Genomic DNA, 57,671 nt, shown 5'->3' on the forward strand with positions numbered 1-57,671 from the left:
TGTCTATCGCAGCTCCATCGGCTTATAGTGCAAATTTACGATTGAAAGTGGAAGGACTTTCTGGCGAGCTGGATAACAATGCCAGAGTGCAGCTCTCAAACATCAGTACTGATGAAGTTTCTCCCGATGGACGTTTTCGGGCCCGTGTCGAAAAAGCCATACGAAAAGGGTTAAGGCCATTGGGGTATTATAATCCCACCATTGAATTCACTTATCAGGAAAATACTCCACCTTTCCGTCCTGTTTTGACAGCAAAAGTCACACCAGGTGAACCAGTGCGGGTCGCTGAAGTTAAGGTTGATTTAGAGGGGGGAGCTAAAACCGATCAGGATTATGCCGCACTTATCAAAAAAAATACGCCGAAGAAAGGGGCGATTCTAAATCATGGCGAGTATGAAAACTTTAAGAATGGGTTAAATAATCTGGCGCTCAGGAAGGGATATTTTGATGCTGAGTTAAAAAAAAGTGAATTGGGAGTATCCCAGGAACGGCATGAATCCTTCTGGGATTTTGATTTTAATAGCGGAGAGCGTTATCGCTTTGGTCCTGTTAAGTTCCAAGGCTCACAAATTCGAGAAAGTTACCTGAATAATCTTGTGCCGTTTAAAGAAGGAGATTATTACTCTTCGGAAGAACTGGCAGAATTTAACCGCCGTCTGGCAGATACTGGATGGTTCAACTCAGCGGTTGTCGTGCCTGATTTTACGGCGGGGCGTGATAGTAAAGATAAGATATTGCCGCTGGATGCTTCTTTGGTTCCCCGTTCTGCCAATTATGTTGAGTTGGGAGGAGGATATGCAACAGATGTTGGTCCTCGTATTCAGGCAAAATGGAAAAAGCCGTGGCTCAATTCCCGTGGGCACAGTTTGAGCACTAGCATAAATATTTCCAGACGTGACCAATTGATTGATGCGTCTTATAAAATGCCACTTAAGGCTAATCCACTTGAACAATATTATGAGTTGCAAACAGGTTATAAGCGTAAAGATATCAACGATACCATCTCGGATACCGCAACTTTAAACCTTTCTCGTAACTGGGATCTCTCCACAGGGTGGCGATACAGTGTCAATTTGCGCTGGAGCCTCAGCCACTTTACTCAAGCTAATGTAACGAATACAACAACGTTGCTTTATCCGGGCGCGAATATCAGCCGAATTCGTCAGCGTGGCGGTACTATGCCTTATTGGGGAGACAGTCAGCGTTATTCAATTGATGTTTCCGATACGACTTGGCGATCAAATGTAGATTTTCTGGTCTTACAGGCTCACCACGTTTGGATCAGAACGTTTCGTGATAAACACCGTTTTGTTTTACGGGGAGATCTTGGTTGGATAGAAACCAATCAATTCGAGAAAGTGCCGCCTGATTTGCGTTTCTTTGCCGGGGGAGATCGTAGTATCCGTGGTTATAAGTACCAGAAGATTTCCCCTAAAGACAGTAATGGTAAGTTAACAGGGGCGTCAAAGTTGGTTATTGGTTCGCTGGAATATCAATACAATATCTATGGTAATTGGTGGAGTGCATTGTTTGTGGATACTGGCGAAGCAGTGAATGATATCAAAAAGAGCAATTTTAAAACAGGTGCAGGCTTAGGCATACGTTGGGCTTCCCCCGTTGGGCCGATTAAATTCGACCTGGCAACCCCCGTGAGAGATAAAGATAATCATGGCATTCAATTTTATATCGGTTTAGGGGCTGAACTATGAGGTGGGCAAAAAGGCTGAGTATTGCTTTCCTATTGGTTGTTAGCCTGTTGTTGATAGCGATTGTGGGATTAGTGGGTACACAAACTGGCCTACATTTTATGATTAACAGTACGACACGCTTAGTTCCAGGGCTGGAGATAGCAGGTATCAGTGGCGGTTGGCGCGATTTAACATTACAAGGTATAAAATATAAAATATCGGGTGTTGATGTTAATGCTGACAAGATACACCTTTCGTTGCGCCTCTCTTGTTTGAAACACAGCCATATTTGTGTCAATGCCCTGACGACGGAAGGGGTATCTGTTTTAGTCAATACGGCAGAACTTCCGCCATCAGAAAGCCCGTCAGAATCAGAGCCATTAACTGAACTGAAAACACCCTATCCTATTTCGTTGGATCTGCTTTCTTTAAAGAATACCTATGTCAAAGTAGATGATACAGTCATTGATTTGGACGAGTTCAAAGCGGGTGCTCAGTGGCAGGAAAAACATCTGAAGCTAAAACCCATACAAGTCAATAAGTTATTGGTTGCATTGCCGAAAACCCCTCCTGGACATACTGCACAAAAAACTCAGCAGAAAACTGAACCAGAGGAATCATTGGGAGAGGTTTTAAAGACACTGTTTTCTAAGCCACTATTGGCTGAATTGCCTAATGTTCCTATTCCCCTTGATATTACGGTAGAAAATATTCACGGCCGCCATCTTCGTCTGACGGGAGATACCGCTATCACTCTTAATGATCTGCAACTACAAGCCAGTAATCAGGGGCGGCGGGTAGATATCAAAACCTTCAGCGTAAGTGCACCGGAAGGCTCCCTCGCGATACAGGGAACAGCAAAACTGTCCGAACTGTGGCCAGTCAATTTGTCAGTTAAGGGCAATACCAAGCTGGATGAATTGAACGGGCAACAGGTTGAGGCAAAACTGAACGGATCTTTATTACAGCAGCTTAATCTGGTATTGAATCTTTCAGGGCCAGTGAATGCTAATTTGGATGCTCAAGTCGAATTAGCTAAAGCGGGCCTGCCTGTACGCCTGACATTGGCAGGTAAACGGTTACAGTGGCCATTGGCAGGTAAATCTGAATATCAGTTAAATGATGTCAAATTACGTCTGAATGGTAAGGCCAGTGGTTATGATCTTTCCCTGCGTTCTGATATTAAGGGTGAAGAACTTCCACCGGCCTTATTGGTGCTGGATGCAAAGGGAAATGAAGAACGACTCAGATTAACTCGATTGCGTCTATCTGCGTTGCAGGGGCATGCGGATCTCACTGGTGTCGTTGACTGGAGCAAAGCCATTAGCTGGAATGCGCTGTTGACGCTTAATGGCATTGATACTGCTAAACAGTGGCCGGAATGGCCTGCCAAAATAGATGGCAAGGTGGCAGTACGTGGCAGTTTATATGGTGGCAGTTGGCAGCTCCAACTTCCTAAAATATCCCTTGATGGTTATATAAAACAGAATACTGTCAAAGCACATGGCAAAGTTTCCGGGAATGCGGCCGGACAATGGGATATTCCCCAATTTAACTTCATTTTGGGTCGTAACACGCTGGATATTAAAGGATATCTTACCGATGAAAAATGGAATTTGGATGGCGATATCAATGCCCCACAGTTAAATGGCTTGCTGCCGGGATTGTCCGGAGTGGTTGTTGGCGATGTGAAGTTACGTGGCAACCTGAAAGCACCGCAAGTTGTGACAGATTTAAATGCACATCGTGTGGGTTGGCAGAATATGCTGAGGGTGGATAGTGCGGCTATTAAAGGAAATTTGCGTTCTACCAACCAGATTGAAGGGCAATTATCGGTTGTTATTCGTCAATTGAAGCAGTCGGATCTGATCATCAGTAACTTGATACTCAATGCGAAAGGAACAGAAAAACAGCATGACTTACAATTGCAGGTGGATGGGAATCCCGTATCAGGTAAGCTGGTGCTCAATGGAAGTTTTGACCGTCAACAAGAACGCTGGAAAGGCAATATCAACAATACCTATTTTGAGACCCCGGTTGGTGAGTGGCGCTTAAGTAAGGCGATCGCCATTGATTACCAGAACTTACAGCAAAAAGTGATCATTGGTACTCATTGTTGGTTGAACCCGAATGCTCAACTTTGTATTCCGAAACCGATTGAAGCTGGCCCCAGTGGGCAGGCTGATATTGTGTTTGAGCGTTTTGATCTTGCTATGATCCAGCCATTCCTGGATAAAACAACCCAACTTAAAGGCGTATTTAGTGGGAGTGCTAATGTCAAATGGACAGCAGGGCATCAATTACCACAAGCGAACATGATACTGCAAGGAAACGGTGTCCAGATTCGGCAGGTTGTGGAAGGCACTACGTTACCTGTTGATTTTGAAGCATTGACTTTGAGTGCTGGTTTGACAAATGGTAAGGCAGATTTATCGTGGTTATTTAAACTGGCAGATAATGGGCAACTGAATGGCCATGTTCAAGTCGATGATTTAGAAGGCCAACGTAAATTAGCGGGTAATGTAGATATCCAGTCCCTTTCTCTGAAGTTGATGAAACCGATTCTAGATAAAGGTGAAAAAGCTGAAGGGAATTTAAATGCGAACTTACGCTTTGGTGGTAATGCGAAGGATCCGTTGTTATTTGGTATGTTAAAAGCCGATGTTTTTCAGGTCAGTAGCCACTGGTTGCCGTTTGATATCAAGCAAAGTCAGTTAGCGGTTCATTTTGATGGTGCCCGTTCCGATCTGGATGGTGTGATCAAAACTCCGCAAGGGCAACTCAATCTTCATGGTAATGCAGACTGGCGCAATCTGGATGCATGGTATGCCAGGGTGACTGCGTATGGTGAAAAACTGCGTGTGACAGTACCACCAATGGTAAAAATTGATGTGAGTCCTGATCTGGTTTTTGAAGCGACGCCTCAATTATTGAAGCTCAATGGCAATGTAGATATTCCGTGGGCACGCATTACGGTACAGGAATTACCGGAATCTGCGGTGGATGTTTCTCCTGATGAAGTGATGTTGGATAAAAATCTACAGCCGATAGAAAAGAAAAAATCTTCCATTTTGATTCAAAGTAATTTAAATATTCACGTAGGTGATGATGTCCGCTTGAGTGCATTTGGTTTGAACGCCCAATTGAAAGGAGACCTGAAAGTCATTCAGGATCAGCAGGGATTGGGGCTGAATGGTCAAATTGATATTCCAGATGGTCGCTTTCGCGCTTATGGGCAGGATTTACAGGTACGTAAGGGAATTATTCTGTTCTCTGGTCCACCGGATCAACCTATGTTGAATATTGAAGCGATCCGCAACCCCGAATCGACAGCGAATGATGTTATTGCTGGTGTGAAAGTGAGGGGGTTGGCAGATAAACCTAAGATTGAAATTTTCTCTGAACCAGTCAAATCGCAAGAGGAGGCGTTATCTTACCTGTTGCGTGGTGAAGGCTTAGATAAGGGTGGTTCTGATAACTCCCAGATGACTTCTGTGTTGATTGGTTTGGGTGTCGCACAGAGTGGTAGATTAGTGGGCAAAATTGGTGAAACCTTTGGTGTTTCTGATCTGGCTCTGGATACACAAGGAATTGGTAACAAATCGCAGGTTGTTGTGAGTGGCAAGATTACCAACGACTTACAGGTCAAATATGGTGTTGGTATTTTTGACTCTCTGGCAACTCTGACGTTACGTTACCGTGTGATGCCGAGATTGTATCTGGAAGCGGTATCTGGTATTGATCAGGCTTTAGATCTGCTCTATGAGTTTGAGTTTTAAAGATGCGAGTTATTGTTTATGGCAGCCTGAGGCGCAAACAAGGTAATCACCACTGGATGACCTATGCTCAACTTTTGGGGGAGCATAGGTTGGAAGGTTATGAAATTTATGATCTGGGGCATTATCCAGCGGTGATCCGTGGCGAAGGAATAATTGAATGTGAGGTTTATCGCATTACGTCATCCATTTTGACTGAACTGGATGATTTAAAAAAGAATACTCAGGAATATCAAAGGGAATTGGTCAAAACCCCTTATGGCAGCGCATGGATCTATTTATACATGTTATCAGTTGAGGGAGTGCCTCGAATAGAAAGCGGTGACTGGCTGAAGCGGCACGAGGAGAGATAAAAATCAGCGATGTTACTGTTTTTATATCATTTTTAACAGGTTAACCAATTAACCAATATAACCAAATAAAAAAACCTCTGTGCCAATAAATAAAAATACAGAGGTTTTTTATAATCAAAACTTGCTGTTATCTGTCAGAATTATTTTTTCGCAGCGCGTTCGAAAGAAGATTGGATTTCCGCTTTAGCAGCTTCGGCATTCTCCCAACCATCAACTTTTACCCACTTGCCTTTTTCCAAATCTTTATAGTGTTCAAAGAAATGTGTAATTTGAGCACGCAGCAGCTCTGGCAGATCGTTTACGTCTTTGATGTGGTCGTATTCTTTAGTCAGTTTAGAATGAGGAACAGCAACCAGTTTAGCATCTTCACCGGATTCATCGGTCATTTTAAGAACACCAACTGGACGGCAGCGAATAACGGAGCCTGGCTGCAATGGATATGGAGTTGGAACCAGTACGTCAACAGGGTCGCCATCAAGAGACAGGGTATTGTTGATATAACCGTAGTTGCATGGATAAAACATGGAGGTCGCCATGAAACGGTCTACAAACAGAGCGCCGGATTCTTTGTCCACTTCATATTTGATTGGGTCGGCATTTGCAGGGATCTCAATAATAACGTAGATGTCTTCTGGCAGTTCTTTACCCGCCGGTACATTGTTCAGGCTCATAAAAGGTTTCCTTCAATTTCAAACCAAAATGGAGTGTGGGATATTATAGCCAAAACAGACTTAAAGTAATTCCATTTTTCTGTATTATGCCTGTATTCCTATGGGTTAATGGTGGTAGAGGATTCTTGTACAAAGAAAAGGAATAATAGTAAGAATAATAGTAAAAAGAGGCGAATTTTCGCCTCCTCTTATAACCAATTAACTTATATTACTCATCCGGCTCATCTGGAAACTCAGCCATAAAGCCTTCGGCTTTTTCTACCATAGATTTGGTTCCGACGAAGAAAGGCACTCGTTGATGCAGCTTGCTTGGTACGATATCTAAAATCCGGTTAATGCCATCACTGGCTTTGCCGCCGGCTTGTTCAGCCAGGAAAGCAATTGGGTTGCACTCATACAGCAGACGGAGTTTGCCAGTCGGGTGACTTGCTGTGCTTGGGTAGATATAGATACCACCTTTCAACAGATTGCGGTGGAAGTCGGCAACCAGTGAGCCAATATAACGGGTAGTATAAGGGCGTTGAGTGGCTTCGTCTTGTTCTTGGCAATACTTAATGTACTTTTTCACTCCCAGAGGGAATTTGATGTAGTTCCCTTCGTTAATCGAGTACATGTTCCCTTTTTCCGGGAATTGGACTTTCTCATGGGTCAGACAGAATACACCAAGGGAAGGATCATAAGTGAAAGTATGAACACCACAGCCAGTGGTGTAAACCAACATGGTGGACGAACCGTAAACCACATAACCCGCTGCAACCTGACGATGACCTGGTTGCAAGAAGTCTTCTTCGGTAACGGGTTGCCCAACTGGCGTAATTCGATGGTAAATGGAGAAAATAGTTCCAACGGAAACGTTTACATCAATATTTGAAGAACCATCCAGTGGGTCCATCAAAACAACATACTTCGCATTTTCTGCCCGGTCACCATCAAAGATGACGATCTCGTCTTCTTCTTCGGAAGCAATACCAGCTACTTCACCGCGTGCTTTCAATGCTGCTTTGAGTTTTTCATTGGCATACAAGTCCAGTTTCATCTGAACTTCACCCTGAACATTAGAAACACCGCTGGTGCCTAAAATATCTACCAGGCCAGCTTTATTAATGTCCCGATGAATAATTTTGGCGCCCAATTTAATGGCAGAAAGTAGTGCGGTCAGTTCACCCGTAGCATGAGGAAAGTCGTGCTGTTTCTCGACGATGAATTCGCCTAATGTTTTCATGACGAAGGCCCTGATTTGGTTATGGTTTTAAAATCGTGCTACATATTCTGGTAGCACTAAAGTGCGGGCAGTTTAGCTAAAGAATAAAATGATTGATAGGCTATTGCATTTCTAATCTGTGATTTGATGGTTAGAATAGTGATACACTTCATGATATCGGATAGAAATAAATGCGTATTCATATTCTTGGCATCTGCGGTACTTTCATGGGAGGGCTGGCGATACTCGCTCGTTCATTAGGTCACGAAGTTACCGGTTCTGACGCCAATGTGTATCCTCCTATGAGTACTCTGTTGAAAAATCAGGGTATTGAACTGATCCAAGGATACGATCCTTCACAACTCGATCCTGTGCCAGATATGGTGATCATCGGTAATGCTATGACACGTGGTAATTCTTGTGTTGAGGCGGTGCTGGATCGCGGTATTCCTTATACATCTGGTCCACAGTGGTTACATGATTATGTTTTACCAGAGCGTTGGGTTTTGGCTGTTGCAGGAACACATGGTAAAACAACAACTGCGGGTATGCTGGCGTGGATCCTGGAGGCCTGTGGTTATAAACCGGGGTTTCTTATCGGTGGTGTGCCGGGCAATTTTGATGTTTCAGCACAGGTTGGTGAAAGCCCGTTTTTTGTGATTGAAGCGGATGAATACGATAGTGCTTTCTTTGATAAACGTTCGAAATTTGTTCATTATAGCCCTCGTACGCTCATCATAAATAATCTTGAATTCGATCATGCTGATATTTTCGAAAATCTGGCTGCTATCCAAAAGCAATTTCACCATCTTGTCAGAATCGTACCGGGCAAGGGTAAGATCCTTGTGCCCGATAATGACATCAATCTGAAACAAGTGCTTGGAATGGGCTGCTGGAGTGAGTTGGAATACCTTGGGGACACCGGGGCTTGGCACGTCCAAAAAACCACTCAGGACAGCAGTACCTATCAAGTATACCATCATAGTGAATTAGTTGGCGAAGTTAACTGGTCATTGGTGGGGGAACACAACATGCATAATGGCTTAATGGCTATTGCGGCAGCTCACCATGTAGGAATTCAGCCTGAGCATGCCTGTCAGGTATTAGGTGACTTTATCAATGCTCGTCGCCGACTGGAATTACTTGGCAAAGTGAATGATATCTCGGTTTATGATGATTTTGCCCATCATCCAACGGCAATTTTGGCGACACTGGAAGCTCTGCGAAGCAAAGCTGGCAGTATGGCGCGCATTTTTGCAGTACTGGAACCACGTTCAAATACCATGAAATTGGGTATGAGCAAAAATGATATTGCACCTTCCCTGGGCCGAGCGGATGAAGTTTTTCTGTTTCAGCCTGGTAATATCCAGTGGCAGGTTGCTGAAATTGCGGAACAATGTGTTCAACCTGCTCGCTGGAGTGCAGATATTGACACGTTGGTACGTATGATTGTTGAGGCAGCACAGTCGGGTGACCACATACTGATCATGAGTAATGGCGGTTTTGGTGGTATTCATGAGAAATTATTGGCAGCATTGAATAAGAAAGCACATGCCGCTTAATTGATCACAAGCGTTAAATTAAGAGGATCGCAATGATCAAGCGATCCTCTTGCACAGAACCTCTGGCAAAATTTTCTCTGGTAAAATGATATACAGTGATACCGTGTTTTTACATGGTCTTGATGGACGATTGATTTACAGTTCTTGCTCAAACAAGTTGAGGATAGCCTCATAGAGCTGTTTGGTTGTAAGGGCTTGTGTCGGTGTAGAAAAGACAGTGTCATCTCCTGCAATACTGCCAAGGATCCCTTCTGCTTTTCCTAATGAATCCAATAAACGCGCGATCAACTGTGCTGCGCCAGGACTGGTACGAATAACAACTACGGAATGATTATAATCAATATCTAATACCAGATTTTTCAATGGGCTGGTGGCGGTAGGAACACCTAATTCTGCTGGCAGACAGTAGACCATTTCCATTTTTGCGTTACGGGTTCTGACAGCACCAAATTTTGTCAGCATTCTGGATACTTTAGATTGATTAATGTTTTCAAAACCTTCTTCTTGGAGTGCTGCAACTATTTCGCCTTGAGAACTGAATTTTTCTTCCTTTAATAATGCTTTGAAAGCCTTGATTAAATCTTCCTGTTTGGAAGGAATTCGCATATTTCACCATCGTTGAATCCACTATGAAGCCAATATTATGCAAAAAAGTGAATTTTTATACAAGAATGAGAAAATAAACCCAATAGAGAGAATAATTACATTATTGAGCGTAGTAAATTTATTGTTAATAAAATTATATTATTCAAGGGAAAGGAGAAGAACAAGTTAATCAACAGAGCAATTAATAAGATAACAGGAATAATTCCTAAAAAAGTGCCCATTATCTCATTAACAGATAAGCATTTTGTCTAAAATAAAAAACTTTAGTGTTCCATCATTGGGTTATTAGGTAGATAATCTGTCTGTTAACAGATTGTTTTTAATACGTAGTGATGAGTAAGGCTAAGAGCGTATTCCATACTTATACTTTGTATGGGAAATATTGCGTCTCTTAACCAGACAGGTTTAAGTTTTTTACAGCACTTATTTAAAGGAGTATCAGGATGAAAGTTGCAGTTCTCGGTGCAGCCGGTGGTATTGGTCAGGCACTTGCCCTTCTACTCAAGACACAGCTTCCTTCAGGTTCAGAACTTTCCTTGTATGACATTGCTTCGGTGACCCCAGGTGTGGCTGCCGATCTGAGCCATATCCCAACAGCTGTGAAGGTCACTGGTTTTGCTGGTGAAGATGCAACTCTTGCATTGGTAGGAGCGGATGTTGTATTGATTTCTGCAGGTGTAGCCCGTAAACCTGGTATGGATCGTTCAGATCTGTTCAATATTAATGCAGGGATTATCCGTAATCTGGTTCAACAGATTGCTAAAGCATGCCCAAAAGCATTAATCGGAATTATTACTAACCCTGTGAACACCACTGTGGCAATCGCTGCCGAAGTTCTGAAAAAAGAGGGTGTTTACGACAAAAATCGTCTGTTTGGCGTCACTACTCTGGATATTATCCGTTCTAATACGTTTGTGGCAGAACTGAAAGATAAGAAACCAGAAGAGCTGGACGTTCCTGTTATCGGCGGTCACTCTGGCGTAACTATTCTGCCATTATTGTCTCAGATCCCGGATGTCAGTTTCACTGATGAAGAAGTAGAAGCGTTGACGAAACGTATTCAGAACGCAGGTACTGAGGTTGTTGAAGCAAAAGCAGGTGGTGGATCTGCAACTTTATCTATGGGTCAAGCAGCAGCACGTCTGGGCCTTTCTTTAATCCGTGGTTTGCAGGGTGAAAGCAATGTTATCGAATGCAGCTACGTAGAAGGTGATGGCAAATACGCTCGTTTCTTCGCACAACCTGTTCGTTTGGGCAAAAATGGTATTGAAGAACGTTTAGATATTGGTCAATTGAGTGAGTTTGAACAGAAAGCATTGGATAATATGCTTTCTGTTCTGAAAAAAGATATTGAATTAGGCGAAAGATTTATTAATGATTAATTTAATTAATTTTTAATTCATTAATATACGAATTAATTTAAATCTATTAGATAACAAAAACCGCTAGTTTAAAAAAGCTAGCGGTTTTTCTTTCAATAATTATATTGGTAGCTAATTATTCTTTTTTCTCTCTTACTTTCCTTTCTAATAACTCTCCAGTATGAGGATTGAAATAACGGCTTGGCCATATTTCAGACGGATGAATACCTAAGTAGTTTGCTATTATCCATTCTCCCTTGGGCCACGAGCGAGAAAGAGTATTCGCCAAAGTTGATGAGCTTAGTCCTGATTCACGAGAAACAGCGGCCAGAGTTGTTCCACGTTTACGTAAAGCAGCAATAATATCAGCAGGATGCCAATCCGATTTCATAGAAATCATTTTTTTAATCCTTTCCTATTAAATTTAGAGCCACATTAGTGGTATAACTAAAGCGTTAGAGTGAAATTAATAACGAACATGGATCTGTTATTAAGAAAATAAAATAACATTATTTTTTCTAAAAATATTTCTAATTTTTTTCTTAATAACTTCTTTTTTGAACTTGGTTACAAAAATAGAGAAACATCATGAAAAAAGAGTGGTATACGGCAATGGAGTTGACCGGTGTAGGTGAGTTACCTAGATCACCACAAGGAGTGAATGCCAGAGCCAAACGTGAAGAGTGGTTGAGACAAAAACGAACAGGTGTTCAGGGAAGGGCAATTGAATATCACTATTCGTGTTTTCCTGAATCAACATTGGCAGCTCTGGAACTTAATGAAATATCACCTGAATATCAGGTTCAGAAACAAGACCCGCTATCCATTTGGGTAAGTGCGTTTAATCTACTCACGGATGAAGAAAAGGAGGCAATTACAGAAGTGATACTACGAGATGGAATAAGAAGTTTTTTGGAAAAAATCGTAGCTACCTGAGGCAGCTTTTGAAAAGCTAAATGTTTAAAATTTGGCTTCCTCTTTACTGCTCCGGTACAAAGCGAGGAGAGAGAGATGAAAAAAGAATGGTATTCTGCAAAGGAACTCATTGGCCTCGCTGGTCTGCCATCGTCCCCCCAGGGAGTAAACCTGATGGCAAGACGTGAAGGTTGGGAACAACGCCGTAAGCGTGGAGTGCAGGGAAAAGCTCTCGAATATCATATCAATAGTTTGCCCGAAGATGTTTTGAATGTACTGACCGTCAGTGAGAGCTCGGTTGAGTATTATCGGAACAAACGACAGGATCCGTTTATGATTTGGGTGGAAGCTTACTATCAATTGACCAAGCCAGAAAGGGAGCGAATGGTTAAGTTCATTTTACGTAAAGGACTTGCCAGCATTGTGCAGTATATAGGAATTCAAGAGGTTGAAAACAAAGGAGTATCCCAGACTGAATAGTCTGGGATACTTATACCCAGGGTATACTAATACTGGGTCTGACTCAGGAAAGTCGCTGTACAGCGATGTGGGCTAATCCCACAAGGGCCGCTTTGTATGGAGACTCATCAAGTACTTGTAACGCTGAGATTGCTTTATCCGCTTCTTCCTCCGCCCGTTGGCGGGTGTAATCAAGTGAACCACACTGTTTCATCGTTGTAAGCACAGTATCCAGCAAATGGCGGCCATTGCCTTTCTCAATAGCTTCGCGGATCAGTGCTGACTGTTCAGGTGTTCCGTGATTCATTGCATGTAAAAGTGGGAGGGTTGGTTTACCTTCGTTTAAATCATCTCCGGTGTTTTTCCCAAGTGTATTATCATCGGAATCGTAGTCTAACAGGTCATCAATCAATTGAAATGCAGTACCAAGATAACGACCATAATCACGTAGTGCTTCTTCTTGCTCCTGAGTTGCACCAGACAAAATAGCAGCAGAATGCGCGGCTACTTCAAACAGGCGGGCAGTCTTACTGTAAATTACGCACATGTAGTCATCTTCTGAAATGTTCGGATCGTTACAGTTCATCAACTGCATCACTTCACCTTCAGCGATAACATTCGTGGCGTCAGACATCAATTTCAGCACTCGCATAGAATTGAGGTCTGTCATCATTTGAAACGAGCGAGTATAGATAAAATCGCCAACCAGAACGCTGGCTGCATTGCCGTACATAGCATTGGCAGTTGCTTTACCGCGGCGCATATCGGACTCATCTACGACGTCATCATGGAGTAGGGTTGCTGTATGGATAAATTCGATCAGGGCAGCAATTTTGATATGTTTCTTTCCCTCATAATGCAGTGCCTTACCAGCCAACACTGCGATCATTGGGCGAATACGTTTACCACCGCCGCTGATAATGTAATAGCCAAGCTGGTTGATTAGCGCTACATCAGAATTTAATTGGTTAAGAATTGTTTCATTAACCGCTGCCATATCATCAGCTGTAAGTTTAATTATAGTTTCTAAGTTCATGTTTTGGCTTTGGACTCTGATTCAGAGCTGTGCTCGTTAATTAGTGTATCAATAGATATCGCGATATGTTGATTGTACTTGAAAAACCGTTCAAATAAATGACAATCGAAAAACTCGGCTTTTTTCTCTTCTGTTCTAATTCTGCTCTTGTCTTCCAAGTGGTTTTTGCGTAGAATTCGCGCCCTATTGTGAATATTTTATAGCGCGCTCTGGAAAGAATTTTAGGGAGTGCGCGGAAAGCGGAGTTAATATGTACGCGGTTTTCCAAAGTGGTGGTAAACAACACCGAGTAAGCGAAGGTCAAACTATTCGCTTGGAAAAGCTGGACATCGCAACAGGTGAAACTGTTGAGTTTGACCAGGTTCTGATGGTCGCTAATGGTGAAGACATCAAAATCGGCGCTCCAGTAGTTGAAGGCGTTAAAGTTAAAGCTGAAGTTGTTGCGCACGGTCGTGGCGAGAAAGTTAAAATCGTTAAGTTTCGTCGTCGTAAACACAGCCGTAAGCAGCAGGGCCACCGTCAGTGGTTCACTGATGTTAAAATCACTGGCATCGCTTAAGATATTAGGAGAGCAGATTAATGGCACACAAAAAGGCTGGCGGCTCGACTCGTAACGGTCGCGATTCTGAAAGTAAACGTCTGGGTGTAAAACGTTTTGGTGGTGAATCTGTTTTGGCAGGTAGCATCATCGTTCGTCAACGTGGTACTAAATTCCACGCAGGCAACAATGTAGGTTGTGGCCGTGACCACACCCTGTTTGCATTAGCTGACGGAAAAGTTAAATTCGAAGTTAAAGGTCCAAAAAACCGTAAATTTATCAGCATCGTAGCTGAATAAGTTTTTTGAACTTCGATCGAATCGGAAGCCCTGCAATGTGTGTTGCGGGGCTTTTTATATTTTGGATTATGCCATCTCTGGGTACGATCTGCCATCCAGCTTTATAGTGGCTATCCTACGGAGAAAAGTGATGAAATTTGTAGATGAAGCCAGGATACTGGTTGTAGCGGGAGATGGTGGCAATGGCTGTGTCAGCTTCCGTCGTGAAAAATATATTCCAAAAGGTGGGCCGGACGGCGGTGACGGCGGTGATGGTGGTGATGTTTATCTACTGGCAGATGAAAACCTCAATACGCTAATCGACTACCGTTTTGAGAAGTCCTTTCGTGCTGAACGTGGGCAAAATGGGCAAAGCCGCGATTGTACCGGCAAGCGTGGTCAGGATATTACTATTAAAGTACCAGTAGGGACGCGTATCCGTGATATCGCGACAGGGGAAATTCTGGGCGATATGGTACGTCACGAGCAGCGCTTGATGGTTGCGAAAGGTGGCTTTCATGGGTTGGGTAACACCCGTTTTAAATCCTCTGTTAACCGCGCTCCTCGCCAGAGAACCATGGGAACGCCGGGAGAAAGTCGTGAGCTACTGTTGGAGCTGATGTTGCTGGCAGACGTAGGGATGTTGGGAATGCCAAATGCGGGTAAATCTACCTTCATCCGCGCTGTTTCAGCAGCAAAACCTAAAGTTGCTGATTATCCATTTACGACGTTAGTACCAAGCCTTGGTGTTGTACGTATGGATAACGAGCAAAGTTTCGTTGTAGCAGATATCCCAGGTTTGATTGAAGGTGCATCAGAAGGTGCTGGTTTGGGTATTCGTTTCCTGAAACACTTGGAACGTTGCCGTGTATTGTTGCATTTAATTGACCTCTGCCCAATTGATGAATCTGATCCAGTAGAGAATGCTCGTATTATCATCAATGAACTGCATAAATACAGTGAAAAACTGGCTGAAAAACCACGCTGGTTGGTATTCAATAAGGTTGATCTGACCGATCCGGAAGAAGCTAAATTGAAAGCGAAGACGATTGCTGATGAACTGGGTTGGGAAGGCGATTATTACATGATTTCAGCCGTGAATCGTCAGGGAGTGAAAGATCTCTGCTGGGATATCATGGAATTCATCAAGGCTCAGCCTCGCCAAGTAGGTGCCGAGGAAGGATCTCAACCGAAGAAAGTTGAGTTCATGTGGGATGACTATCATAAGGAACAGTTGCAGCAATCATCTGATACTGATGATTGGGATGACGACTGGGATGAAGAAGATGATGAAGGCGTTGAATTTATTTACAAACGTTAAGTTCTCACACCAGATATCTAAATGATGGAAAAGGGCGTATTTGAAGCGCCCTTTTTTCTTATTCCTTCTTAAGGCATTTTCGTCAATTGTTTTTGTATAGCGATTTATATAAATGGCTTTCAAAGCGAGTCAGAGGAATACGGCGCTGGCGCTGATCTTCAGGAGAGACGGAGTAAGACGAAATAAATTGAACAAAAGCGATCTGTTGTCCGCTGGAAGCTTTCATAAAGCCCGCAAGATTATATACACCTTGCAATGATCCTGTTTTCGCAAAAACTTTGCCATTAACGCCAGCTTCATGCAGACCGGGACGATAGGCTAGTGTGCCATCATAACCTGCTTGCGGCAGCATGGAGATAAAATCCAGTTCGTTATTGTGTTGGGCAATGAATTGTAGAATCTCCATCATGGTTGAAGGAGTGATAAGGTCATGACGTGAGAGTCCGGAACCATCAACTAAGACAGTATTACCAAGATCAATATCTGCTTTTTGTTTTAAGATCTGACGAACAGCATCAGAGCCGGAGCGCCAGGTGCCGGGAACGTTAAAGTAATAATGTCCGAGGGTGCGAAAAACGGTATCAGCTATCATATTATCTGACTTTTTCAGCATGATTCTGAGCAGATCATGTAAAGGTATTGATTGATTCAATGCGAGGATCTTTTCCGGTTGTTCAGGAAGCGATTGGCGTCGTAGATGGCCTTTTAATTCAATTCCAGCAATATGTAGTTCATTTTTCAGAATAGCCCCCACATAGCTTGCTCCATTCTGGATAGCAAATGCCAGTGGCAAGGGTTCACTACGTTGTGTCAGGCAGCCAGTCAGCGTATATCGGTTCAATTCTCCTGCTGTCACATCAAGTTCACAGTACTTTGCTTCTGGAGAACCTTTCGTAAGTGTTTTTACTTCACTGAATACATTGACAGGATAATACGAAGGAACATGAACAGTGGCTAATGCATCAGCTTGTTCAGCGCTGTAGAGTAAGACTGAAAAACAGTTTTTATCCACAATAGCAGCAGCAGGCGGAGCACTAAAACATTGCGTCATATCATTCCATACCCAACCGGGTGCTTTATCGTGGCTGGAAAAAATGGAAATATCTATGATGAGATCACCCTCAATCTGCTGTACACCAGATTGTTTTAACTTTTCTACCATATTGCGCAGTTGTGTGCGTGTTAGCGATGGATCACCAACGAAACGGGCGATAAGATTGCCTTTTAATCTGCCATCTTCAACATGAGCGTCACTCTCTAATGTAGTGACAAAGCGGAAATCTTTGCCAAGCTGCAATAAGGCAGCTAGTGCTGTCACAATTTTCTGAGTGCTGGCAGGTAATGCCAATTGCTGTCCATGATAATCAATGAGAGGTGTTTTTTCGCCGACTTTCTGGGCGATAAATGAAAAATTAGTTCCCGCTGGCAAATATTGAATATTTTCTTCAATTGAAGAGGCATTAGCACTGAAAATACTCAGGCTCAAACTGAGCATACAAGCTATTCTGCTGGTAATCTTTAAAAGAGCCATAGATCTCGCATATGAATGTGGATGTATTCCGATAATATTTGTATCAATAATACTAAGATGCAATTCAGGAAAAAGTAAACGATGATCCATCATCAACTCTACGTTAAAATGATAGATTAGCAGTTTAAATATGTATGTGAACTATCAGAGTATTCTGTAGTTTATACTCTTTTTATTGTCTGGAAGCCCGCCTGATAGGGTGTGCTCATTGTGTTGTAATCTATTGCAAGATATTGTTATTGCAAGAGAAGTGATGCTATTGCAAAAATCAGGAAGATGTTGTCTGGGCTTAGGATTGATTTAGAGGTTTGATAAATGAAACAAATTCCGATGACGGTACGTGGCGCAGATAAATTGCGCGAAGAATTAGAATATCTGAAAAATGTACGTCGCCCTCAAATTATTACTGCAATCGCTGAGGCGCGTGAGCACGGTGACTTGAAAGAAAATGCTGAATATCACGCCGCTCGTGAGCAACAGGGATTCTGTGAAGGCCGTATTCAAGAAATTGAAGCTAAACTTTCTAATGCACAAGTGATCGATATCACTAAGATGACCAACAATGGCCGTGTCATTTTTGGCGCAACGGTAACGGTGTTAAACGTTGATTCTGATGAAGAACAGACTTACCGCATTGTGGGGGACGATGAAGCGAATATCAAAGAAAACCTGCTGTCGGTTAACTCGCCTATTGCCCGTGGCTTAATTGGCAAAGAAGTGGATGATGTTGCTGTGATTGATACTCCGGGCGGCAAAGTAGAATATGAAGTTCTGAACGTTGAGTATATTTGATATTCAATTTAAAAGTTGAATTAACCTTCCCGCTCGTAGAGCGGGGAGGGGCATAGAAAACAGCGATTATATATTGATGGTGGAAATAAAAAGGCCTGATTTGGCCTTTTTTATCATGGTAGAATGGCACTTTTGTATAAATATGTTGAGATTATTTCGGTAAACTAATCTTGCGTTCTTTCGATGGGCGGTAGAGAACTAGCATTTTTCCAATAATTTGCACATTATATGCGCCAGTTTCACGAACAATAGCTTCCGCGATCAAAGTTTTGATTTCACGGTCTTCGCCTGCAACCCTGACTTTGATAAGCTCGTGATGCGAAAGGGTTTGTTCGATTTCGGCCAATACGCCTTCAGTCAGTCCGTTGTTACCGATCATAACAACAGGCTTTAATGAATGAGCGAGACTTTTCAGGTATTGCACTTGTTTCTTGTTAAGAGTCATCGTTTTTTTGCTTAGTTGGGATTGAAAACGACATATTCTACCGCCATCTCCTATCTATCACCATAAGTGTGTGGTGTGGTTTGATAAGAGAATGCAAAAATAGGGCTCTCTATTAGTTAGTATAGTTGGAAAGAACAATGGCCAATAAAAAACGCTCAGCAAGCTCAAGTCGCTGGTTACAGGAACATTTTAGTGATAAATATGTTCTTCAGGCGCAGAAAAAAGGGCTTCGCTCCCGCGCTTGGTTTAAACTTGATGAGATACAGCAAAGCGACAAAATCTTTAAACTGGGCATGACCGTTGTTGATTTAGGCGCTGCCCCAGGTGGGTGGTCTCAGTACGTAGTCAGTCAGATTGGTGATCGTGGTCGGGTAATTGCCTGTGATCTTTTACCGATGGATCCCATTGTTGGAGTTGATTTCCTACAGGGGGACTTCCGTGATGAGTTTGTATTGAAAACATTGTTTGAGAGAGTTGGTGATAATAAAGTCCAGGTCGTCATGTCGGATATGGCTCCCAATATGAGTGGAACCCCCGCGGTCGATATTCCTCGATCCATGTATCTGGTTGAGTTAGCGTTGGATATGTGTCGTGATGTGCTGGCCCCTGGGGGTAGTTTTATCGTCAAAGTGTTTCAGGGAGAGGGCTTTGATGAGTACCTGAGGGAAATACGCTCCCTTTTTACGAAAGTCAAAATTCGTAAACCAGACGCTTCGCGGGCACGATCACGTGAAGTATACATTGTAGCGACAGGGCGGAAAGTGTAGTACCCTGCTGCTATTTGTTAACACAGTTGTAATATGAGGTTAATCCCTTGAGTGACATGGCGAAAAACCTGATTCTCTGGTTAGTCATCGCAGTTGTCTTGATGTTATTGTTCCAGAGTTTTGGTCCCGGCGATTCCAGTGGTCGTAGGGTGGATTACTCGAACTTCATCAGTGAGTTATCACATAATCAAATCAGTGAAGTACGTATTTCGGGTCGTGACATTGATTTCACTAAGAAAGACAACGGTGGAAAATATAGCACGTATATGCCAGTTCAGGATGAGAAGCTGCTGGATACGCTGCTCAACAAACAGGTAAAAGTTGTTGGTGAACCACCAGAGCAACAAGGCCTGTTAGCGACTCTCTTTATTTCATGGTTCCCAATGCTACTGCTGATTGGCGTTTGGATCTTCTTTATGCGCCAAATGCAAGGTGGTGGCGGTAAAGGGGCGATGTCTTTCGGTAAAAGCAAAGCCCGTATGTTGACGGAAGATCAGATCAAAACCACGTTTGCTGATGTTGCTGGTTGTGATGAAGCAAAAGAAGAAGTGGGTGAATTGGTTGAATACCTGCGTGAGCCCGGCCGTTTCCAGAAACTAGGTGGTAAGATCCCGAAAGGTATCTTGATGGTAGGGCCTCCAGGAACAGGTAAGACCTTACTGGCGAAAGCAATTGCAGGTGAGGCTAAAGTACCATTCTTCACCATTTCTGGTTCTGACTTTGTTGAAATGTTTGTTGGTGTTGGTGCTTCTCGTGTTCGTGACATGTTTGAACAAGCGAAGAAAGCCGCTCCTTGTATTATTTTTATCGACGAAATTGATGCTGTAGGGCGTCAACGTGGTGCTGGTTTGGGGGGGGGACACGATGAACGTGAACAAACGCTGAACCAGATGCTGGTTGAAATGGATGGTTTTGAAGGTAACGAAGGCATTATCGTTATCGCTGCCACTAACCGTCCTGATGTTCTGGACCCTGCGCTGTTGCGTCCGGGCCGTTTCGACCGTCAGGTTGTCGTTGGTTTGCCAGATGTTCGCGGTCGTGAACAGATTCTAAAAGTTCATATGCGCCGTATTCCGTTGGATACTGACATTGATGCTTCCATTATTGCCCGTGGTACACCTGGTTTTTCTGGTGCGGATTTGGCAAACCTGGTGAACGAAGCAGCTTTGTTTGCTGCTCGTGGCAACAGACGTGTCGTATCTATGGTGGAATTTGAGAAGGCAAAAGATAAGATCATGATGGGTGCAGAGCGCCGTTCAATGGTCATGACAGAAGAGCAGAAAGAAGCCACCGCTTACCACGAAGCAGGACATGCCATCATTGGCCGTCTGGTTCCTGAACATGATCCTGTCCATAAAGTGACAATCATTCCCCGTGGTCGCGCGTTGGGTGTAACTTTCTTCTTGCCAGAAGGTGATCAAATCAGTGCCAGCCGTCAGAAATTAGAAAGTCAGATTTCTACTTTATACGGTGGCCGTCTTGCAGAAGAGATCATCTACGGGCCAGATAATGTTTCTACGGGTGCTTCCAATGACATTAAAGTGGCGACATCCATTGCCCGTAATATGGTGACACAATGGGGTTTCTCGGAAAAACTAGGTCCACTGTTGTATGCGGAAGAGGAAGGCGAAGTTTTCCTTGGTCGTTCTGTGGCTAAGGCAAAACATATGTCGGAAGATACTGCACGTTTAATTGATCAAGAAGTGAAAGTTATCATTGATCGCAACTATCAGCGCGCACGTCAGATTCTGATGGATAATCTGGATATCTTGCATTCAATGAAAGATGCTTTGATGAAGTACGAGACCATTGATGCGCCTCAGATCGATGACCTGATGAACCGTATTACAGTCCGTCCACCGGCCGGTTGGGAAGGCGATAACGATAATGGCGGTAATAGTAGTAATAATCGTCAGAATACATCGTCTCAGCAGCAAGCCACGAAACCAGCGGATGGTAATCCAACTGCATAATCTATTCAAACCAAGGGCGATCATTGATAGAAGGTTGCCCCTGGTTTTGACAGACCGTACTTACTAAACCCCAGGTTTGTCCTGGGGTTTTTAACATTAAGGCCCCCTAGCGATGAAACTGACTTCCAGAGGCAGCATTCTTGACCTTTCCCATCCACAAGTCATGGGAATTCTGAATGTTACCCCTGATTCCTTTTCAGATGGTGGTACTCACAGTACCCTTAATGCGGCACTACAACATGCTGTCAGAATGATTGAAGAAGGAGCCACTATTATTGATGTTGGTGGCGAATCGACGCGTCCCGGTGCGGATGATGTCAGTGAACAGGAAGAACTAGATCGCGTTGTGCCTGTAATAGAATCTTTGGCACAGCGTTTTAAGGTGTGGATCTCTGTTGATACGTCAAAAGCTATCGTAATGCAGGAAGCTGCCAAAGCAGGAGCTCATATCATTAATGACATCCGTTCATTGCAGGAGCCGGGAGCACTAGAGGCAGCGGTAAAAACAGAGTTACCAGTTTGTTTAATGCACATGCAGGGACAACCCCGAACTATGCAGGTAGAACCTCACTACGAAGATGTTGTGGCAGAAGTCAAAACGTACCTAGAAGAGCAGATTGAACGCTGTGTTGCGGCAGGCATTAAAAGAAACAAGCTGATGATAGATCCGGGATTCGGTTTTGGTAAGAATTTATCACATAATTATCAACTATTGGTTCATTTGAAAGAGCTCCACCATCTTGGCCTGCCGATTCTGGCTGGTATGTCACGCAAATCTATGATTGGTCAATTACTTCATGTTCCCCCACAGGAGAGAGTAACGGGAAGTGTTGCTTGTGCTGTCATTGCGGCTATGCAGGGAGCTCAGATTATTCGCGTGCATGATGTAAAAGAAACGGTGCAGGCAATGCAGATTGTTCAGGCAACCTTGTCAGAGAAGACGATTGTTCGTCAGTAGAGACCTTCCGGAAAAATTATCAGCAAGACACAGATTGTGAACAAAGAATACGTTCAGCAAAGGAAGAAAGAAATTTATGAGTAGCCGTAAATATTTTGGTACTGATGGAATCCGTGGCAAAGTCGGTAATAGTCCGATTACCCCTGATTTTGTTTTAAAACTTGGTTGGGCCGCGGGTAAGGTACTGGCGCGTCATGGTTCTCGCAAAATTATTATTGGTAAAGATACCCGCATTTCCGGCTACATGCTGGAATCTGCTTTGGAAGCGGGGTTGGCAGCCGCGGGACTATCAGCATCGTTTACTGGCCCGATGCCGACGCCAGCCGTAGCATACCTGACACGCACTTTCCGCGCTGAAGCGGGAATTGTTATTTCTGCTTCCCATAATCCTTACTACGATAATGGTATTAAATTCTTTTCCATTGATGGCACTAAACTTCCTGATGATGTGGAAGAAGCCATTGAAGCCGAAATGGAGAAGCCGCTGACTTGCGTAGAATCCGCTGAATTAGGGCGTGCTAATCGTATCGTTGATGCGGCAGGCCGTTATATCGAATTCTGTAAAGGCACATTCCCTAGTGAACAAAGTCTAAATGGATTAAAAATTGTATTGGATTGTGCTAATGGTGCTACCTACCATATCGCACCGAATGTTCTCAGAGAGTTGGGCGCCGATGTGATAACCATTGGTTGTGAGCCAAATGGCATCAATATCAATGAAGAATGCGGTGCGACAGATGTCCGGCTATTACAGAAACGGGTTTTGGAAGAGCAGGCAAATGTCGGTTTGGCATTTGATGGCGATGGTGATCGGATAATCATGGTTGATCATTTGGGTCAGAAAGTGGATGGAGACCAGATACTTTACATCATCGCACGTGAAGCATTGCGACAAGGGCAACTGCGTGGTGGAGCAGTGGGAACTTTGATGAGCAATATGGGATTGGAGTTGGCGTTGAAACAGCTTGGCATTCCATTTGAACGTGCCAAAGTCGGTGACCGCTATGTACTGGAGAAGTTGCAAGAAAAAGGTTGGCGTTTAGGCGCAGAAAATTCTGGTCATGTCATATTACTGGATAAAACCACAACAGGCGATGGTATCGTTGCTGGTTTGCAAGTATTAAGTGCTATGGTACGCAACAATATGAGTCTGCATGATCTGTGTAGTGGCATGAAATTGTTGCCACAAGTGCTGGTCAATGTGCGTTTTAGTGGTGATAACGACCCTTTGCAATCAGAACAAGTACTCGAAATTGTTAAAGAAGTTGAAACTGAGTTAGATGGCCGTGGTCGGGTACTGTTACGCAAATCGGGCACTGAGCCATTGATCCGTGTGATGGTAGAAGGTGAAGATGAGGAGCAGGTTACGGCATTGGCGCATCGTATCGCAGATGCTGTGAAAAAATAGCCTGATTTGCTGTTTTTTTCTTCGATCAGCATCAGTATTTGAAATTAACCTTGCTTGTCTGAAACGCTTTGGTTAGTATTCACACCCGCTCAATAAGTTAATTTTTTTAATTTTGAGCGGGTGATGCAGTATAACGTTCCAGAGTTATGACGTTACCAAAGTTATGGCAAATCCCACGAGGAAACGGGTACAACATATGTATGAAGCTCTTTTAGGTATATTCTTGCTGGTCGGTATCGGGCTAATCGCTCTGGTTCTGCTACAGCAGGGGAAAGGTGCTGATATGGGTGCTTCCTTTGGTGCGGGTGCGTCTGCAACGATATTTGGTTCATCGGGTTCTGCGAATTTTATGACCCGCATGACAGCAGTTTTTGCAACACTGTTTTTTGTTATCAGTTTGGTGCTAGGTAATATGACCAGTAACAGAACTGGTTCAAGCGGTAAGTGGGAAAATATTGCTGAACCTGCACAAGTTGAGAAACAAATAGAAGTTCCAGTAGTGCCAGCAAAGCCAACTAAACCGAATAGTGATATCCCACAGTAACTTGATAGAAAGCTTTCGGTAAAAAGAATAGTCAGAAAAAGAATTGAAGTAGGGTTGTTAATTTAAACAGTTAGTCTCTTAACAGGTTAAGATAACAGTTCTACAATCAGTGCCGAGGTGGTGAAATTGGTATACACGCTACCTTGAGGTGGTAGTGCCTAAACAACGGGCGTACGGGTTCAAGTCCCGTCCTCGGCACCATTAATCTAGAAACTTGCGTTTTTAGTTTTATCAGCGTAAGATTTGCCACGTTTTCGAACGCGGGATGGAGCAGCATGGTAGCTCGTCGGGCTCATAACCCGAAGGTCGTCGGTTCAAATCCGGCTCCCGCAACCACTTCTTAACAACATATACTCTTTCAAATAGTTATGATTTAGCAGCCTAGGGCATCAATCCTGATTTGACAGGTTGCTTCCAGAGGTATAGCTTTGAGGGATATAAAAGAAGTTGGTTGAGACCGCTGGCAGTAAATAGGGTCCAGTTGCATAAAGCCCCGGGTTTCGGGGTTTTTTGTTATTTGACAGCAGAACTACTGGGCTAATATAGCCCTTTTTTTATGTCTTGGGGGTGGGCTTGTCCACATTAGAGCAAAAATTAACAGCGATGATTTCAGCACCAGTTGAAGCTTTGGGTTTTGAATTAGTGGGCCTGGAGTTTATTCGCGCACGTGTATCGACACTGCGGGTCTATATCGATAGTGAGGAGGGTATCACTGTTGATGATTGTGCTGATGTTAGCCATCAGGTCAGTGCAGTACTCGATGTTGAAGATCCTATCTCAGGGCTTTATAACCTGGAAATATCTTCACCGGGGCTTGATCGTCCACTGTTTAAGGCTGAACACTACCAGCGTTTCATGGGTGAAGAAGTCAGCTTGATGTTACGCATGGCAATGCAAAACCGTCGTAAATGGCGAGGAATTATCAAAGCTGTTGATGGTGAAATGATTACGGTTACGGTGGATGGAAAAGACGAAGTGTTCGCACTGAGCAACATCCAGAAAGCGAATCTGGTACCCCACTTTTAAAGTTCAGATGAGGCAACTAGGATGAATAAAGAAATTCTGGCTGTTGTGGAAGCGGTTTCTAATGAAAAATCTCTCCCTCGTGAAAAAATCTTTGAAGCATTAGAGATTGCATTGGCGACAGCCACCAAGAAAAAATATGAGCAGGAAATCGATGTCCGTGTTTGCATCGATCGTAAATCCGGTGATTTTGATACTTTCCGCCGTTGGTTAGCTGTTGAAGAAGTCACTCTGCCGACGCGTGAAATCACATTGGAAGCTGCAAAATTTGAAGACCCAGAAATTGAACTGGGTGGTTATATTGAAGATCAAATTGAATCAGTAACTTTTGACCGTATTACAACTCAGACTGCAAAACAGGTTATCGTGCAGAAAGTACGCGAGGCTGAACGTGCAATGGTCGTTGATCAGTTCCGTGAACAGCAGGGCGAGATTGTGACTGGTCAGGTCAAAAAAGTAAATCGTGACAATATTACGCTTGATTTGGGCAATAATGCTGAAGCGGTTATTTTGCGTGAAGACATGTTGCCACGTGAAAACTTCCGTCCGGGTGACCGCGTGCGTGGTGTCTTGTATGATGTGCGTCCAGAGGCGCGTGGTGCACAGCTTTTCATTAGCCGTTCTCGTCCAGAGATGCTGGTTGAATTGTTCCGCATCGAAGTACCGGAAATTGGCGAAGAGATCATTGAAATCAAAGCTGCTGCCCGTGATCCGGGTTCCCGCGCTAAAATCGCGGTGAAAACTAATGACAAGCGTATCGATCCGGTCGGTGCTTGCGTAGGTATGCGCGGTGCAAGGGTACAGGCCGTTTCCAGTGAGTTGGGCGGCGAACGAATTGATATCGTATTGTGGGATGACAATCCTGCGCAATTTGTTATTAATGCAATGGCTCCGGCGGATGTTGCATCTATCGTTGTTGATGAAGATAACTGTACGATGGATGTTGCCGTGGAAAACAGCAATCTTGCTCAGGCGATTGGTCGTAATGGCCAAAACGTCCGTCTGGCGGCACAATTGCTGAAAAAACACCGTGGTGATGACAAGTGGGAACTGAATGTCATGACTGCGGAAGAGCTGCAAGCGAAACATCAGGCAGAAGCTCATGCTTCTATTGATACATTTACTAAGCATCTCGACATTGATGAAGATTTCGCCACTGTATTGGTCGAAGAAGGTTTCTCCACACTGGAAGAGTTGGCTTATGTGCCAATCAATGAACTTCTGGCAGTGGAAGGCCTTGATGAGGAAACCGTTGAAGTTCTCCGTGAACGTGCAAAAGCGGCCTTGACGACGCTGGAACTAGCTCAGAAAGAGAGTCTTGGTGATCAGCAACCTGCCAAAGATTTACTGGATCTGCCTGGCATGGAGCGTACTTTGGCGTTTAACCTGGCTGCCCGTGGCATCTGCACTCTGGAAGATCTTGCCGAGCAGGGTATCGACGACTTATCTGATATCGAAGGACTGAATGATGAGAAAGCAGGAGAACTCATTATGGCAGCCCGAAATATCTGTTGGTTTGGCGATGATGCATAAATAAACTGTAGCAGGAAGGAACAGAATGACAGAGGTAACCGTAAAATTACTAGCAGAAGAGATCCAGACATCGGTTGAACGCCTGATCCAGCAATTCGCTGATGCTGGCATTCAGAAAACCGCAACTGACTCTGTTTCCCAGAAAGAAAAAGAAGCTTTGCTGGCCCACCTGAACCGAGAACAAGGCGGTACTGGCGGTCAGCCAGGTAAATTAACACTACAGCGTAAAACGCGCAGTACACTGAACGTCCCTGGCACCGGTGGCAAAAGTAAATCGGTAGCGATTGAAGTCCGTAAAAAACGCACATATGTGAACCGTGACGCGATTGAACAAGCTAAAGCGGAAGAACAGGCGAAGCGTGAAGCGGAAGAGCAGGCTCGGCGCGAGGCAGAAGAAAAGGCGCGGCTTGAAGCTGAAGCGAAGAAACTCGCGGAAGAGCAAGCGAAACGTAACGCGGAAGAACAGGCAAAACGCGAAGCAGAAAAGCAAGCTCAACGTGAAGCAGAAGAAAAAGCCAAACGTGAAGAGGCTGAAAAGGCTCAGCGTGAGGTAGCGGAAAAAGAAAAAGTGACTAAGCAACATACCGAAAAGAAATCGAAACCAGTGCAAACTGAACCAGCAGCGCAAACTGAAAAAGCGCGTCGTGAAGCTGAAGCAGCAAATTTAAAACGCAAAGCTGAAGAAGAGATGCGTCGTAAAGTTGAAGCGGAAGCAAGACGGGTAGCAGAAGAAGCTCGCCGCATGGCAGAAGAAAATCAGGATAAATGGTCTGACGACTCTGATCTTAATGACAGCAATGACTATCATGTAACCACTTCCCGTCATGCCCGTGATGCGGAAGATGAGAATGACGCTAAAGTTGAAGGCGATCGCCGTGCCCGCAACCGTGGCGGCAAATCCTCCCGCCAGAAGAAGAATAACAAACATTCTGAATCGAAAGCTGATCGTGAAGAAGCACGTGCAGTCGGTCGTACTAAAGGCAAACAGCGCAAAACCTCCGCTTTACAGCAGAGCTTCACTAAACCTGTAGCAGTTGTTAACCGTGATGTGGTGATTGGTGAAACCATTACCGTTGCTGAACTGGCTAATAAGATGGCTGTTAAAGGTTCCCAGGTCATCAAAACCATGATGAAGATGGGTGCAATGGCGACCATTAACCAGGTTATCGATCAGGAAACAGCTCAACTGGTTGCCGAAGAAATGGGGCATAAAGTTATTCTGCGTCGTGAGAATGAGCTAGAAGAAGCGTTGATGAGCGATCGTGATACTGGTGAAACTCAGGCAGAGCCTCGTGCGCCTGTGGTTACCATCATGGGTCACGTTGACCACGGTAAAACTTCTTTGTTGGATTACATCCGTTCAACCAAAGTGGCTTCCGGTGAAGCGGGCGGTATTACACAGCATATCGGTGCATATCATGTGAAAACTGAAAAAGGCATGATCACCTTCCTGGATACTCCAGGTCACGCTGCGTTTACCTCGATGCGTGCTCGTGGTGCTAAGGCAACCGATATTGTTGTTCTGGTTGTCGCTGCGGATGATGGCGTGATGCCTCAGACTATTGAAGCTATCCAGCACGCCAAAGCAGCGAGTGTGCCGGTAGTTGTTGCGGTTAATAAAATTGATAAACCAGAAGCTGATCCGGATCGCGTGAAGAATGAACTGTCACAGTACGGCATTATTCCGGAAGATTGGGGCGGTGAAAACCAGTTTATCAATGTATCTGCTAAAGCGGGTATTGGTATTGATGAATTGCTGGAAGCTATCCTGCTGCAAGCTGAAGTTCTGGAGCTGAATGCAGTTCGTACTGGTATGGCAAATGGCGTGGTCATTGAATCCTTCCTGGATAAAGGCCGCGGTCCTGTTGCAACCATTCTGGTGCAGTCTGGTACTCTGAACAAAGGTGATATCGTTCTGTGCGGCTTCGAATATGGCCGTATCCGTGCGATGCGTAACGAACTTGGTCAGGAAGTTATGTCTGCCGGCCCATCTATGCCAGTGGAAATACTTGGTCTGTCCAACGTGCCATCTGCGGGTGATGAAGCAACTGTTGTACGAGATGAGAAGAAAGCCCGTGAAGTGGCATTGTACCGTCAGGGTAAATTCCGTGAAGTGAAACTGGCTCGCCAGCAGAAATCTAAGCTGGAAAACATGTTTGCTAACATGGAAGAAGGTAAAGTATCTGAACTGAACATCGTCCTGAAAACCGACGTTCAGGGTACGTGCGAAGCGATTTGTGATTCACTGATGAAGTTGTCTACTGACGAAGTGAAAGTGAAAATTATCGGTTCCGGTGTGGGTGGTATCACTGAAACTGACGCAACGCTTGCGGCAGCATCCAACGCAATCATTCTGGGCTTCAACGTCCGTGCTGATGCATCTGCACGTCGCATCATTGAAAACGAAAGTGTTGATCTGCGTTATTACTCCGTTATCTATAGCTTGATTGATGAAATCAAACAGGCAATGAGCGGTATGTTGGCTCCAGAATACAAACAGCAAATCATGGGTCTGGCAGAAGTCCGTGATGTCTTTAAGTCACCGAAATTTGGTGCAATTGCTGGCTGTATGGTGACAGAAGGTACCATTAAACGTAATAATCCAATCCGTGTTCTGCGTGATAACGTGGTTATCTACGAAGGTGAACTAGAATCTCTGCGTCGCTTTAAGGATGACGTTAACGAAGTTCGTAATGGCATGGAATGTGGTATTGGTGTGAAGAACTACAATGATGTTCGTGTTGGCGATATGATAGAAGTCTTCGAGGTTGTTGAAATTAAACGCTCCATCGATTAAAAAACCACAATTGCCCAATAGATTTCAGGTAGCAGCTTGAAAGACGGGTATAGATTCATCCATTCTTGGGGGGCTTAATGCCCCCCAAAATGTCAGGAGATAAAACAATGGCAAGAGAATTCAGTCGTACTCAGCGCGTTGCACAAGAAATGCAAAAAGAGATTGCCATCATTTTACAGCGTGAAGTCAAAGATCCCCGTATCGGCATGGCCACCGTTTCTGGTGTTGAGGTTTCCCGTGATCTGGCTTATGCCAAAGTATTTGTGACTTTTTTGAATGTGTTAGTAGAAGAACATGATTCAGGTAAGGTTCAAGAGGGTATCAAGGCATTGAATGAAGCCTCTGGATTTATTCGTTCTTTACTAGGCAAAGCGATGCGTCTGCGTATTATTCCTGAACTGACGTTTTCTTACGACAGTTCTTTGATAGAGGGGATGCGCATGTCAAATCTGGTGACTAATGTCGTAAAAAATGATGAACAGCGTCGTGTTTCTGCGGATCATAACGAGGAAAAGTAATGGGGCGTCGTCGTCGGGGTCGTGCGATACACGGTGTACTGTTGCTGGACAAGCCGCAGGATATTTCCTCCAATGATGCTTTACAGAAAGTAAGGCGGGTCTTTAATGCCAGCAAAGCAGGTCATACAGGTGCGTTAGATCCGTTGGCAACTGGAATGTTGCCGATTTGTCTGGGTGAAGCGACCAAGTTTTCTCAGTTTTTGCTGGATTCTGACAAACGCTATAGAGTCATTGCCCGTTTAGGACAGCGCACTGATACTTCCGATTCTCATGGAAAAATCATTTGTGAACGTGAAGTTCAGGTGACTCTGGCTCAGCTTGATGCAGCATTGGAAACATTCCGTGGTGATACCATGCAGGTTCCTTCCATGTACTCTGCATTAAAACATCAGGGAAAACCGCTGTATGAATATGCTCGTCAGGGCATTGAAGTTGAGCGGGAAGCGCGTTCAATTACTGTTTATGAATTGCAGTTCATTCGCTGGGAAGGTGATGAACTGGAGCTGGAAATCCACTGTTCCAAAGGGACTTATATCCGTACGATCATTGACGATTTAGGAGAGTTGTTGGGTTGTGGTGCCCATGTGATTTATCTGCGTCGTTTGCAGGTTGCCAATTATCCTAATCATAGAATGGTGACATTGGAACAGTTATATGAGTTAAAAGAACAGGCGGAAAGACAACAGATTGAAACAGGAGAATTGCTCGACCCATTGCTGTTACCGATGGATACGGCAGTTGTGCATTTCCCTGTAATTCATCTGACATCTGTTGTTGCTGCTTATTTTAAGCAGGGACAGCCTGTTCGTAGCCAGCACCGTTTACCATCTGGTGAGTGGGTACGTATTACCGAAGGAGATGAAAACAAATTCATCGGTATTGCCGTGATTGATGATGATGGTTTAGTGGCTCCGCGTCGTTTGGTCGTGGAAGATAATGTTAGTTAAAACTAATGTTAGTTAAAATTTATGATAGTAAAAACCGAATGATGGTTGAATTATATCAAAAGCAAGCATTTATGGAGTTATCTTGCGCTTCATCTATTTGCAGCGTAGAATAATGCGCCTGTATATGAGTGGCTGAATTAGAGATCGGCACTCATCATTTATAATCTATTATTTGGAGTTATACTATGTCTCTAAGTACTGAAGCAAAAGCGCAGATTATTGCTGAGTTTGGCCGTGGCGCTAACGACAGTGGTTCTAGCGAAGTTCAGATTGCCCTGCTGACTGCACAAATCAACCATCTGCAAGGTCACTTTGCAGAGCATAAAAAAGATCACCACAGCCGTCGTGGTCTGCTGCGTATGGTTGCACAGCGTCGTAACCAACTGAACTACCTGAAGCGTAAAGATCTGGCTCGCTACACCGCGCTGATTGAGCGTCTGGGACTGCGTCGCTAATTGATGAGTTTCAGTGGAAAGGGGCCTATCGGGCCCCTTTTCTTCTAGAAAGTAGAATTTAAGAAACTTAAATTCCGTTTCTGAAATATTTGAACCTCTTCAGCTACAGTGACTCGCGCGGCTAATGAGAGTACTTAAAAGAATATGCCCGGTAGATGCCAAGTTATAGTGCGGCTAACAAAGCTGCACTTGAAAGACAAAAGGGATTAAGTGCTGTCATTAGTCGTGAGGGTGTAGCAATGAAGAGAATATCCATTGTTGCTGATAGTTAAAAGGCAGCAACACTAACGAAGGAATATTATTTTGCTGAATCCGATTGTTCGTAAATTCCAGTATGGTCAGCACACGGTGACCATAGAAACAGGCATGATGGCTCGTCAAGCGACAGCGGCTGTTATGGTAAATATGGATGACACTGCGGTATTTGTTACCGTTGTTGGTCAGAAAAAAGTGAAACCAGGTCAGGATTTTTTCCCACTGACTGTTAACTATCAAGAACGTACATATGCGGCTGGCCGTATTCCTGGCAGTTTTTTCCGTCGTGAAGGCCGTCCGGGTGAAGGTGAAACCCTTGTTGCCCGTCTTATCGACCGTCCATTGCGCCCACTATTTCCGGAAGGTTTCCTGAACGAAGTTCAAATCATTGCAACCGTTGTTTCCGTAAACCCACAGGTTCACCCGGACATCGTTGCTATGATTGGTTCTTCTGCGGCGTTGGCGTTGTCTGGCATTCCATTCAATGGCCCAATTGGTGCAGCGCGCGTTGGTTATATCAATGATCAGTATGTGTTGAACCCAACCAGCGATGAACTGAAAAACAGCCGCTTGGATTTGGTTGTTGCAGGTACTGAAAGCGCTGTACTGATGGTTGAATCCGAAGCGGATCTGCTGACAGAAGAACAGATGTTGGGTGCGGTGGTGTTCGGTCATGAACAACAGCAGATTGTGATTGATAATATCAATGCATTGGTTGCTGAAGCGGGTAAAGAGAAGTGGGATTGGACACCAGAGCCTGTCAACCAATCTCTGCATAATCGCGTTGCTGAGTTGGCAGAAAGCCGTTTGGGTGATGCTTACCGCATTACTGAAAAACAGGAGCGTTACGCTCAGGTTGATACTATCAAAGAAGAAGTTTCTGCTATCATTCTGGCAGAAGCAGCAGAAAATGGTGTTGAACTGGAAGAGACAGAAGTGCTTGAAGTATTGTCTGTTCTGGAGAAAAACGTCGTTCGTGGCCGTGTCCTGCGTGGTGAGCCTCGCATTGATGGTCGTGAAAAAGATATGGTTCGTGCACTGGACGTTCGTACTGGCGTATTGCCACGTACACATGGTTCATCGCTGTTTACCCGTGGAGAAACTCAGGCACTGGTTACAGCAACACTGGGTACTGAACGTGATGCTCAGGTGATTGACGAACTGATGGGAGAGTACACAGATCGCTTCCTGTTCCATTACAACTTCCCTCCATACTCTGTTGGTGAAACGGGTATGGTTGGTTCGCCAAAACGTCGTGAAATTGGTCATGGTCGTTTGGCGAAGCGTGGTGTTCTGGCGGTAATGCCTGGCATCAATGAGTTCCCGTATACCGTTCGTGTGGTTTCTGAAATTACTGAATCCAATGGTTCTTCTTCTATGGCTTCCGTTTGTGGTGCTTCATTGGCACTGATGGATGCAGGTGTACCAATTAAGGCAGCAGTTGCAGGTATCGCCATGGGGTTGGTGAAAGAAGGCGATAACTTTGTAGTTCTTTCTGATATTCTGGGTGATGAAGATCATCTGGGTGATATGGACTTTAAAGTTGCAGGTAGCCGTGATGGTGTCAGCGCATTACAGATGGACATCAAAATTGAAGGTATTACCCGTGAAATCATGCAAATTGCTTTGAATCAGGCCAAAGGTGCTCGTTTACATATACTGAACGTAATGGAGCAGGCAATCCAGAGTCCACGTAATGATATCTCTGAATTTGCGCCACGTATTCATACCATCAAGATAAATCCAGATAAGATCAAGGACGTGATTGGTAAAGGTGGTTCCGTGATCCGTGCTCTGACAGAAGAAACAGGCACAACTATCGAAATCGAAGATGACGGTACTGTGAAGATCGCAGCAACTGATGGTGAAAAAGCACGTCATGCTATCAGCCGTATTGAAGAGATTACTGCTGAAGTTGAAGTTGGCCGTATTTATACTGGTAAAGTTACCCGTATTGTTGATTTTGGTGCATTTGTTGCGATTGGCGGTGGTAAAGAAGGATTGGTACACATTTCTCAGATCGCAGACAAGCGTGTAGAGAAAGTCACTGACTATTTGCAGATTGGTCAGGAAGTTCCTGTCAAGGTGCTGGAAATTGACCGTCAGGGTCGTATCCGCCTGAGTATGAAAGAAGCAGTAGTTAATACTATGCTGAATATTATTGATGAAACATCACAATCACCGGAATCATCAGTAGAATAAATTTGACGTAAAGAGCGGTGTCCTGTAAAAAGGGCGCCGTTTATCTCCAATAGATTTCGAGTTGTCGCCAACAAAGGACAATTTGAAAGATAAAGGAGAGCAGCTAATTTCTGGCAGGATGCTTGAAATATACAATGTGGGTGGAACAACCGTGGGTGAAGTAACAGGGCATTCTGATTAATGTCTGACTTCAGGAGTGGGAAATGAATTCTTTTCTGCGCTGGTATTACGTTGCAGCTATTTTTCTCCTTATAGGATGTGGCAGCACTGAGTGGCGTAAAAATGAAGTTTTTGCTATTCCACTTCAACCAACATTGCAACAAGAGGTTATTTTGGCGCGCATGGAACAAATACTTGCGAGCCGTTCTCTTAAGGAAGATGAGTATGCACAGCTTTTATATGAAAGAGGTGTGCTGTATGATAGCCTCGGACTGAGGGCATTGGCACAGAATGATTTTTCAGTGGCTTTGTCTATCCGTCCTGATATCCCTGAGATTTTTAATTATTTGGGGATTTATTTTACGCAGGCAGGCAATTTTGATGCTGCCTATGAAGCGTTTGATTCTGTTTTAGAGCTTGATCCAACTTACAACTACGCGCGAATGAATCGCGGAATTGCACTGTATTACGGTGGCCGTTATCATTTAGCGCAGGATGATCTGCAGGCGTTTTATCAAGACGATCCAAATGATCCCTTCCGTTCGTTGTGGTTGTACCTTGTGGAAGAGAAAATCGATCCGAAGGTTGCAATGACTAATTTGTCGCATCGTTTTGACAAAACGAACCGGGGGCTATGGGGCTGGAATATTGTTGAATTCTATTTGGGTAAGATCAGTGAGAAGACACTGATGGAACGCCTGAAACAGGGTTCGACAGATAACACTTCGCTCGCTGAGCATCTCAGTGAAACTGACTTCTATTTAGGTAAGCATTACCTAAGTCTGGGGGATGAGGATAGCGCGGTTGCGTTATTCAAGCTGACGGTAGCTAATAATGTCCATAATTTTGTTGAGCACCGCTATGCATTGTTGGAATTGGCGCTGCTAGGCCAAAGACAAGATGACCTATCAGAATCGAACCAACAATAGCTGACGAACATTTTCACGACAGATTTTTAAGTCCACATCTATGAGAGGTGGGGACTTGTTTGTTCGTTTTATAACATAATTTGAGCCAGTTCACATTTTAAATGAAAATGACAGAAATTCTTTTCACTGTGTTATGTAGACTGGCCGCCACGATCAATGAGGCACCATTACATGACCACTGAGACTGAAATCTCTTTTGCTGATTTAGGGTTATCAGCACCTATTCTTTCTGCACTGCAAGACATGGGCTACGAGAAGCCCTCACCAATTCAACAGCAATGTATTCCTCACCTGTTAAATGGTCGTGACGTGCTTGGTATGGCGCAGACTGGGAGTGGTAAAACTGCGGCTTTCAGCTTGCCTTTACTGCATAATATTGATGCTGAGCTTAGAGCTCCACAGATCCTTGTGTTAGCACCGACCCGTGAACTGGCGGTACAGGTTGCTGAAGCATGTTCAGATTTTTCCAAACATATGCGTAGTGTGAATGTTGTCGCGCTCTATGGTGGACAACGTTATGACGTTCAATTGCGTGCTTTGCGTCAGGGGCCACAAGTTGTAGTGGGAACACCGGGTCGTCTGTTGGATCATCTGAAGCGTGGTACGTTGGATCTGTCCAACCTGAAAGGTCTGGTGCTGGACGAAGCTGACGAGATGCTGCGTATGGGCTTTATTGAAGATGTTGAAAACATCATGAGCCAGATCCCGGCAGAACATCAGACTGCATTGTTCTCAGCGACTATGCCTGAAGCGATTCGTCGTATCACTCGTCGTTTCATGAACGAGCCACAGGAAGTTCGCATTCAGACCAGCGTAACCAACCGTCCCGATATCAGCCAGAGCTACTGGTCTGTTTACGGTATGCGTAAAAATGAAGCACTGGTACGTTTCCTTGAAGCAGAAGATTTTGATGCGGCAATTATTTTCGTCCGCACCAAGAATGCGACTCTGGAAGTGGCAGAAGCGCTTGAGCGTAACGGTTATAACTCTGCGGCACTGAATGGTGATATGAACCAGGCTCTGCGTGAACAGACTCTGGAACGTTTAAAAGATGGCCGTTTGGACATTCTGATTGCAACAGATGTTGCTGCCCGTGGTTTGGATGTTGACCGTATCAGTCTGGTTGTTAACTATGACATTCCGATGGATGCTGAGTCATATGTACACCGTATCGGTCGTACAGGTCGTGCTGGTCGTGCCGGTCGTGCGCTGCTGTTTGTTGAAAACCGCGAACGCCGCCTGCTGCGTAACATTGAACGCACTATGAAGCTGACAATCCCGGAAGTAGAGTTGCCAAATGCTGAACTGCTGAGCCAGCGCCGTCTGGAAAAATTTGCTGCTAACGTTCAGCAGCAGTTGGAAAGCAGTGATCTGGATCAATATCGTGCTCTGTTGTCTAAATTGGGCACCAGTGACGAATTGGATATGGAAACGTTAGCTGCGGCATTGCTGAAAATGGCACAAGGTGAACGTTCATTGATCCTGCCACCAGATCCAGTTCGTCGTCCTCGCCGTGAATTCAATGATCGTGATGACCGTCGCCGTAATGGCAATGGCTTTGGTGAGCGTGACAGAGGTGATAGAGGCGACAGAGGTGATCGTCCTCGTCGTGAGCGCCGTGATGTTGGCGATATGGAACTGTACCGTATTGAAGTGGGTCGTGATGATGGTGTTGAAGTACGCCACATTGTGGGTGCTATTGCTAATGAAGGTGATATCAGCAGCCGTTACATCGGTAATATCAAACTGTTTGCAACGCACTCTACAATTGAGCTACCAAAAGGAATGCCAGGGGATTTACTGACTCATTTTACCCGTACTCGTATCCTGAACAAACCAATGAACATGCAGTTGCTAGGCGAAGCACAGCCATTTGAACGCCGTGAGCGTCGTGGTGGTGGTCGCAATGGTAATGGTAATGGTGGTAACGGTTCACGTCGTGATCGTGACGGCTTTGGTAACGGTGGTGGTCGTCGTTTTAACAATGAACGTCGTGGTGGCGGTGAGCGTGGTTCTTTCCGTGGTCGCAATAACGACGATTTCAACGGTGGTGCACAACGTCGTCGTCAGCAACAAAGTAATGGCAACGTTTAATACGTCATTGATTATTGTTTCGTGTTAGCAATAACACGCTGAAATATCGAATTGAATTAAGCCCTTTCTCTTTATAACAGAAAGGGCTTTTTTATGTTTTCAATATTCTCATTTTCGTAGCCATTTTCTGGCTGTATGAAGCACTTTCTGAACGTGAACTGAAACCACTCGTTATAGACTGCTTTTTATTACTGCTTTTTTTGATCAAAAATCAGATGATTGCTTAACTCACAGCTTGTGTATTAAGTCGCAGTATATCTTTGATTTCTAAATCGGAAAGTAAGTAATCACCTTATTTTATTTTGGCTTAGTGGTAGAGAGTACAGACATTATTTTTAAAAAAATAATTAAATTAACCCCAGTTCCTCTTTGAGAGGCTTTAAGTAACGGCGGCTGACAGGAATACGTTCATCATTGCGCAATACCAATTCCGCCTGGCCGTTTTCCCCAAAAACAATCTCCCGCAAATGGGTCATATTGACAAGATACTGTCGATGGCAGCGAGTCAGGGGCGTACGGGTTTCCAGAGTGCGCAAGGTCAATTCAGTAAAACCTTCCTGTCCATTGGCACTCATGACATATACGCCACTCAAACGTGAGGTGATATACAGCACATCATCCAGTTGCATCAGCCATATCCGACTGTGTCCTGTGCAGGGAATATATTTCAGTTGCTCATTTTCGGAGTGTAAATCTGCCAGACTCTGTTTTTGATAACCCGAACGAAGTCGTTGTAATGTCTTGCTCAGTCGCTCTTTTTCCAGCGGCTTTAGCAGATAATCAAACGCATGTTCTTCAAATGCCTGTATTGCATATTCATCAAAAGCGGTAAGAAAAACGATATAAGGGCGATGCTCAGGGTCGAGCATACCCACCATTTCAAGCCCAGTGATGCGGGGCATTTGAATATCAAGAAAAATCACATCCGGTTTCAGACGATGAATGGTGCCAATGGCTTCTACTGCATTGGCACATTCACCGATGATCTGAATATCTGTTTCTTCTTCCAACAGGCAACGTAAATTCTCACGAGCCAGTGGCTCATCATCAACAATTAATACATTCATACCTACGCTGCCCTATCAGCCTCTTTTTCCAGTGGTAAGCATAAGATGACACGAGTAAATTCTTCTGGTTGGTAATCAACACGCACACCATAATGTTCACCATAGCGAAGCCGCAGGCGCTTATCTACCAAGCTCATTCCAAGTCCATCCCCCATTTTTTTCGGGCAATAAAGCCCGGCATTATCTTCAATTTCTACCAATAGCAGATTAGTTTGCTGATAAGCTCTAATCGTAATTCTTCCTGTATCCAGTAACTGTGATGTGCCATGTTTAATTGCGTTTTCGACCATAGGTTGCAGGGAAAATGCAGGCAATTTGGCATAACGCAGAGACTCCGGTATATCTATGGTTATCTGGAGACGTTCACAGAATCGTGCTTTTTCAATTTGTAAGTAAGCATTCACATGCTCTATTTCATTTTGTAGTGTGGCGATTTTTTCTGGTCGCTTCAGATTCTTGCGAAAGAATGTTGAAAGGTATTGCACAAGCTGACCTGCTTGCTGGCTATCGCGTCGGATCACTGCCTGTAGTGTATTCAGGGCATTAAATAAAAAGTGAGGATTCACTTGCGCGTGAAGTAGTTTTACTTCTAGTTGTAACAGAGACTGCTTATTCCGTTCATATTGTCCCGCAAGGATTTGGGCAGAAAGCAAGCTGGCAATTCCTTCACCTAATGTTCGATTGATCGAACTAAATAAACGGTTTTTGGCTTCATACAATTTTATCGTACCGATCACTTGCTGATTTTCTCCCCGCAGAGGAATAACCAGTGCTGAACCCAACTTGCAAGTGGGATTGAGAGAGCAGCAATAGGGAGTTTCATTACCGTCAGCGTAGACTACCTCATTATTTGCTATCGCACGATGTGATTGCTCGGAAGCAATAGGCGTTCCCGGTAAGTGATGGTCGGAACCAATGCCGATAAATGCCAGTAGTTTTTCCCGATCAGTAATTGCGACAGCCCCGATTTCCAGTTCCTGATAGATAACTTTTGCTACACGCATGCTGTTAGCTTCATTAAATCCCTTAAGTAATATCCCTTCGGTGCATACCGCGATTTTCAGGGCCTGGGCAGAAAAAGCACTGGTATATTTTTCGAATATGGCGCGTCTGTCCAGTAAGATACGGATAAACATAGCTGCCCCGATACTGTTAGCGATGATCATAGGAGCGGCGATATTTTTCACTAAATTAAATGCTTCACTGAAAGGGTTAGTAAACAGCAGAATAATCCCCATCTGAGCACATTCGGCAAAGAATGTCACAATCGCCGCAGTCCATAGATTAAGTAACTTATTGATCTTGCCCCGCTTCATTAAATAACTGTGTACAAGACCGCCAATAACGCCTTCTATAATAGTGGATACCATACAACTGAATGCGGTCATCCCGCCAAGGGAGTAGCGATGCAATCCTCCTGTGAATCCTACCATCGCTCCGACTGTTGGCCCGCCCAGGAAGCCACCTAATACAGCACCAATAGCACGGGTATTAGCAATAGAATCATTAACATGCAGGCCAAAATATGTTCCCATGATGCAGAAGATGGAGAAAATGACATAACACATGAGCTTATGAGGTAAGCGAACACTCACTTGCAGTAAGGGAATGAACAGAGGCGTTTTACTCAGTAGCCAGGCAATCACCAGATAGATACACATCTGCTGGAGCAGTAGTAACACGAGGTTAAATTCATACATGTTTTTTCACGGTATGTTTGATAACGGTAAATAGATTTATCCGGTCATTATCAAAGCTTGAATTTAACGCCGTCAATGGGTATATCAGCCCTCTTCAGCAAGGGCAGATATTTTTTGACGAAATAAATAGGAATAGGGTTATTCAGTGCAGATTACGTTATCGGTGACTATCTCATTAATAACATGAACTGTCCCATCATCTATATTCACGGCGAAATGAGCATTTTTCCCGTGTTCATCGATTCCGGGTGTTGAAGAACGATAAGAACGGAATTGTGGCCAGCCATACATCTCATGCATCGCATTTTGTTGATGTGCTTGGTACAGGCTGGCTAAGTCTTCTGCTGTCGGTAATTTTTTATGTATTTTCTTACAATACCATACAGCGCCTTTATAGACTCGACGTGGCCAAATCTCACCATTTTCAGTATAAGTAGTCATTCCTTTCATACCCATTGCTAACTCGGCTTGTAGCAGAGGTCGGTCAAAAATGATTCCGTTTGTATTTGTCACCGTTTCAGCCATATGTCCCCAAAAATTTGCGTACTTAGAATCAGGGCTGGTTACGACAGTAAAAATGACATCTTCAGTTTTCGGGTTTGAGACACCATAGGCTTTTATTTGCAAGGTCGTTTTTACGCCCAGTCCATTTGGGTCGGTGATGGGGAGAGATAAACTACCCTGATCTCCCGTTACGCCTTGGTAGTGACCTGATTGATTGTTTATCAACGCAGTAACTGTCTGAAGGACTTCCTGACGGTTTAGTGCTTTGGTTGCTTTCATGTCTATAGGGACATTTTTTACAGGCTGTCCGTGATTAAACGCTTTAATATTCAGAGTAATTGTTTCGCCTTTTTTAACTTTCCCTGTATTGATGGTGACTGCCAGATTATCAGCAATCCCTTTGACTTTTCCGCCTTCAGTACCATCATAGGTGTGGTTACCTTGCTCTTGATCCATACTGGTATCAATCGCTTTGGTATTCCCGGTAATATGGAGACCATTCTGTGCCTGAACAACAAGTGCTTTTACTTTACCTGCATCTGACAGTGTCAATGTATAACCGGGGATCTTACCCGATTCGACGATAGTGCTGCTTTTAGTCATATCAATATTCCCTTTATCCCCCCACACATAGCGTGATTTGTCCACATTTTCTCCGTTATTAGCATGGAAGGTGTAGGTTGCACTGAGGATATGTCCCATTTCTAATCTGCCTGACATACTGAGATCTTTAATAATTGGTTTATCAGGGTGAAAAAAGGTGATCTCTATTGGGTTGATATCAAGACCTTTCACTTCAGGTGTAATGGCCAGCACACCAATTTTTTCACCAGCGGTGAGTAACGCTTCGTAGATCCCTGGTTGGGTTTCTTTTATTTGCCCAATTTGAGGATCTTTACCGGCTCCGCTTAATTTACTACTCATGAGTTTGATATCCTCTCCAGCATCAGGAATTGGATTGCCGTTCCCATCTTTGAGTATCAATTTAAGGATGGTGGTGGAGTGACCGTCTGCTGACAGTTCGCTGTCTTTTGCGGTGAACGTAGATTTGTCAGTACTTGCCTGTGCTTGTAGTACCTGAACCTGAGTTTCTGCTCGTTTGGAAGCATTGCCATGCTCGTCGTAGGCAATAGCACCTACGGTATAAGTGTTATTGCCTTGACGATGATATTTCGGCAGGGTCAGCAGATAGGTATTACTGTTTTGTTGTTTGAGCTTGCCTCCGTTGGCAAGCAGGCTTTCAATCTCCCATTGGATCGTTTTCAGGCCATATTTGCTGTTTACTCTAAGATGAATAGGTTTGATTTCACCTGCATGACCGGAAATCAGTCTGTCTAATGTCAGGCTAATGACCTCACGTTTACGAAATTGCAAAACAATTTGATTATTACGATCAACAAGATCATAACGACCGCCTTGTAGCGTATGTTTGAATATCACGGCATCGGGATCAATCTGTGTTGACCAAGGTGTACCGATGTCATAGTTCAGCTCTATATTGAATTGAGTATCTGTATTGCCGGACATCTCTTGTTTGCGGTCAATACTGAAAGTCAACAATGGGATAGGCGTATAGTTAATTCCGGCAGTAAAAGCCGCGGGGTTCTTTTGGCGGTGCTCTTTATTGATTAACCCAACTTCATCACCAAAATATTGTTCATATACCAATTTACCGCCAAGTTGTGACAAAGCGGGGAGATACCCTTGTACTCTCAGATCGAACCCATTGGCAGGGCGTTCATCATAATCTTTCAGCAAATGCGATTCTTTCCAGTTACTTAAGCGAAAATAGCCGTTCATGCCTAGCCTCAGATAATCGCGGGTGTACTCTGCGCCCAGGCCAAGTCGGGTATTATCTCCGGTAAAATCGTGATCCAGAAAAGCGTTGTATCCTAGCATCCAACTATCAAAAAACTGACGATGTCCGATACCGATATTGACGGTGTTACGTTTATCAATGCGGCGTAGGCCAAATTGAGTGAAGTCCATTTTACTTTTGCTGTCATACAGAGGTAGCAACATATCAAGTTGACTACCATCCAGACGACCTCGTCTGTCAATATGAGCTTGTACACGTGCTGTACCGTAAAATCCTAGCCAGCCCTGGAGTTTCTCCTGCCGCTAAATGACTTATCTGGTTTATTGCGCTGTCGCTTACTTTATTGCTGTTCAGTATCTCACCGACGCGGATAGCCGCATTAGCCAGCTTGCGTTCTGTATCATCGGTTTTGGAAAATGGTTCTGATGAAAAGTAATTGAATGGTAAATATTTATTAGGGCGAGATTTAGGAATATCAATTTCATCACCAACCCCAAGTATTGAAAACGGTTTGCTGAAAGTACGGAATTTATTTATTTCTTTGAGTTGATTAATGGTGAAACTGTAACGTTTAGCTATTGTGTGGATCGTTTCTCCCGGTTTCAGAATATAAGGTTCAGTTGGTATTGCCAGAGGGGAAAGTTGCGAAATTCTATGCGCTTCGGCGGCGGCGATAATAGGAGTCAATGTGCCAGCGAGTGGGAACGCAAATTGGGCGATAATATTCACCCAGGCTACTCGTTTCAGCAAGTGTTGCTGATTTTGAGCCTGGGGCTTATCAAATTTTTTGTGCATAAAAATAAACCTGTAATAGTAACAGCGTCAGGTGATGATGAAATAAAAGAGGGGCAAAACGGTATTGCCTTATTTGAGACATCATAAATTGGTTAACAAAAAAATTGTTAACGTATTAACGCAAGGATTATTGATCTAATATATCTTGTATATGTATTTTTTATTCCAGCATAAAATTATTTAGTGGTCAACATGACTTTCTATATCAGGTATTGAAAATAAAAAAATAAGATTGAGAATAAAAAATAATAGGTGATTTATACCTATTTTCTCATGAGATTAAAACATGGTTTTGTGGATTTATGTAAATTAAAACATGATGTTGCAATTTATAATTTTATATGAACAGGAATTGTCTGAGGAAGGGATTAAATAACTTTAAATATAAGGGAATTTTTGATGGTTAAATATGCGTTGCTAATTATTATTGGTTTTTATTTGTATTTTCATTTTATTAATCTTTAATTGGAGAATATTCTGTAATGTGATTTAGGCAAGAATCTTCTCTCTAATTCATAATTAAATATGAATTGATGAATTGATGAATTGATTTTAAGAAATAAAAATAATCAGATAACAAGTTGAATTGAGGAATGTGTTAATTTCCCGTCTTACTGCCACTTGAATTAATTGGGTATATAATGTGATAGATAGTTGCATAAAGCATTTCATTTTTGTCAATGATCAGGCGCACGAATTTCTAAAAAGAATTTACGAAGATAATGTCACACTAGATCGGTACCGCTACACTAATTTGGTCATCGCTGACAAGTTTTGATTTGGTCGTATGCTTGGAGCTTACAAAACATAATGAAGAAAAGAACACTTTTCACGATATTGCTGATTATCTTTCTGACCGCAATGGCCGTGCTTTTTCGCTCACATCATCAGGACTTATTGTTGCAGGGAGAGGTTGAAGCGCCTGAGGTCATCATTGCATCTAAAGCCTCTGGAAGAGTGATTACGCTTCACGTTAGGAGAGGAGACGACGTAAAAGCCGGGCAACTATTGGTAAGCCTTGATGGCCCTGAACTGACTGCAAGAGTTGCCGCAGCTCAAGCCGCCCGTGATCAGGCCAAAGCAAAACTCAATTTATCTTTGCATGGAACACGGGAAGAAAACATTCGCAGCTTGGAAGCGGCATATTTACAGGCTGAATTTGGATATAAAAATGCTCAACGTGAATTTGAGCGACTCAATAATATTTCAGCCAAAGGTTATTCATCTGCCAGTGAATTGGATAACGCACGAAACGCGCGTGATATTGCTTACCAGAAAATGTTGTCAGCAAAAGCGGAGCTGGATGCAGGGAGAAATGGAGATCGTATAGAATTACGGCAACAATATCAGGCAGCATTGAATGAAGCTGAAGAGAAATTACAGGAATTAAAAATTCAGGGTAATGATTTACAGGTAAAAGCTCCCGTTGATGGTGAAATTGGGCCACTTCCGGCGGAGGTCGGGCAACTTTTCAATGCCAATAGCCCATTGGCAACATTAGTACGTATCCCTGAAGCTTATTTTGTTTATAATTTGCGCGAAGATATTCTGGCTAAAGTCCGTAAAGGTGACAAAGTGACATTGCGTGTACCGGCTTTGAATAATAAAGATATTGAGGCAGAAGTCCGTTATATCGCTCCAATGGGGGATTACGCAACAAAACGAGCAACTCGTGCAACAGGGGACTTTGATCTGAAAACTTTTGAAGTACGTTTATATCCACTACAACCTGTTGATGGGCTGCGTCCAGGAATGAGTACATTATGGCGTTGGGATAAGTAAGGTGGCAGCTTGATGAACAAAAAAGCTGCGTGGCGTGGTCTTAAATGGCAGGGTCTTAAATGGTATGGTCTTGAATGGCATAGCTTTAAGCATGCGTTTATCCGCGAGCTGGTGGTTGCAGTCCGTAGCCCGATTTTTCACTGGCTGAGTTGGCTGTTTCCTCTGTTGTTGTTTATCTTAATCAGTGCCAATTTTTCGGAAGGAACGCTGCTAAATCTGCCTGTTTCAGTCGTGGATAATGATCACAGTACTTTATCACGCACATTAATCCGCAACTTAAATGCGGCACCTCACGCTGATATCAAAACCTATGATAATGGTCTGACAGAATCATTAGAGAGATTGGGCAGTGCAAAGGATTACTCTTTACTCTATATCCCCCCTAATCTAGAAAAAGATGCGTTGAGTGGTAAACAACCGACAGTGAGCATCTATTATAATGCCTTGTTTTATGGTTCAGGGCGTTATTCCGTTCAGGACTTTGGCGGATTGATGGCAGAAACAAATGCCAAATATCGTGAGATCATTGCGTCTGAAATGGGTCGTCAGCTTCCACCACTTGCTAAAGCGACGATGTCTTATGACAGCTTGTTCAATGCCAGTGGCAGTTATATCTATTTCCAGCAATTTGCTGCAACCATCCACTTATTACAGCTTTTCGTCGTGACCTGTACTATTTATACGATGGCAAGGGGAAAGCAGCTCTTAAGAGCAAAATCTTTTATATCGGCTTTATTAGGAAAACTTGCGCCTTATTCCCTGATTTTTACATTGTTGTTGATGATAGAAATTGCAGCATTGGTTGCATTTTCTGATGCCAAAGTGACAGGTAACCCGATATATATGCCGGTTGTTGGGTTCTTCTATGTGATTGCGGCTCAAAGTATCGGTTTATTGCTGTTTACTTTCACCAGTAGTGCATTGACGGCTTATTCGCTAATCGGAATGCTGGTCAGTATTGCGATGGCATTTTCTGGCATGGTTGTACCTGAATTATCAATGGTATGGCCGGCAAGAGTTATTTCGAATCTGGAGCCATTAACCCATGCTTTAAATGCCATGTTCGATATCTTTCTGCGGGAAGTATCATTAAAAATCATCCTGCATGTTTGCATGTTATTGGTGATTTATCCTTTGGTTTGTGCCTTGTTGATCCGCAATCGTTTGTGGAAACGGCTTAACCAGTCAGGAGAAGTCATATAATGCAGGGGAAGCAGATAAATGAATAACTGGAAGATGTATTGGCAAACTTTCCGCAATGTATTGTTGGGCATGCTGGAAAAACCTTTGTGGTTAATGCTGATCGTTTCTCTGTGTGTGATGAGTCTAGTTTATGTCCGCCCTACATTATGGGATCTGCCCGTTGCGATTATTGATCAGGACAACAGTCATATGAGCCGTGCGTTGATCCGCCATATTGATGCGACGGCGAAAATTGAAATCAAAAGTTACGCTAGCCTTGCTAATGCCCGTAATGACATGTTACGACGGAAAATCTTCGCCATTATCATTGTGCCGCCGGATTTTGAAAAACGTCTTTTAGGCGGGAAAAATGTGACAGTACCGGTTTATGGTGACGCGACGAACCGCCTTGCCAATGGGCAGATTCAGCAGGATTTGGCGTTGGCGTATCAACAGTTATTATCTGAATATAATGCACAGTTATTACTGAAATCCGGTTTCAGTACGGAACAGGTGAACGTGTTGCTGCAACCGATTAAAGGAGAAACCATTGGATTATTCAATCCGGGGATCAGTTATGCCGCAATTGTTTTTCCCGGACTACTGGTGATGCTTTTGCAGCACTCCTTTTTGATTGCTTGTGTGCGTGTGAGTATCACTATACGTAGCACTCCTAAAGGTAAACCACCACTTCCTGTCTATCTGGGGGCTTTGTCTGCGCTGTTGCCTATTTGGCTGTTTCTGTCTGTGATCTTTTTTGTTCTGTGGCCATGGGTATTAGGATATCGGCAGGATGCCCCAATTTATCAATTATTGCTGATAACTTTCCCATTTCTGCTGGCAGTATTGGGATTAAGTAAACTGGTAACAGAGTGTTTGCGCAGTGTGGAAATGATTTATCTGACATTAGCGTTTATCACTACGCCTGTTTTCTACATTTCGGGGACTATCTGGCCGGTTCAGGCGATGCCTGATTGGGTAAGAGCGATTTCATCAGCTTTGCCATCCACATGGGCAACCAAAATTATTGCAGGAATAAACCAAATGAACATGCCTTTGCAAAGTATGCTAGGGGATATTGCAATGATCCTGTTCCTTGGTGTCGTGTATATGCTCCTGGGGATTTTTGTTGGGATACTGCGTAATGGTGAACTGCGGGAATTGAAGATTTTTATGAAACGGCAGCGAAAGCATTAACCGTAATCAAGAATTATCGCCAGACTGATAGTGAAAATATATTGATTTGGGATGGGTTCCGTGCAAATGTCACGGGTACTGATTTACTGGATCTCAGTGATAGAATTTTATTATCAATTCTTGAGGTAGTATCAGGAAATATCACAGTATTTTGGCAAAATAACATGTTCCTTTTCGCGAAAAGGGATCTGACTGGTGTTAGGTTAAATCCACTTTCTGTTTTGGTTTATTATCGTTAACTCAATTTATCAAAGCGGAACAAAAAGAGGGCGTAGATCAGAACGATCGCGCGTTATCGTCATGTTAATCAGGGTCGAAATTCCGGTTGATGCCATGGGTATTGATCGCTTGCTGCGAGAATCCTTTGAGACATCGACAGAAGCTGAGTTAGTTCATAGATTAAGAGAAGATGGCTTGTTGACGCTAGGGGTTGTTGCGACTGACGATGAAGGTCACGTCATTGGCTATGTTGGTTTCACACCTGTTGACATCAATGGTCAGGATCATAATTGGGTTGGATTGGCACCATTAGTCGTGTCTGAACCATATCGTTGTCAGGGCATTGGTGAGAAGTTAGTGTATGAAGGTTTGGATAGCCTGAATGAGTTTGGTTATGGTGCAGTAGTCGTGCTTGGTAAACCTGAATATTATCACCGTTTTGGTTTCAGGCTTGCTAAAGAGTACCAATTACATTGCCAATGGCCTGATAGTGAGGAGTTCTTTCAGGTTTACACACTGGCTGATGTCTCGCTGGATGATTGTCATGGCTTAGTCACATATCCCAGTCATTTTGACTATGTGTAACTATAAGATGTCATTACAAGATGTAAATACAGAAGGAGTAAATGCACATTGAAGTCATGCTGGAGATACTCTGGCAACAATGTCTATTCTCATGAAGTCTCTGACAAATAGGTTACTATACAGAGAGGTTGGGTTGTAACCAGCCTCTCTTTTTGCTGTTTGTTTAGTTGCTTTATCCGGTATTCCAGCTTTAATGCTGTGCTCTTGTCCCGTACTAAACTGTGATAGACCAGAGTCAATGAGCCTTTTCCCCTCAAAGCTTTCGCCCCTTTTCCTGTACTGTGTTGTACCAGACGACGGGAAATATCTGTAGTAATTCCGGTATATAAAGACCCATTCTCGGTTTTTATCAAGTAAAGATACCAATCAGATTTGTTAATATTCATTATTTATATTAAATAATTACAAAGGTATAAATACCGTATGTGATTAAGTCATGATGAGACTATAGACTGTATTGTAGTTTTTGTAACAATACAACATGATGAATTATATTAAATTACATATTTATTAACAGTAAGTGACAACATTTTTCATTCAAAATAACTGAAAAACTATAGCAAGAATTGCTAATTATCATTTTTTGAAGAAGCGTATAACTTGATCCAAATCACAGAGAAATACCCTTTATATTGAAAAGTAGACAAAGGATCTAAAAATGAGAAATGCAAAATTTATTGCTGTTGCTTTAACACTATGTGCTGTTTCATTTGGTTCTTTTGCGGCAACTGAAGTAAGAAATGCTACAGGGAAGAAGATTGGTGTTGTTTCTGTGGCGGGAGCAGAAACACTGGATAACCTGACAGAAGAGTTGTCCAAAAAAGCTGACAAAGCTGGAGCAGTTTATTTCCGCATTATTTCTGCTACTGGCCACGATAAACTGCATGGTGTTGCAGAAATCTATAAATAACTTATAGTTAAATCAGATTAAATATTATACTACTGTACAAATATCAGAACACATTGCTGGATCAATATCCAGATGTGTTCTGATTGAGATAAGCAAATATAACAGTATGGAATTAGATGGAATTGAATAAAGATATCTTAACAATCTGCCAGTATATTGCCGAGCAACATGTCTTCACAATTTGTACTTCTTCAAATCAGGATTTATGGTGCGCAAATTGTTTCTATGTTTTTGATGTCGATAAAATGACACTCTGGTTTATGACTGAGCCTGATACACGCCACGGTAAAATGATGCAGGAAAACGCTGTAGTTGCAGGTACTATTGCCGGGCAAACTCACAATGTTGCCCAGATCAGAGGCATTCAGTTTCGTGGTGAAGTCATCCCATTGACAGGTAAGGATGAAACAGTTGCCAGAGCAAGCTACTGCCACCGCTTTCCTGTTGCGATAACAGCAAAATCGCCTATTTGGCAATTGAACCTGAATGAGATAAAAATGGTGGATAACACGCTTGGCTTTGGTAAAAAATTACATTGGCGGCGTTAATAATCAGTGCTGCAAATTTCATATCATAAAATTATCCTAATGAGTTACCGTAAATAGTGAATAACCTGATTACTACTGCCTCGCCAGATTAGCGCTGGATTGTACAGAGCCTGTTCGAATTTTCCGTCAACTAACACATTAATATAACCGACTATTTCTTGTTGGAGACCGCTTAACTCGTGGAGTACATAACCTGTCCATAGCCAAATATCTTTATCCGGGCACTCTCTCTTTATCCGTTTGGTCAATTTGAGAATATCGGGCGTATTGGAGGGATGAAGAGGGTCGCCGCCAGATAATGATATCCCTTGCCGTTTGATGCGGAGATCTTTCAAATCAGTAATGATCTGATCTTCAACAGCCTGTGTGAAGGGACGACCTGAGTCAGTCCGCCATGTACTTTGGTTATAACAGCCACGACATTGATGGGAACAGCCAGCCACAAACAGGGTACAGCGGGTTCCGGGGCCATTAACCACATCAACCGGATAATATTGATGGTAATTCATGATATTAGCCAATTTGCCCACTGTTGAGATGTTTGATGCGACGTTTTACCTCTTCTTGTTTACCTGCATTAAACGGACGGGTATCAGGGCTGCCAAGATATCCACAAACCCGTCGGATCACAGAAACATGCGCTGCATCATGATTACCACAACGGGGACAAGTGAACCCTTTGCTGGTACAGGAAAATTCTCCGGTAAAACCGCATTGATAGCATTCATCAATTGGAGTATTGGTTCCATAGTAAGGGATACGGGAATAACTGTAGTCCCATACATCTTCCAATGCCTTCAAATTATGTTGCAGATTGGGATATTCACCGTAGCAGATAAAACCACCATTCGCTAATGGGGGATAAGGTGCTTCAAAATCCAGCTTATCGTAGGGATTGGCTTTTTTCTCTACATCCAGATGAAAACTGTTGGTGTAATAACCCTTATCCGTGACTCCCTGGATCACGCCAAATTCAGCGGCATCAAGGCGACAGAAACGGTCACATAAACTTTCACTTGGCGTACTGTATAAACTGAATCCATATCCGGTTTCCTGTTTCCAGGTATCAACCGCTTTGCGTAAGCGTTTGACGATAGAGATTGCTTTTTGGCGACGTTGTTTATCGTCAAATAGATGAATGTGATCACCGTATAACGCATTAATCGTTTCATTGATACCAATATAGCCTAACGAAATAGAAGCCCGCCCATGTTTGAAAATTTCGGCAATATTGTCATCTTCTTGCAACCTTACTCCACAAGCGCCTTCCATATAGAGGATAGGGGCAACCCGTGCTTTGGTGTTTTCAAGGCGTTCAATTCGGGTCATTAATGCTTTTCTGACAACCAACAAGCGTTGCTCCAGTAGCTGCCAAAAACGTATTTCATTGCCTTTGGCTTCAATCGCAATACGGGGAAGATTCAGGCTTATTACCCCCAGATTATTGCGCCCTGCATGAATTTGTTCACCATTCTCTTCATAAACACTGAGAAAGCTACGGCAACCCATTGGAGTTTTAAATGATCCGGTTACTTTAACCACTTGATCATAATTAAGAATATCGGGATACATGCGCTTGCTGGCACATTCCAGAGCCAATAATTTGATGTCATAGTTAGGATCACCAAACTGATGATTCAGCCCGTCACGAATGGCAAAAACCAGTTTTGGGAATACGGCGGTTTTGTGATTCTTGCCTAAGCCAGCAATACGGTTACGTAAAATAGCTGTTTGAATCAAACGGGATTCTTTTGATGTTCCCAGTCCAAAACCGAATGTCACAAACGGTGTTTGCCCGTTGGCGGTGTGCAGCGTGTTCACTTCGTATTCCAAAGACTGGAAAGCATCGTAACACTCTTTTTCGGTGCGGGCTTTAGCATAGGCTGTGTGATCCGTAATATTCCACTCTTTTGCGATGGCCAAATGTTTTTTATAGCTGGCTTCAACAAACGGCGCGAGCACTTCATCAATACGGTCGATGGTTGTACCGCCATAAATATGGCTGGCAACCTGTGCAATAATTTGGGCTGTAATGGCAGTTGCTGTGGAGATTGATTTTGGCGGTTCAATCTCGGCATTACCCATCTTAAAACCTTTGGTCAGCATGCCCGGTAAGTCAACTAACATACAGTTAAACATCGGGAAAAATGGGGCATAATCCAGATCATGGTAGTGAATTTCTCCCTTTTCATGTGCCAGAACAACATCACCCGGCAGCATATATTGTTTGGCATACTGTCTGGCGACGATCCCTGCCAGTAAATCCCGCTGAGTAGGGATCACCTTAGCGTCTTTATTGGCATTTTCATTGAGTAAAGGTAGATCGTTTTGTTCGATCAGACCGCGAATTTCCTGATCTAGTCGATCATGCCATTCATGGAGAGCTTTTTTCTCAACATTAACTGAATGATCACTGCGCTGCATCACAACCGTTTTCACAATAGGGTTCCTCAATATGTTATCCATAAACTAAAACAAAACTGCATGATGACCAGTTTTTAATTTGGTGTGGATAATCTTGTGCATAAACACCATATGTAGTTATATATTTACATTTAAGCACAATATGTGGGTTTTTGTAGTCAATATACCATGCAATAAGTTGATCTAAGACAAAGAAAAGAGAAGTTATTCTGGGAAGAAGTGGGGGACAAAAAGAGAGCAGATCAACCCTGATATTGAGCTATCAGGGTTGATAATGCGATGAATTAGCTACGAACAGCGATAGCTTCGATTTCGATTTTTACATCTTTTGGCAAACGAGCAACTTCAACACATGAGCGAGCAGGGAAAGGCGCATTATGTTCAGTAAAGAATGCTTCATAGGCTGCATTCACTGTAGCAAAGTCATTCAGATCTTTAACAAACACTGTAGTTTTTACGATATTCGCTACTTTCAGACCAGATTGTTCAATAATAGCCTTGACGTTTTCCAGTGATTGGCGGGTTTGTGCCGTAATATCTTCAGAAACGTCACCCGTTTTCGGATCAACAGGGATCTGACCGGAAGTGATAACCATGCTGCCCAGATCAACGCCCTGGACATAAGGGCCGATTGCGGCTGGTGCATTATCGGTATGAATGGAATGTGACATTAGAAACTCCTGTTTAACGTCAGAATGGAAAATTTTGCGAGGTCAACATTATAGTCCCCCTCTGGCCAGCATCAACTGCGGGATTTTAATCGTTGCTGATGACAGCTTGACGATCAAACTCTTTTTCGCAGTATTTGCAACAAACGACAACATCGTTAGCGGCTTCCATAACACGGAAACTGCTTTCTACTGGTTCATTATGACTGATACAGTTACTGTTCGGGCATACAAGGATACCGTCAACCTGCTCTGGCAGGTTGATTGGCATCTTCTTCACGACAACGTAATTTTCAATATTATTCACAGTTGCATGTGGCGCATACATAGCGAGTTGATTTGCCTGCTGTTCTGTCAAGAACGTATTTTCAATTTTGATCAGATCTTTTTTACCCAATTGATTGGAAGGTAAATTCAGACCAATAGTAATGCGTTGGTCGGTTTCTGTGAGTTTGAATAGTGACAGTAACTTAAAACCGACATGGGCCGGAATGTGGTCGATGACGGTGCCACATTTAATGGCTTCTACTTGTAATTGATGATCTTGTAGTGAATGGTCTTGGGTCATGCTGTGCTGTGAATACCGTTTAGGGTATTTCTCCTCCAGATATTAGGGAATCAGGGACAAGTTCCTATTTTGTCATATAAGGTTTGGCATTTCATCTTGCGTAATGAACAAATCATCAGTAAAGTCCATTTAACGTAATATTTTGAAAAGCAATATAAATATAAAGGTGAGTATGTTGCACTCTCTGAATGTGGAAAAAATCGTTACGGAAAGAATTTTTGAATGGAGCAGCATTAATAAAATACCTATCAATGAATGTCATGAATCTTTAGAGATAATTCCTGAGACAGATAAAATAAAATCGCAACCCATCTATTTTCTTGCAGGTATAAAAGGTTCTGTTGAATATTGTGCAGTAAGAAAAAGTGTGGCTGAAAAATTAGTGGAAGCCTCGCAATTGTTACCATCTCATTTAGGGATTTTGGTTTTGGATGGATGGCGTTCACGGGAAACTCAGCAGGCATTACAGGAAAAAACGCAGGCTAAAATAGCTGAGCAATACAGCCAATTATCCATTGAAGAACAAAAAAAATTACTGGAACAATTTGTGGCACCGGCTCCGACGGCACACAATCCGATTAGCCCCCATCTGACGGGAGGAGCCGTGGACGTGACGCTGTTTGACATGACATCTGGAAAGGCATTGTTTATGGGGACTGAGTTTGATGAAGTGGCGGCGCTATCTTATACCGCTGCGTTAGAAAATACACCGGAAAACAACACGCCTGCTACTTTATACCGGAGGATACTGTATCACGCCATGACTCAGGTTGGTTTTACTAATTTACCGACGGAATGGTGGCACTATGATTATGGTAATTCCTCGTGGGCTTTTTATAAAAACAGTAACGCCATTTATGGCGCTGTAGATGCAGATATACCAATCTAACTTCAAGATGCGTGTGATTTCTCCCCGCGAAGCGGGGAGAAATCAGGTTTCATATAGTGTTGTGAATTGCAACTTGAAGTTTAATGCGTAGATAAATAAAGCTACAATTTGAAATACGGCAGATATATTGGCTTTAACTAAATAAAGATTATTACAGGGGCGAATAATGAAAAGTACCTTAATTAGCGCTGATAATTCATTAATGCTTTGGGCTTTTATTATGATTGCAGTAACTTGTGCAATTATGTTTGAGCAGAAGTATCAATGGGCGACTAAAATACCGGGTGCGATTATTGCTCTGGTAATAGCGATATTAGCCTCCAATTTACATATTATTCCGACTGAAGCCTCTGTTTATGATGCCGTCTGGGAATATATTGTCCCTTTAGCTATTCCACTGCTGTTATTCAAAACTAATTTACAAAACCTGATTAAAGGCAGTTGGCGGTTACTGATATTATTTTTAATTTCCTCTATTGCCACCATGATTGGAACGATTGTCGCTTTCCATCTGCTCAGGAAATATATTCCCGAACTGGATAAAATCAGTGGCATGATTTCCGCATCTTATACAGGAGGAGGTGTCAACTTTGCAGCGATGGCAGCTAAATTAGAACCTTCTCAGAGTATGGTTGCATCCACCATTGTGGCTGATCATGTGATGATGGCAGGTTATTTTATTATCCTGATCGTTATATCGGGCTGGACAGTGGCAAGGAAGTTCTGGGGAAGTCCTTATTCAGATGCGATAGATAATGATGCCAATCTGGATAACTCCCAGACCTTCGCCGCAGCTTATTGGAAACCGAAAAATATCGCCCTGAAAGACATTGCATTATCGTTGGCATGGTCAATCTTTATCGTCGCTTTATCATTCCACCTGTCATCATGGTTAAAGGCATTATTTGGGCAACCCGACAATATTTATCAAGAGCTGGTTTTTAGTCTGATATCTGATAAATATCTGCTCCTTACCACGGTGACATTTATCCTTGTGTCGATTTTCAAAAAAACATTCAGCAATCTAAACGGTACTCAGGAGCTTGGGACTTACGCTATTTATATGTTTTTTGTCGTTATCGGTATACCAGCATCAATCCACGCCATTATCAGCAATGCACCGTTATTGTTTGTCTTTGTTTTCATCATTGTCATGATTAACTTGGTGCTCACCTTCACGGCGGGGAAAGTATTTAAATTCAGTTTGGAAGAGAACATTCTTGCTTGTAACGCCAATATTGGTGGGCCAACTACAGCAGCAGCAATGGCAATCAGCCGGGGTTGGAATACTCTGGTCGGGCCGATTATGGTCATTGGCACAGTGGGTTATGTGATTGGTAATTATGTTGGCACGTTTGTTTATTTTGTCGTGGGGAAAATGTCATAGCTGGAGGCGTGCTGTGTTGATAACATTTTCCCATTTAGATTTCGCTACATATATCATTGAGTTTTTTGTGGGAACTTAACTTTAGAGAGCATACTCTTTACAATAATACCGTGTGTGAGAGATACCGGTATCATATACATTTTCCCAAAAAAATTATGGGTAATGACAGATGCTGTTGCTGTTGCTGTACAACCACTGACATGATTCTTATCAGAGAAAATATTCAGGGATATCAAAACCGTTAAGTGTATATCTTTCGACAAGAGACACATTTCATTATCATTAATACGTACAATCTTGAAAAAATCAATATAGCTTCCGTCATGCAGTGTTTCTTTTAAATGCCCACCAGAGAACCCGTGAATTTTTTTAACACCCGTAAAGCTTGAGATTTTATCTCTTATAGTAAAAGACAGACGTAACCATAATGGTGTTTTTTGGGTCATTTCATTATAAACAGTAAGGGCAGTGGCTTTATTTTTAATAAAGGCCTTTTGCTGACTGAAATAATCTAATTTATCTTTTTTATCTAAGAGCAAACAACCAGTTTCATCACGATAGTACATATTACACCACGATATTATTTTATATGATATAAATCAGGGATGGCCTATCCGCCGAAAAATTTTCTAAGAGGCTTCACCGCCCACTTCAATTCCACTTGCAAAACAGGATAAGAACGGAATAAATATCACAATAAATCAGTTCGTCGTTCCTGATTCATCTGCCAATCCGTGGCCAATTTTTTGACCACCATGTTAAAAAATCGAGATTGTTATGAAATTCAAAACAAAAATAGAACCTTATCGTGCTGCTGCGGGCGGTTGGGGTTCATTGGAGGCAACAACACGCTTTGTCTTTGATAGTAAACAAGCATTAAAAAACATGGTTAACCTGATGCGCATGAACAAACCCAAAGGCTTTGATTGTCCGGGATGTGCATGGGGAGATGATAACAAAAGCCTTTTCAGTTTCTGCGAAAACGGGGCTAAAGCGGTTACCTGGGAAGCGACCCGTCGCCATGTAGACAACGAATTTTTCGCCAAATACAGCGTCAGTAAACTCTACCAACAAAGTGATTATTTTCTGGAATATCAAGGACGGGTCGTTGAACCGATGCGTTATAACCGTAAAACGGATCACTATGAACCCATTAGTTGGGAGCAGGCTTTTTCTCTTATTGCCAAACACATTAAGGCAATGGATAACCCCAATCAGTTAGAGCTGTATACTTCTGGTCGGGCTAGTAATGAAGCTTCGTGGTTGTATCAGTTATTTGGCCGGGTATTGGGAACCAATAATTTCCCAGATTGTTCGAATATGTGCCATGAAGCAAGCGGTTATGGGTTGCTGAAAAGTTTGGGTGTTGGCAAAGGAACCATTCGCCTGAATGATTTTGATCACGCTGATGCCATCTTTGTATTTGGTCAAAACCCCGGTACAAACCATCCACGAATGTTGCATAGCTTACGGCATGCCGCTGAGCATGGCGCCAGAATTGTCACCTTCAATACATTGCGTGAACGTGGCTTAGAACGTTTTGCTGATCCACAAAAACCACTCGAAGTGATCACGCCAATAGCGGGTAATATTAGCCATCGTTACTATCAGCCTAAACTGGGTGGAGATATGGCGGCTGTGCGGGGTATGGTCAAAGCACTTTTAGAAACCCATAACGCACTGACGAATGCCGGAAAAGCAGGTATTTTTGATCAAGATTTTATTTCGGCCTACACCGAAGGTATGGGGGCTTATTTGCAGGAAGTTGCTGCTACTGAGTGGTCGTTTATTGAGGAACAATCAGGCTTAACGCAGGCACAGTTACGCGAGGCTGCTGATATTTATCAGAACGCCGAACGGGTTATTTGTACCTGGGCGATGGGGATTACACAACATAAACACGCTTTGGACACCGTTCGTGAAATTACAAACCTGCAATTGCTGTTTGGCCAATTGGGTAAACCCGGTGCGGGCGTATGTCCGGTTCGTGGTCACAGCAACGTACAAGGAAACCGGACAATGGGGATAAATGAACAACCTTCCCAATATTTCCTTGATAACCTGGCAAACCATTTTGGTTTTGAACCGCCTCGTGCCCACGGCCATAATGTCGTCGAAGCGCTGGAAGCTATGTTGCGGGATCAAGTGAAAGTGCTGATCGCTTTAGGAGGGAACCTCGCCGCTGCTGCGCCTGATAGTCCACGTACAGAAGAAGCGCTTCGGCATTGCGACTTAACTGTTCATATCAGTACAAAATTAAATCGGAGTCATCTTGTTACCGGTAAAAAAGATGCTCTGATCCTGCCTGCATTGGGGCGTACTGAACAGGATA

Annotated in this window: 51 protein-coding genes and 2 tRNA genes (2 of these 53 cut by a window edge); 36 read left to right on the plus strand and 17 right to left on the minus strand. The window is 43.3% G+C overall.

All coding sequences use genetic code 11. The features are described 5' to 3' along the window. The 3 genes in view from ABLA85_RS02620 to ABLA85_RS02630 are tightly spaced (at most 2 nt apart) and all read left to right on the plus strand, a layout consistent with a single transcriptional unit that may run on beyond the window. Positions 1–1,709, plus strand: partial view of an autotransporter assembly complex family protein gene (locus tag ABLA85_RS02620; RefSeq protein WP_367961091.1) — the 3' portion only. 34 nt of this gene lie to the left of the window's left edge; the window shows 1,709 of its 1,743 coding nt (coding positions 35–1,743); its start codon lies off the left edge, out of view; its stop codon occupies positions 1,707–1,709. Continuing rightward, positions 1,706–5,467 (plus strand): translocation/assembly module TamB domain-containing protein, encoded by a 3,762-nt coding sequence (locus tag ABLA85_RS02625; RefSeq protein ID WP_367961093.1) that lies wholly within the window; start codon positions 1,706–1,708, stop codon positions 5,465–5,467. The genes ABLA85_RS02620 and ABLA85_RS02625 overlap by 4 nt, the downstream gene beginning before the upstream one ends. Positions 5,468–5,469: 2 nt before the next feature. Then, complete coding sequence (locus ABLA85_RS02630; protein WP_367961097.1) at positions 5,470–5,817, plus strand: gamma-glutamylcyclotransferase; 348 nt, start codon at positions 5,470–5,472, stop codon at positions 5,815–5,817. Between the two features lie 140 nt (positions 5,818–5,957). Here ABLA85_RS02630 and ppa read toward each other — a convergent pair whose 3' ends face one another. Both ppa and fbp read right to left on the minus strand, forming a co-directional pair. Beyond that, positions 5,958–6,488 carry an inorganic diphosphatase gene (gene ppa, locus ABLA85_RS02635; protein WP_047684367.1) on the minus strand — a complete coding sequence of 177 codons (531 nt, stop codon included), beginning with the start codon at positions 6,486–6,488 and terminating at the stop codon, positions 5,958–5,960. Between the two features lie 208 nt (positions 6,489–6,696). Then, on the minus strand, positions 6,697–7,710 hold the full coding sequence (fbp, locus tag ABLA85_RS02640) for a class 1 fructose-bisphosphatase (RefSeq protein ID WP_367961099.1): 1,014 nt from the start codon (positions 7,708–7,710) through the stop codon (positions 6,697–6,699). 170 nt (positions 7,711–7,880) lie between these two features. Here fbp and mpl point away from each other — a divergent pair, with 170 nt between their 5' ends. Continuing rightward, complete coding sequence (mpl, locus tag ABLA85_RS02645; protein ID WP_367961101.1) at positions 7,881–9,251, plus strand: UDP-N-acetylmuramate:L-alanyl-gamma-D-glutamyl-meso-diaminopimelate ligase; 1,371 nt, start codon at positions 7,881–7,883, stop codon at positions 9,249–9,251. Between the two features lie 135 nt (positions 9,252–9,386). Here mpl and argR read toward each other — a convergent pair whose 3' ends face one another. Next, the gene (gene argR / locus ABLA85_RS02650) at positions 9,387–9,857 is read right to left on the minus strand and encodes a transcriptional regulator ArgR (protein ID WP_367961103.1); all 471 of its coding nucleotides are present in this window, start codon (positions 9,855–9,857) and stop codon (positions 9,387–9,389) included. A 443-nt stretch (positions 9,858–10,300) separates the two neighbouring features. Here argR and mdh point away from each other — a divergent pair, with 443 nt between their 5' ends. After that, positions 10,301–11,239 (plus strand): malate dehydrogenase, encoded by a 939-nt coding sequence (gene mdh, locus ABLA85_RS02655; protein WP_367961105.1) that lies wholly within the window; start codon positions 10,301–10,303, stop codon positions 11,237–11,239. Between the two features lie 115 nt (positions 11,240–11,354). Here mdh and ABLA85_RS02660 read toward each other — a convergent pair whose 3' ends face one another. Continuing rightward, a complete protein-coding gene (locus ABLA85_RS02660; protein ID WP_047684383.1) occupies positions 11,355–11,618 on the minus strand; it encodes a helix-turn-helix transcriptional regulator in 264 nt (87 codons plus the stop codon). A 188-nt stretch (positions 11,619–11,806) separates the two neighbouring features. Here ABLA85_RS02660 and ABLA85_RS02665 point away from each other — a divergent pair, with 188 nt between their 5' ends. Then, positions 11,807–12,154, plus strand: a complete 348-nt coding sequence (locus tag ABLA85_RS02665; RefSeq protein ID WP_367961107.1) for a DNA-binding protein — start codon at positions 11,807–11,809, stop codon at positions 12,152–12,154. 75 nt (positions 12,155–12,229) lie between these two features. After that, a complete protein-coding gene (locus tag ABLA85_RS02670) occupies positions 12,230–12,613 on the plus strand; it encodes a DNA-binding protein (RefSeq protein WP_047684388.1) in 384 nt (127 codons plus the stop codon). Positions 12,614–12,656: 43 nt separating this feature from the next. On the opposite strand, the gene ispB is transcribed toward ABLA85_RS02670, so the two are convergent. After that, complete coding sequence (gene ispB, locus ABLA85_RS02675; protein ID WP_367961109.1) at positions 12,657–13,628, minus strand: octaprenyl diphosphate synthase; 972 nt, start codon at positions 13,626–13,628, stop codon at positions 12,657–12,659. A 250-nt stretch (positions 13,629–13,878) separates the two neighbouring features. Here ispB and rplU point away from each other — a divergent pair, with 250 nt between their 5' ends. The 3 genes from rplU (at position 13,879) to cgtA (ending at position 15,765) form a co-directional block, all read left to right on the plus strand. Then, positions 13,879–14,187, plus strand: a complete 309-nt coding sequence (gene rplU, locus ABLA85_RS02680) for a 50S ribosomal protein L21 (protein WP_045968299.1) — start codon at positions 13,879–13,881, stop codon at positions 14,185–14,187. Positions 14,188–14,207: 20 nt separating this feature from the next. Beyond that, on the plus strand, positions 14,208–14,465 hold the full coding sequence (rpmA, locus tag ABLA85_RS02685; RefSeq protein WP_038261469.1) for a 50S ribosomal protein L27: 258 nt from the start codon (positions 14,208–14,210) through the stop codon (positions 14,463–14,465). Between the two features lie 130 nt (positions 14,466–14,595). Continuing rightward, the gene (cgtA, locus tag ABLA85_RS02690) at positions 14,596–15,765 is read left to right on the plus strand and encodes an Obg family GTPase CgtA (protein WP_367961111.1); all 1,170 of its coding nucleotides are present in this window, start codon (positions 14,596–14,598) and stop codon (positions 15,763–15,765) included. Positions 15,766–15,847: 82 nt separating this feature from the next. On the opposite strand, the gene dacB is transcribed toward cgtA, so the two are convergent. After that, a complete protein-coding gene (gene dacB / locus ABLA85_RS02695) occupies positions 15,848–17,296 on the minus strand; it encodes a serine-type D-Ala-D-Ala carboxypeptidase (RefSeq protein WP_367961113.1) in 1,449 nt (482 codons plus the stop codon). 315 nt (positions 17,297–17,611) lie between these two features. Here dacB and greA point away from each other — a divergent pair, with 315 nt between their 5' ends. Further along, positions 17,612–18,088 (plus strand): transcription elongation factor GreA, encoded by a 477-nt coding sequence (greA, locus tag ABLA85_RS02700; RefSeq protein ID WP_038261474.1) that lies wholly within the window; start codon positions 17,612–17,614, stop codon positions 18,086–18,088. Positions 18,089–18,239: 151 nt separating this feature from the next. Here the strand turns inward: greA and yhbY are convergent, their stop codons facing one another. Then, positions 18,240–18,533, minus strand: coding sequence for a ribosome assembly RNA-binding protein YhbY (yhbY, locus tag ABLA85_RS02705; RefSeq protein ID WP_367961115.1), 294 nt, complete (start codon positions 18,531–18,533; stop codon positions 18,240–18,242). A 137-nt stretch (positions 18,534–18,670) separates the two neighbouring features. Here yhbY and rlmE point away from each other — a divergent pair, with 137 nt between their 5' ends. From rlmE to ABLA85_RS02785, 16 genes are all read left to right on the plus strand, one after another. Continuing rightward, the gene (gene rlmE, locus ABLA85_RS02710; RefSeq protein WP_038261480.1) at positions 18,671–19,300 is read left to right on the plus strand and encodes a 23S rRNA (uridine(2552)-2'-O)-methyltransferase RlmE; all 630 of its coding nucleotides are present in this window, start codon (positions 18,671–18,673) and stop codon (positions 19,298–19,300) included. Between the two features lie 47 nt (positions 19,301–19,347). After that, entirely contained in the window at positions 19,348–21,273 is a 1,926-nt protein-coding gene (ftsH, locus tag ABLA85_RS02715; RefSeq protein WP_367961117.1) for an ATP-dependent zinc metalloprotease FtsH, read from the plus strand. A gap of 112 nt (positions 21,274–21,385) precedes the next feature. Then, entirely contained in the window at positions 21,386–22,231 is an 846-nt protein-coding gene (gene folP, locus ABLA85_RS02720) for a dihydropteroate synthase (protein WP_367961119.1), read from the plus strand. 76 nt (positions 22,232–22,307) lie between these two features. Further along, positions 22,308–23,639, plus strand: coding sequence for a phosphoglucosamine mutase (gene glmM, locus ABLA85_RS02725; protein ID WP_367961121.1), 1,332 nt, complete (start codon positions 22,308–22,310; stop codon positions 23,637–23,639). Positions 23,640–23,835: 196 nt separating this feature from the next. Continuing rightward, positions 23,836–24,183: a preprotein translocase subunit SecG gene (gene secG / locus ABLA85_RS02730; RefSeq protein ID WP_038261492.1), complete on the plus strand. Its 348-nt coding sequence runs from the start codon at positions 23,836–23,838 to the stop codon at positions 24,181–24,183. A gap of 111 nt (positions 24,184–24,294) precedes the next feature. Further along, positions 24,295–24,384 (plus strand) — tRNA-Leu (locus ABLA85_RS02735). A gap of 58 nt (positions 24,385–24,442) precedes the next feature. Then, positions 24,443–24,519 (plus strand) — tRNA-Met (locus ABLA85_RS02740). Between the two features lie 237 nt (positions 24,520–24,756). Further along, a complete protein-coding gene (gene rimP / locus ABLA85_RS02745) occupies positions 24,757–25,209 on the plus strand; it encodes a ribosome maturation factor RimP (protein WP_367961124.1) in 453 nt (150 codons plus the stop codon). Positions 25,210–25,230: 21 nt separating this feature from the next. Further along, complete coding sequence (gene nusA, locus ABLA85_RS02750) at positions 25,231–26,739, plus strand: transcription termination factor NusA (RefSeq protein WP_047684420.1); 1,509 nt, start codon at positions 25,231–25,233, stop codon at positions 26,737–26,739. 25 nt (positions 26,740–26,764) lie between these two features. Then, positions 26,765–29,536, plus strand: a complete 2,772-nt coding sequence (gene infB, locus ABLA85_RS02755; RefSeq protein WP_367961126.1) for a translation initiation factor IF-2 — start codon at positions 26,765–26,767, stop codon at positions 29,534–29,536. A 107-nt stretch (positions 29,537–29,643) separates the two neighbouring features. After that, the gene (gene rbfA, locus ABLA85_RS02760) at positions 29,644–30,054 is read left to right on the plus strand and encodes a 30S ribosome-binding factor RbfA (protein ID WP_367961129.1); all 411 of its coding nucleotides are present in this window, start codon (positions 29,644–29,646) and stop codon (positions 30,052–30,054) included. Beyond that, positions 30,054–31,001, plus strand: coding sequence for a tRNA pseudouridine(55) synthase TruB (gene truB / locus ABLA85_RS02765; protein ID WP_367961131.1), 948 nt, complete (start codon positions 30,054–30,056; stop codon positions 30,999–31,001). The genes rbfA and truB overlap by 1 nt, the downstream gene beginning before the upstream one ends. A gap of 185 nt (positions 31,002–31,186) precedes the next feature. Beyond that, positions 31,187–31,456 carry a 30S ribosomal protein S15 gene (gene rpsO, locus ABLA85_RS02770; protein WP_038261508.1) on the plus strand — a complete coding sequence of 90 codons (270 nt, stop codon included), beginning with the start codon at positions 31,187–31,189 and terminating at the stop codon, positions 31,454–31,456. A 303-nt stretch (positions 31,457–31,759) separates the two neighbouring features. After that, a complete protein-coding gene (gene pnp / locus ABLA85_RS02775) occupies positions 31,760–33,913 on the plus strand; it encodes a polyribonucleotide nucleotidyltransferase (protein ID WP_367961134.1) in 2,154 nt (717 codons plus the stop codon). A 203-nt stretch (positions 33,914–34,116) separates the two neighbouring features. Next, complete coding sequence (gene nlpI / locus ABLA85_RS02780; protein WP_367961136.1) at positions 34,117–35,001, plus strand: lipoprotein NlpI; 885 nt, start codon at positions 34,117–34,119, stop codon at positions 34,999–35,001. Between the two features lie 171 nt (positions 35,002–35,172). Continuing rightward, complete coding sequence (locus ABLA85_RS02785; protein ID WP_367961138.1) at positions 35,173–37,095, plus strand: DEAD/DEAH family ATP-dependent RNA helicase; 1,923 nt, start codon at positions 35,173–35,175, stop codon at positions 37,093–37,095. A 347-nt stretch (positions 37,096–37,442) separates the two neighbouring features. Here ABLA85_RS02785 and btsR read toward each other — a convergent pair whose 3' ends face one another. The 4 genes from btsR to ABLA85_RS02805 all read right to left on the minus strand — a co-directional run bounded on the left by btsR (position 37,443) and on the right by ABLA85_RS02805 (position 42,980). Further along, on the minus strand, positions 37,443–38,162 hold the full coding sequence (btsR, locus tag ABLA85_RS02790) for a two-component system response regulator BtsR (protein WP_367961140.1): 720 nt from the start codon (positions 38,160–38,162) through the stop codon (positions 37,443–37,445). 2 nt (positions 38,163–38,164) lie between these two features. Beyond that, the gene (locus tag ABLA85_RS02795; RefSeq protein ID WP_367961142.1) at positions 38,165–39,862 is read right to left on the minus strand and encodes a LytS/YhcK type 5TM receptor domain-containing protein; all 1,698 of its coding nucleotides are present in this window, start codon (positions 39,860–39,862) and stop codon (positions 38,165–38,167) included. Between the two features lie 138 nt (positions 39,863–40,000). After that, on the minus strand, positions 40,001–42,427 hold the full coding sequence (locus ABLA85_RS02800) for an inverse autotransporter beta domain-containing protein (protein WP_367961241.1): 2,427 nt from the start codon (positions 42,425–42,427) through the stop codon (positions 40,001–40,003). Beyond that, on the minus strand, positions 42,423–42,980 hold the full coding sequence (locus ABLA85_RS02805; RefSeq protein ID WP_367961143.1) for a LysM peptidoglycan-binding domain-containing protein: 558 nt from the start codon (positions 42,978–42,980) through the stop codon (positions 42,423–42,425). Before ABLA85_RS02805 ends, ABLA85_RS02800 begins: the two co-directional genes overlap by 5 nt. 810 nt (positions 42,981–43,790) lie before the next feature. On the opposite strand from ABLA85_RS02805, the gene ABLA85_RS02810 reads away from it, so the two are divergent. The 4 genes from ABLA85_RS02810 to ABLA85_RS02825 all read left to right on the plus strand — a co-directional run bounded on the left by ABLA85_RS02810 (position 43,791) and on the right by ABLA85_RS02825 (position 47,945). Beyond that, positions 43,791–44,762: an HlyD family secretion protein gene (locus tag ABLA85_RS02810; protein ID WP_367961145.1), complete on the plus strand. Its 972-nt coding sequence runs from the start codon at positions 43,791–43,793 to the stop codon at positions 44,760–44,762. A gap of 12 nt (positions 44,763–44,774) precedes the next feature. Next, positions 44,775–45,965 carry an ABC transporter permease gene (locus ABLA85_RS02815; RefSeq protein WP_367961147.1) on the plus strand — a complete coding sequence of 397 codons (1,191 nt, stop codon included), beginning with the start codon at positions 44,775–44,777 and terminating at the stop codon, positions 45,963–45,965. Between the two features lie 18 nt (positions 45,966–45,983). Next, positions 45,984–47,141 carry an ABC transporter permease gene (locus ABLA85_RS02820; protein ID WP_367961149.1) on the plus strand — a complete coding sequence of 386 codons (1,158 nt, stop codon included), beginning with the start codon at positions 45,984–45,986 and terminating at the stop codon, positions 47,139–47,141. A gap of 300 nt (positions 47,142–47,441) precedes the next feature. Then, positions 47,442–47,945 carry a GNAT family N-acetyltransferase gene (locus tag ABLA85_RS02825; protein WP_367961151.1) on the plus strand — a complete coding sequence of 168 codons (504 nt, stop codon included), beginning with the start codon at positions 47,442–47,444 and terminating at the stop codon, positions 47,943–47,945. A gap of 89 nt (positions 47,946–48,034) precedes the next feature. Here the strand turns inward: ABLA85_RS02825 and ABLA85_RS02830 are convergent, their stop codons facing one another. Continuing rightward, positions 48,035–48,325, minus strand: coding sequence for a GIY-YIG nuclease family protein (locus ABLA85_RS02830; RefSeq protein WP_367961244.1), 291 nt, complete (start codon positions 48,323–48,325; stop codon positions 48,035–48,037). 278 nt (positions 48,326–48,603) lie between these two features. Between ABLA85_RS02830 and ABLA85_RS02835 the strand changes: the two genes are divergently transcribed. Together ABLA85_RS02835 and ABLA85_RS02840 are read left to right on the plus strand one after the other, a co-directional pair. Next, positions 48,604–48,855: a YdgH/BhsA/McbA-like domain containing protein gene (locus ABLA85_RS02835; protein WP_367961153.1), complete on the plus strand. Its 252-nt coding sequence runs from the start codon at positions 48,604–48,606 to the stop codon at positions 48,853–48,855. A 116-nt stretch (positions 48,856–48,971) separates the two neighbouring features. Further along, positions 48,972–49,403, plus strand: coding sequence for a YhbP family protein (locus ABLA85_RS02840; RefSeq protein WP_367961155.1), 432 nt, complete (start codon positions 48,972–48,974; stop codon positions 49,401–49,403). Between the two features lie 44 nt (positions 49,404–49,447). Here ABLA85_RS02840 and nrdG read toward each other — a convergent pair whose 3' ends face one another. From nrdG to pyrI, 4 genes are all read right to left on the minus strand, one after another. Further along, positions 49,448–49,912 (minus strand): anaerobic ribonucleoside-triphosphate reductase-activating protein, encoded by a 465-nt coding sequence (gene nrdG / locus ABLA85_RS02845; protein ID WP_367961157.1) that lies wholly within the window; start codon positions 49,910–49,912, stop codon positions 49,448–49,450. A 4-nt stretch (positions 49,913–49,916) separates the two neighbouring features. Beyond that, complete coding sequence (gene nrdD / locus ABLA85_RS02850) at positions 49,917–51,827, minus strand: anaerobic ribonucleoside-triphosphate reductase (protein ID WP_367961246.1); 1,911 nt, start codon at positions 51,825–51,827, stop codon at positions 49,917–49,919. A 284-nt stretch (positions 51,828–52,111) separates the two neighbouring features. After that, positions 52,112–52,498 (minus strand): 2-iminobutanoate/2-iminopropanoate deaminase, encoded by a 387-nt coding sequence (gene ridA, locus ABLA85_RS02855; protein ID WP_038261552.1) that lies wholly within the window; start codon positions 52,496–52,498, stop codon positions 52,112–52,114. 85 nt (positions 52,499–52,583) lie between these two features. Beyond that, positions 52,584–53,063, minus strand: a complete 480-nt coding sequence (pyrI, locus tag ABLA85_RS02860; protein ID WP_367961160.1) for an aspartate carbamoyltransferase regulatory subunit — start codon at positions 53,061–53,063, stop codon at positions 52,584–52,586. 172 nt (positions 53,064–53,235) lie between these two features. On the opposite strand from pyrI, the gene ABLA85_RS02865 reads away from it, so the two are divergent. Further along, positions 53,236–53,952, plus strand: coding sequence for a M15 family metallopeptidase (locus ABLA85_RS02865; RefSeq protein WP_367961161.1), 717 nt, complete (start codon positions 53,236–53,238; stop codon positions 53,950–53,952). Positions 53,953–54,118: 166 nt separating this feature from the next. Then, positions 54,119–55,339 carry a DUF819 domain-containing protein gene (locus ABLA85_RS02870; protein WP_367961163.1) on the plus strand — a complete coding sequence of 407 codons (1,221 nt, stop codon included), beginning with the start codon at positions 54,119–54,121 and terminating at the stop codon, positions 55,337–55,339. A gap of 53 nt (positions 55,340–55,392) precedes the next feature. On the opposite strand, the gene ABLA85_RS02875 is transcribed toward ABLA85_RS02870, so the two are convergent. Beyond that, positions 55,393–55,905, minus strand: coding sequence for a DUF2867 domain-containing protein (locus ABLA85_RS02875; protein ID WP_367961165.1), 513 nt, complete (start codon positions 55,903–55,905; stop codon positions 55,393–55,395). A gap of 211 nt (positions 55,906–56,116) precedes the next feature. On the opposite strand from ABLA85_RS02875, the gene ABLA85_RS02880 reads away from it, so the two are divergent. After that, on the plus strand, positions 56,117–57,671 hold the 5' portion of the coding sequence (locus ABLA85_RS02880; RefSeq protein WP_367961167.1) for an FdhF/YdeP family oxidoreductase. It continues 764 nt past the right edge of the window; only the first 1,555 of its 2,319 coding nucleotides appear in the window; it begins with the start codon at positions 56,117–56,119; its stop codon lies off the right edge, out of view.

Origin of the sequence: Xenorhabdus sp. SGI246, from assembly GCF_040838225.1 — a bacterium.
GTDB classification, from domain to species: domain Bacteria; phylum Pseudomonadota; class Gammaproteobacteria; order Enterobacterales; family Enterobacteriaceae; genus Xenorhabdus; species Xenorhabdus indica.

What these genes read in the sequence shown, in the direction of transcription:
- ABLA85_RS02625 (WP_367961093.1), top strand. Translation starts at nt 1,706, where the DNA reads ATGAGGTGGGCAAAAAGGCTGAGTATTGCTTTCCTATTGGTTGTTAGC.
- ABLA85_RS02630 (WP_367961097.1), top strand. Translation starts at nt 5,470, where the DNA reads ATGCGAGTTATTGTTTATGGCAGCCTGAGGCGCAAACAAGGTAATCAC.
- ppa (WP_047684367.1), bottom strand. Translation starts at nt 6,488, where the DNA reads ATGAGCCTGAACAATGTACCGGCGGGTAAAGAACTGCCAGAAGACATC.
- fbp (WP_367961099.1), bottom strand. Translation starts at nt 7,710, where the DNA reads ATGAAAACATTAGGCGAATTCATCGTCGAGAAACAGCACGACTTTCCT.
- mpl (WP_367961101.1), top strand. Translation starts at nt 7,881, where the DNA reads ATGCGTATTCATATTCTTGGCATCTGCGGTACTTTCATGGGAGGGCTG.
- argR (WP_367961103.1), bottom strand. Translation starts at nt 9,857, where the DNA reads ATGCGAATTCCTTCCAAACAGGAAGATTTAATCAAGGCTTTCAAAGCA.
- mdh (WP_367961105.1), top strand. Translation starts at nt 10,301, where the DNA reads ATGAAAGTTGCAGTTCTCGGTGCAGCCGGTGGTATTGGTCAGGCACTT.
- ABLA85_RS02660 (WP_047684383.1), bottom strand. Translation starts at nt 11,618, where the DNA reads ATGATTTCTATGAAATCGGATTGGCATCCTGCTGATATTATTGCTGCT.
- ABLA85_RS02665 (WP_367961107.1), top strand. Translation starts at nt 11,807, where the DNA reads ATGAAAAAAGAGTGGTATACGGCAATGGAGTTGACCGGTGTAGGTGAG.
- ABLA85_RS02670 (WP_047684388.1), top strand. Translation starts at nt 12,230, where the DNA reads ATGAAAAAAGAATGGTATTCTGCAAAGGAACTCATTGGCCTCGCTGGT.
- ispB (WP_367961109.1), bottom strand. Translation starts at nt 13,628, where the DNA reads ATGAACTTAGAAACTATAATTAAACTTACAGCTGATGATATGGCAGCG.
- rplU (WP_045968299.1), top strand. Translation starts at nt 13,879, where the DNA reads ATGTACGCGGTTTTCCAAAGTGGTGGTAAACAACACCGAGTAAGCGAA.
- rpmA (WP_038261469.1), top strand. Translation starts at nt 14,208, where the DNA reads ATGGCACACAAAAAGGCTGGCGGCTCGACTCGTAACGGTCGCGATTCT.
- cgtA (WP_367961111.1), top strand. Translation starts at nt 14,596, where the DNA reads ATGAAATTTGTAGATGAAGCCAGGATACTGGTTGTAGCGGGAGATGGT.
- dacB (WP_367961113.1), bottom strand. Translation starts at nt 17,296, where the DNA reads ATGGCTCTTTTAAAGATTACCAGCAGAATAGCTTGTATGCTCAGTTTG.
- greA (WP_038261474.1), top strand. Translation starts at nt 17,612, where the DNA reads ATGAAACAAATTCCGATGACGGTACGTGGCGCAGATAAATTGCGCGAA.
- yhbY (WP_367961115.1), bottom strand. Translation starts at nt 18,533, where the DNA reads ATGACTCTTAACAAGAAACAAGTGCAATACCTGAAAAGTCTCGCTCAT.
- rlmE (WP_038261480.1), top strand. Translation starts at nt 18,671, where the DNA reads ATGGCCAATAAAAAACGCTCAGCAAGCTCAAGTCGCTGGTTACAGGAA.
- folP (WP_367961119.1), top strand. Translation starts at nt 21,386, where the DNA reads ATGAAACTGACTTCCAGAGGCAGCATTCTTGACCTTTCCCATCCACAA.
- glmM (WP_367961121.1), top strand. Translation starts at nt 22,308, where the DNA reads ATGAGTAGCCGTAAATATTTTGGTACTGATGGAATCCGTGGCAAAGTC.
- secG (WP_038261492.1), top strand. Translation starts at nt 23,836, where the DNA reads ATGTATGAAGCTCTTTTAGGTATATTCTTGCTGGTCGGTATCGGGCTA.
- nusA (WP_047684420.1), top strand. Translation starts at nt 25,231, where the DNA reads ATGAATAAAGAAATTCTGGCTGTTGTGGAAGCGGTTTCTAATGAAAAA.
- infB (WP_367961126.1), top strand. Translation starts at nt 26,765, where the DNA reads ATGACAGAGGTAACCGTAAAATTACTAGCAGAAGAGATCCAGACATCG.
- rbfA (WP_367961129.1), top strand. Translation starts at nt 29,644, where the DNA reads ATGGCAAGAGAATTCAGTCGTACTCAGCGCGTTGCACAAGAAATGCAA.
- truB (WP_367961131.1), top strand. Translation starts at nt 30,054, where the DNA reads ATGGGGCGTCGTCGTCGGGGTCGTGCGATACACGGTGTACTGTTGCTG.
- rpsO (WP_038261508.1), top strand. Translation starts at nt 31,187, where the DNA reads ATGTCTCTAAGTACTGAAGCAAAAGCGCAGATTATTGCTGAGTTTGGC.
- nlpI (WP_367961136.1), top strand. Translation starts at nt 34,117, where the DNA reads ATGAATTCTTTTCTGCGCTGGTATTACGTTGCAGCTATTTTTCTCCTT.
- ABLA85_RS02785 (WP_367961138.1), top strand. Translation starts at nt 35,173, where the DNA reads ATGACCACTGAGACTGAAATCTCTTTTGCTGATTTAGGGTTATCAGCA.
- btsR (WP_367961140.1), bottom strand. Translation starts at nt 38,162, where the DNA reads ATGAATGTATTAATTGTTGATGATGAGCCACTGGCTCGTGAGAATTTA.
- ABLA85_RS02795 (WP_367961142.1), bottom strand. Translation starts at nt 39,862, where the DNA reads ATGTATGAATTTAACCTCGTGTTACTACTGCTCCAGCAGATGTGTATC.
- ABLA85_RS02805 (WP_367961143.1), bottom strand. Translation starts at nt 42,980, where the DNA reads ATGCACAAAAAATTTGATAAGCCCCAGGCTCAAAATCAGCAACACTTG.
- ABLA85_RS02810 (WP_367961145.1), top strand. Translation starts at nt 43,791, where the DNA reads ATGAAGAAAAGAACACTTTTCACGATATTGCTGATTATCTTTCTGACC.
- ABLA85_RS02815 (WP_367961147.1), top strand. Translation starts at nt 44,775, where the DNA reads ATGAACAAAAAAGCTGCGTGGCGTGGTCTTAAATGGCAGGGTCTTAAA.
- ABLA85_RS02820 (WP_367961149.1), top strand. Translation starts at nt 45,984, where the DNA reads ATGAATAACTGGAAGATGTATTGGCAAACTTTCCGCAATGTATTGTTG.
- ABLA85_RS02825 (WP_367961151.1), top strand. Translation starts at nt 47,442, where the DNA reads ATGTTAATCAGGGTCGAAATTCCGGTTGATGCCATGGGTATTGATCGC.
- ABLA85_RS02835 (WP_367961153.1), top strand. Translation starts at nt 48,604, where the DNA reads ATGAGAAATGCAAAATTTATTGCTGTTGCTTTAACACTATGTGCTGTT.
- ABLA85_RS02840 (WP_367961155.1), top strand. Translation starts at nt 48,972, where the DNA reads ATGGAATTGAATAAAGATATCTTAACAATCTGCCAGTATATTGCCGAG.
- nrdG (WP_367961157.1), bottom strand. Translation starts at nt 49,912, where the DNA reads ATGAATTACCATCAATATTATCCGGTTGATGTGGTTAATGGCCCCGGA.
- nrdD (WP_367961246.1), bottom strand. Translation starts at nt 51,827, where the DNA reads ATGCAGCGCAGTGATCATTCAGTTAATGTTGAGAAAAAAGCTCTCCAT.
- ridA (WP_038261552.1), bottom strand. Translation starts at nt 52,498, where the DNA reads ATGTCACATTCCATTCATACCGATAATGCACCAGCCGCAATCGGCCCT.
- pyrI (WP_367961160.1), bottom strand. Translation starts at nt 53,063, where the DNA reads ATGACCCAAGACCATTCACTACAAGATCATCAATTACAAGTAGAAGCC.
- ABLA85_RS02865 (WP_367961161.1), top strand. Translation starts at nt 53,236, where the DNA reads ATGTTGCACTCTCTGAATGTGGAAAAAATCGTTACGGAAAGAATTTTT.
- ABLA85_RS02870 (WP_367961163.1), top strand. Translation starts at nt 54,119, where the DNA reads ATGAAAAGTACCTTAATTAGCGCTGATAATTCATTAATGCTTTGGGCT.
- ABLA85_RS02875 (WP_367961165.1), bottom strand. Translation starts at nt 55,905, where the DNA reads ATGTACTATCGTGATGAAACTGGTTGTTTGCTCTTAGATAAAAAAGAT.